Raw genomic sequence first — 43,590 nt, forward strand, 5'->3', positions numbered from 1 at the left:
CCGTTTCCTTTTCCTATACCCTCTACAACATTATTCTCATTATCCATAATAGATACTGTAGCCAAAGAAGATATTGAATTACCGTCATTAACTACAAAACCATTCAGTATATATGTAGGATTTTCAGAATCATTATTTCCTATAAGCAAAGCCTCTATATCAGAATCTGTAACTATTTTCTTTTTATCAGCCAAATTCTTGAATCTTATAAATGCATTTTCTAAATCCTTACCGTCAATATTATATCCTAAAGATTCAGCTCTGTCTTTAAAAGCATGTTTTCCTGAATGTTTTCCAAGAACCATTTTATTATGTGGTATTCCTATATCTTCAACATTCATAATCTCATAGGTGGAGCGTTCTTTCAATACACCATGCTGATGAATGCCAGCCTCATGAGCAAAAGCATTTGCCCCCACTATAGCTTTATTAGGAGCAACAGCCATACCTGAAATTGTTGATAATAATTTAGATATTTTATAAATTCTTTTTGTATTAATATCTGTATAAGCATTATAAAAATCTTTTCTGGTTTTAATACCCATTACAATTTCTTCCAAGCTGGCATTGCCTGCTCGTTCTCCTATACCGTTAATAGTGCATTCTACCTGAGAAGCACCCGATAAAACTGCAGATAAAGAATTAGCTGTACCAAGTCCCAAATCATCATGACAATGAACAGATATATCAACATTATCAATTCCTTTAACATTCTCTTTTAAATATTTAATTAAATCTGACATTTCCACAGGAGTAGTATATCCCACAGTATCTGGAATATTTATTGTAGTAGCACCGTTTTCTATAGCTGCAGAATATGCTTCGGCTAAAAATTCTCTGTCGCTTCTTGAAGCATCTTCAGCTGAAAACTCTATAAACTCAAATTTTGTTTTGGCATAAGAAACAGATTCTCTTATAGTTTCCAATACCTGCTCTCTGGTCATCTCCAATTTATGCTTTAAATGTATATCGCTTGTAGCTATAAATGTATGAAGCATAGGATGTTTGGCATATGCAAGCGCTTCATAAGCTCTGTCTATATCCTTTTTACTGCATCTTGCCAAACTTGCAAGCTTAGCATTCTCTACAACTCTGCTTACCTCTTTTATAGCATTAAAATCGTCATCAGAACATATTGCAAAACCTGCCTCTATAATATCAACGCCCAATTTATCCAATTCTGCGGCTATTTCTAATTTTTCATCTAAATTCATGGTACAGCCCGGAGCCTGTTCGCCGTCTCTTAAAGTAGTGTCAAAAATCTTAATCTTTCTCATTTTTAAAAACCTTATAATATATAAACATTATTTGATTAAAGATAATTCAGATTATAAAAATATATTTGAATAATTTATTTTTTAATCCAGCTCATCAATTTTCTTAATTCCCCGCCAACTTTCTCTAGTTTATGCTCTCTTTCTAATCTTTTAGTAGCATTAAATTTAGCTTTGCGTCCAGCGCCGAACTCCTGAATAAATTCGCTTGCAAAAGTTCCGTCCTGTATCTCTCTTAATACTCTTTTCATTTCTTTTCGGGTTTCTTCCGTTATTATTCTTCTTCCTGTTCTGTAATCGCCGTATTCTGCAGTATTTGAAATAGAATATCTCATCATAGCAAAACCGCCGGAATATATTAAATCAACAATAAGTTTCATTTCATGTATGCATTCAAAATAAGCCATTTCAGGTTCATATCCAGCCTCCACTAAAGTATCAAAGCCTGCTTTCATAAGTTCAGTAACACCGCCGCATAATACAGCCTGTTCACCGAATAAATCTGTTTCTGTTTCCTCTTTAAATGTAGTTTCCAATATGCCAGCACGTCCTGCCCCTATTCCAGAAGCATAAGCTAAAGCATAATCTTTTGCTCTTTTGCTGAAATCCTGATAAACAGCTATAAGACTAGGAACTCCCCTTCCTTCTAAATACTGACTTCTTACTGTATGTCCAGGTCCTTTCGGAGCAACCATAATAACATCTATATTTTTAGCAGGCATTATAAAGCTGAAATGAATATTAAATCCATGAGCAAACATTAATACATTGCCTTCTTTCATATAAGGAGCTACCTGAGAATTATATATATCGGCAGATGCCTCATCAGGTACAAGCATCATCACTATATCGGAAGCCTTAGCAGCCTCTTCAACTTCCATTACTTTAAAACCAGCTTCCTCAGCTTTTTTGCAGTTAGCGCTGTCTTTTCTAAGTCCAACTATAACATTCATACCGCTGTCTTTTAAATTCTGAGCATGAGCATGCCCCTGACTTCCGTATCCGATTACAGCTATAGTTTTATTATCCAGCAAGCCTAAATTACAATCAGCATCATAATATTTCTTTATCATTTTAATTTCTCCTTTTTTATTATATTAATTTATTTTTATATATTTATTAATATTCAAATTTATTTGTTATGTTCATATTCGGAGTATCATCTCCAAGCTGTATAGATGTTACCCCTGTTCTTGAAAGCTCCAAAATATTAAAATCTTTCAATGCATGCAGATAGCCGTCTATAACCGAAGAAGAAGCTGTAATTTCAACTGTCATACTTTTTTTTCCTATATCAAGTATAAGTCCGTTATGGGCATTTGTTATATTACATGCTTTTCGTTTATTGCCGTCATTAATTTCTATTTTTACCAATAATAAATCTCTTATTATGCTGTTTGAATGATCTATTAAATGCACAGAATGAACTTCTATAAGCTTAGATGTATGTTTTATAATTTGGCTTATATGAGAATCATCACCCTCTGTAACAATAGTCATTCTTGATATGCTTGGAACGCAGGTTACGGAACAAGTAATAGTTTCTATATTAAAACCTTTCTGACTGAATAATAATGTTATTCTGCTTAATACTCCTGAACTGTTATCTACAAATAAAACTAAAACCCTTCTTTGATTATTATACATTCTTTACTCCTAAAATAAACAGCTTAATAATTTCAATCTGCTATTATATCATCTATAGTTCCGCCTGAGGGTATCATGGGAAGAACTTTTAAATCTTTATCTATAACACATTCTATCCATACCGGACATTTGCATTTTAAAGCCTCATCAAAAGCATATTCAAAATCTTTTATAGTTTCGCAGTGAAATCCTTTAGCGTTGAAACCTTCGGCTGTTTTCACATAATCCATTTTTTTATTAATATCAGTGCTTGAATATCTTGCTCCATAAAATATAGTCTGCCATTGTCTTACCATACCTAATGTGCTGTTATTGAGTATTATAGTTATAATGGGCAGATTATACTCAACTGCGGTAGCAACTTCATTTAAATTCATATAGAAAGAACCGTCTCCCGTTATATGTATTACTCTTCTGTCAGGCTTAGCAATCTGAGCTCCTAAAGCGGCGCCGTATCCGTATCCCATAGTTCCTAATCCTCCGCTTGTTATAAAGCTTCTCGGTTTTGTATGCCTTATATACTGAACTGCCCACATTTGATGCTGCCCCACATCTGTAACATATATTGCATCATCTTTGGTTTTTTCTCCTATAATATCCATTACTTTACCAGGATATATCCCGTCTTTATTGGTATTTCTTTCAATATCATCTTTAATCTCTTTGGATTTTAAGTCTGATAAATAATCTATCCATTCATAATCTTTTGATCTTTTTACAAGTTTTTTAAATCTGTCCAATACATTATTCAAATCACCTATTATACTGTAATCTACATTAACATTCTTATTTATTTCGCTTCTGTCAATATCTATATGCACTTTCTTAGCGGCGCCTCCAAACTTACCAGTATTCAAAGCCACTCTGTCGCTAAATCTAGTGCCAATAGCCAATATTAAATCGGCTTCATTCATTACTTTATTTGCCGTGGCGGATCCATGCATTCCTAAAAGCCCTAAATTTAACTTTTCATTATATCCAAGCACCCCAGCTCCCATTAAAGTATGAACCGAAGGTATATTGGAATTAATCATAAACTCTCTTAATTTATCACTGGAATCTTTTGCACCACCTCCGAAATATATAATAGGACGTTTAGAATTATTTATTAAATATGCAACTTCTTCTATTATTTTCTCATCTTCTATGCTTATTTCTTCAGCTTTGGGAGTAAATTTATTTTTTGGAATAAATTCTGTTTCTTCAAAAGTTAAATTTTTCGGTATATCTATTAATACAGGTCCTTTTCTTCCTGAAGAGGCTATTATAAATGCCTTTCTTATAGTGTCTGCTAAATCATCAATATTTCTTACTACAAAATTATGTTTAGTTATAGGCATTGTTATGCCAAGAATAAAAACTTCCTGAAAAGAATCTTTACCTATTAAGGCTTCAGGCACATTTACAGTTATGGCGATTAAAGGAACACTATCCATATAGGCAGTTGCAAGAGGAGTTACCAAATTAGTAGCACCTGGTCCGCTTGTAGCTATAACTACTCCCGTTTTTCCGCTTGCTCTTGAATATCCGTCTGCGGCATGACAAGCCCCGACTTCATCTACAGGCATTATATGATCAATTTTATCTCTGTATTTATAGATAGCATCATATACATATAAAGCGGCTCCTCCTGGATAACCGAAAATTTTATCCGCTCCTTCTTCTATCAAAACTTCCATTACTATATCAGAACCGTTTAATTTCATTAAATAACTCCTTAATTTACTTTAAAACTTAAAAATTCTTTAATTAACATTTATATTCATAGAAATATAATTGAAAAAATTTCTTAATTTAGCAACTATACACTTTATTTAAGTTAAAATTTATTATAACAGAATAGTGAGAGAAATTGAAAGAAGAGTATTGAGAGAGAAAAGATTTTGTGAAAATTTATTTTTTTCAGAAAAATTATTATCAGAGTCTTGTTTTATATCATCAAAAACAAGAGGCATATTATTGTAAAATGCTCTATTCATTTTTATTCTCCTTTTATACTTGATACATATTATAATGTTTTTATAAATATTGCAATACTTAAAACAATTTTTTTATCAATTTTTCATAATAATAATAATTGACAATATAAATTATTTTAGTATACTATCACAATTATATATTTGCAGAGTTTATGAAAATATTAGAAAACAGATACAAGAAAAAAATATTAGAAATAAAAAATAATAATAAAAAAATAAAAGAAAAGCAATTTTATAAATTTATTAATTATATAATTTTTATTTTTTCATCGGCATATAAATTTTTTCCTGAAATTACTGCATTTTCTGTAATATTCATACTTATAATATATTTATCGGTTTCATTATACTCAAAAAAATATATATATTCATCATTGGAAGAAATACCATATAATAATGCTGCCTTAGTATTAGGCACAAGCAAATATCTTTATAATGGAAAGATAAATATGTATTTCAAATTCAGAATGGATGCAGCCTATCAATTATACAAAAGCGGAAAAGTAAAGTATATACTTGTAAGCGGAGATAACAGATCCAAATCATATAATGAACCTAAACAAATGCGTATTGATTTAATAAAATTGGGAGTTAATAAAAAACATATATTCTTAGATTTTGCGGGATTTAGAACAAGAGATTCTATTATAAGAGCAAATAAAGTTTTTGAACTCAATAATTTCACCATAGTATCTCAGCCTTTTCACAATGAAAGAGCGGTATTTATAGCAAGGCAGAAAAATATCAATGCAATAGCTTATAATGCAAAAAATGTAAGAAAGTTATACAGATTAAGACAATTCCCAAGAGAGTTAGGAGCTAGAATTTTAATGTTTGCAGATATACTTTTTAATCGTCCCCCTAAATTTTACGGAGATACTATAAAAATAGAGGAAATAAAAGATACAGCAAATAATAAAAGCAATAAAATATATAAAAAACAATAATCCGTTTTTAAGGAAACAATATGACATCACAATTATTAACAGAGCTACTGCAGTCTTTATCTTTATTATCGCTTCTTCTTTTAATAGGAGTATTATTAAGGGCAAAAGTAAAATTATTTCAGACTCTGTATTTACCAGCCTCCGTAATAGGAGGATTCATAGGTCTTTTAATATCTCCTGAAATACTTGGAAGATTTTCAAAAATTTCCATACCGATAGAATGGATAAAGACTTATTCATTATTGCCAGGAATACTGTCAATACCTATATTTGCAGCTATTCCATTGGGTATGTTTTTAACTGAATCAAAAAGCATAAAATCGCTTTATCCTGCAAAAGTTTTAATAGCTTTCGCAATATTCCAATGCGCAAGTATGTTTCAGTCTGCTGTAGGATATTCTGTTAATATAATATTCAGTAAAATAGATCCTCAGATAAATATGTATAGAACATTCGGATACGAGCTTTCCGCAGGTTTTGCAGGAGGTCATGGACTTGCGGCAGCAACTGGAAAACTCCTTGAAGGCTTTGGTATTGAAAAATGGGAAACTGCTCAGGGTGTTGCTTTAACTACAGCTACCATAGGATTAGTCGGAGGAATGCTGTTTGGAATAATATTTATAAATATTGCCGTTAGAAACAATAAAACTAATGTTATAAAAAAAATTGTTAATGAAAATGAAGAAAACTGCAATATACATAAAATAGATAATAATATGAAAGCAGGATATAATAAAGATATAAATAAACAGGCAAGCTTAGGAAGAGAAACTTTTTTAAGCAGCTCAATAGAAACTATCAGTTTTCATTTGGCAGTTATATTTACAGTATGCGGAGCAGCCTATATAGTTTTGAATTTCATAAAAAAATTAGGCATAGCAGGCTTAGATGTTCTTCCTGTATGGACTTATTCTATGATAATAATGTTTGCTTTAAATATTATAATAAAAAAATTAAAATTAGCATGGATGGTAGACGCTAAAATTAAATCAAAAATAATAGGGACCTTCAGCGATTTTGCAATAGTATCCGCTATAACAAGCCTCCCTATAAAGGCAATCATGCATTATATAGCTCCTATAATAGTTATGTGCATAGCAGGATTTACAGCTACATATTTAATAGTATTTATACTTCATAATATATTATTTAAAAACGATTATGCTTTTGAAAGAGCTGTAATTTCTTGGGGCACTTTAACAGGAGTATTAATAACAGGAATGACTCTTCTTAAAATATGCGATCCTGAATATAAAAGTCCCGCTTTAACCGAATTTTCTCTTGGATTTTCTTTAATGTCCGTTACAGGACTTTTAATAGTTCCTATATTAAATACTGTATTGGCAAAAGGATCTGCTTTAGATAATCTGATAACTGCATTGATAACATCAGCTGTTTATTTAGCCATAGCATTTACCGCCTATTTAATTCATAAAAAATCATAATACTATTTAGCTTTTAATTAAATTATAATAAGTTGCTATACTTCTTTTATATAAACTTTGTTCATAACAGAGTTTTCTACAGGATTATCATTATGATCTCTTTTTAATGATACTATCTTATCTGCAACATCCATACCATTTACAACCTCGCCCCATACTGTATATTCTCCGTCTAAATGAGGCGCATCGGCTACACAGATAAAAAACTGAGAACCTGCACTGTCGGGATGCTGACTTCTAGCCATAGAGCATATACCTCTTTTATGATGAACATCGCTAAACTCGGCAGGTATATTAAAATTAGGACCGCCTGTACCATGCAAATGCCTTTTAGTTGCATCCTTACTTATAGGGTCTCCTCCCTGTATCATAAACCTAGGTATTACTCTATGAAATCTTGTTCCGTCATAAAAGCCATCATTAGCTAATTTTTTAATAGCTTCAACATGTTTAGGCGCAATATCTTCATAAAATTCTATTTCTATAGTACCGTAATCTGTTTCAATAAATAAATGCTCTTTCATTTTTAAATTATCCTTAAAATTAATTATTAATTGATAGTTTTTATATAAACTCTATTCATTCTGGCAGGCTCTATAGGATTATCATTTGCATCTCTTTTCAAAGCCGCTATTTTATCGGCAGTATCCATACCGTTTACAACCTCGCCCCATACTGTATACTGCCTATCTAAAAAAGTGCTGTCCGCAACGCAGATAAAAAACTGAGAACCTGCGCTATTTATACTCTGACTTCTTGCCATAGAACATATTCCTCTTTTATGAGAAATATCATTAAACTCGGCAGGTATAATAAAACTAGGACCTCCAGTGCCATGCAAAGCTCTGTTAGGCTGCTTGCTTAAAGGATCTCCTCCCTGTATCATAAATCCTGGTATTACCCTATGAAAAAGAGTTCCATTATAAAAACCATCATTAGCCAGTTTTTTAATAGCTTCAACATGTTTAGGCGCTTTATCAGGAAAGAATGCAATCTCTATAATGCCGTAATTTGTTTCAATAAATAAATGTTCTTTTGAAGTTTTAGGTTTTTGCGCTATAAGTACTGTTGCAAATATTATAATTCCTATTAATGAAATAATAATAATTTTTAATTTTTTATCCAAAATATACACCTCTTTAAATTATAATATATTTAATAATTTTCGTAATTATTTTTTTTAAATTTATTGTAATAACATAATTTTAATGCTGACAATAAGAAATAAGCTCAGCGATTTGCAGAAACTTCATTAATATTTCCGTATGTCTGATTAGCGTCATAAGTTCCGCCTCTATTTTCGCCTTTAAGACTTGGAATAATTAATCTCTGACCTGCCCTTATTATATTAGGATCTTTTATAATATCCTTATTAGCTTCGTATATTCTTCTCCATAAATTACCGTTCCCATATATAAAATCATAAGAAGCTATACGCCACAATGAATCTGTATTAACAGTCCTTATCTGAACTATATAATATTGAGGAAATAATGATCCTTCATCATCATTATATTGCTTATCAGAATCAACTGCCGTATTATCAGATGTGTTTTCCATTGAATTAACTAAACTTATAACATTTTTAGAATGCATTAATGAAGCAGAATAATTATCTGTAATTAAAGCTTCGCCTGCTGATGATAAAGATTTGGAAGCTTCAGAATATAAATTAGGCTTGCTTTCATTATATCTCTCTTTTCCAGCTTTATCAAAATACTGCTGAGCTTTTGCATAAGCCAAAGGAGCCTCCAATCTGTCAAGCGCATTCATTGCATCTTTTGATTTATTCAGCGAATTAATATAATCTCCATTTAGAAGCAAATCTTTAGACTCATCTCTTAATGCCATAATCTCAATATCATTATCATCGCCGTTAGTCAATACAGATTCATCTATTAAATAACCTCTTCTAGGATCTATGGAAAGCACATTATAGCCTAATTCAGATTTTTCAGATGATTTATTATATTCAAGTACGGCATTAGTATAATCGGATACATCAAGCATATTATTTGCAGAATTAATATCCGTAACAGATAACTCATATAATGAAGCCGTTAATTTATTAGTATCTCCGCCAGCTCCTTTAAATAGAGCCAATTTTCTTTCTGCATCTCTCTGACTATTTAAAACATACTCATATATTCCGTATCTGAATATAATTTTATCGGAATACTCTTTGCTCTGTGCCGAATATTCTAAGCTTTGATTATAATCTCCCGCATCATGAGCTTCTATAGCCATTTCTCTATATCTCTGCGCTAATTTATAATCGTCGCTCTCCTTTATGCTGACAGGCAAATCGGAAGGAAGTTCTGGAGCTAAATTTAAAGTATTTGTTTCCTGAGCATATAATATATATGATAATGTCATAATAATAAATAAAAATAACCATTTTTTCATTTTATAAACTCCAAATTATAAATATTAAGTTATGGTAAAAATTGTTTATTTTATTAATTTACGGAAGAAGTTATTTCTAATTCTTCAACTTCTCTGATTTTTTCTTCCGCTTCTTTTATGCCTCTGGAGCTTTCATCATATCTTTTTTTAGTTGTAAAGTACGCTTTATGGTGGTATTTTCTGGCATTAAAAAAACAATTAACGGCTTCTTCATAATTATTAGTACTTAATGCAGATAATGCATTAATATAATTAAGCTCTGCAAACTCATAATTATCTTTATCTACTCTGTATGCTTTTATTTCTTTAGAGTATACTCTATCTAAAGATGTTTCTTCTTTCAATATCTGAGCATATTGAGGCAATCCGTCATTCAAAACATTCTGGTAACTATTCTGCGCAGCCGTAAGCAGATCTCTTACTTTTTTAGAATCTTTATTTTCATCTATAAGTATTAAGGCCTCACAATAATTTGCTTCGGCTATATCAAATTCTTCTTTTGAATAGTTCTGCAAATCATACTTAACAGCTTTTTCTCTTAAAACGGATGCATCTTTATATTCCTTTATAGGCATTGTTTCAGAACAAGATATTATAAAAATAAAAACAAATAATGATGTGAAAATATATTTTTTCAATTTCATAATCACTCCAGTTTTTTATAAAAACTATAGATATTCTTTTATATTATACTACTAACTGTAAAAGTCAATACTTGCTTAAAAATTATTATAAATAAAAAGCAAGATAATTTTATAAATAATTATCTTGCCTTTTACATACAAATATAAATTAATTATTAGTATTTACCGCAGGAATTTCGCCTTTATAGATGTAAATCAAATTTGTACCTGAATCCGTAGTTATAGTTAATACATCTCCGTTTAGAGAAATTGTATCAGCTCCATTTAATATTTGAAAATATTCATTTTCAGCATCCATATCTTCTTCAGGTCCTGCCATTTTAGTAGAACCTAACGCACTAAATATTATATTATTTCCGTCTAAAGCGAACTCAGTAAAATAAAGATTAACGGCAGACTTTCCGCCTATCATATTAGTTTCAGGAAAAGATATAGTAACTTCTTTGTCTTCATACATGTTTGTAAGCATAAATTCTTTACCCACTAAATCTTCAACAACTGTAATAACTGCGGCATCGCCTGTTTTGTCTGCCGATGTTTGTTCTCCCGATGAAGAATTTCCACATGATATCAAAAGTATTGTTCCTGCTGCAACAAGAACCAGCAATAATAATTTTTTCATTTTATTTTTCCTTAAATGTTAAATTTCTTAAAGAATTATATCATAATTGAAATATATCATCAATATTATTAAACGATAAATAATAAAAAATATTAATTTTTTATATTATTTTTTATTATTATATTCTTCTGTATATAAAAATTAAATTATTTACCGCCTGCATTTCTTAAAATTTTTACTATGCCATTATATCCTCTTTGAGATGCATAGTCTATAGCCGTTTTGCCATACTTATCTTTTAAATTAATATCTGCGCCTGCATTTACAAGCATAACGACTATTTCGCTATATCCTTTAGAGGAAGCTCTCATTAAAGCGGTTCTTTTATTATTATTAACATCATTTAAATTAACTTTTTTGCTTATTAATAATTTTACTACTTTTGGCAGTCTTTCCTCTGCAGCTTCTATTAATGGAGTTTCTCCACGCACGTCTCTTGTATTAAGATCTGCTCCCGAGTTTATAAGTTCTATTGCCCTTTCGGTATCTTTTCTCTCTAAAGCATCCATTAAAGGAGTTCTTTTCTCCTGAGTAAATAAACCAATCGTCATTATAAAAAATAAAGCCGTAATTTTTTTCATAAAACTTACCTCCTTAAAATCTCCTTAACTACTCTTTTATTAAATTAATAATACAATAATAAGTATAACATATCTAATAAATATTGTCAATTTTATGTAAATAAATTTCAATAGATTCTAAAATTTCCTATTTTTATGTAAACTAAATTTATATAACATTATAAATACTTAATACTAATTATAGCAAACAGTATGTATATAAATATTTTTTATTTGTAAAGCATTTATTTTTATATTTTTAAAATAAAAAATGTAATATACATCAAAGCAAAAAAACATTTATTGATTTATATACAACATAAAATAAACGCTTTATATAATTAAATAGCGGTTCTCATTTCTGAAAACCGCTATTTATTAAAATTAATTATTAATTACTGAGCATTATCAGCAGCCTGAATATTATTATCCTCTTCCTCTCCGTCTTTCGGAGGCTTAATTTCAGGAGGTATTCCAACAGGAACATCTGCAAAATCAAAATAATTTTCATAAGATATTTTTTGGAATCTGTTAGCTATAGGCTGCATTCTAAAATTATCCACATAGGAAGCAACAAAATTAACGCTTTTACCGCCATAAACAGCATAATATACGGCTAAAGAAGTATTGGCGGCTTTGTTGCCGTAATTTCCATATCTCATAGATGTAAAATCATCAAAAGTAGTATATCCGCTGTTATGAAAACCGCCGTATTTCATATGAAAACCGCCCAAAGTTCTATTGAATAAGCCTCTTGACATTACATATCCGGGGTGAGCATATTCATTTCCTTCATTTCTGTTTTTATATTGCTCTACTGTGTAGTCGCCTTCATAAACTGCACTTACTGCAAAGAGTTTATCTTCATGAAAGAAAAATTTATAAGCCCATTTAGTTTCTTTTCCAGCCAATGTAACATGATCATTAATGGTGTCGGATCTAACCGTCATACATTTAAATTCATTTGTAACAATGAAATTGAAATACAAAATATTTTCATCTCTTGTAAAAAGTTCATAAACATCATTAGTAGTAAATTTAACATTTATCCATTTCATAGTATGAGGATTATACCATATTAAATCTGGATCAGGATATTTACTAACATAAAATGTACCGCTTACAGGTTCAGCGGCAGCCGAAGAAAAATTGGAAGCCGTCAATATTTCATTAACTTCATCAGGAGTAATGCCGTAAGGGATCAAATCATTAAACATAAAAGGAATCGGTTCATAAGCATGCAATGATATTGATATAGCTACCAACAAAAACATAACTAGTAATTTTTTCATTTTGTTCTCCAAGATTTTTTATTATTGTCTATTATACTATATTGAATAATAAAATCAAATACATTATGTTTACTTATAATCTTTTTTTGTATTAATTTCAGTTAATTAATATTACAATTATTATATTATTTTTTATTGACTTTTTAATAAAAATCCTGTAATATTTACAAATATAAAAAATATATGCTTCGCTTCTTTAATTTTATAAAATAATTAAGAAGCTTTGTCCAAGGAGTTAACAAAATGCGAGAATATGAAATATTATTCATAACGGAGATTAACGATGCCGTTCATAAAAATGCTAAAGATCATGTAAAAACGATACTTCAAAACTACCATGCAGAAATATTTAATGAATCAGATTACGGAATTCACAATTTAAGCTACCCTATAAAAAAGGTTAATCAAGGAAAGTTTTATTATTATCATTTCAGATGCAGCGGAAATAATTTAACCAATATTGAAAAAGAACTTCGTTATGAACTCAGCATACTAAGATTTATAATAGTCCGTTTAGATGAAATTATTCAGAAAAATAAAAAAGAAGAAAATAAAGACAATAGTAATGAAGAAGTTTCTAAAGAAGCTTAATATAAAGGGCTTATAATTATGGCAACAGATTTTAATAGTGTAACTCTGATAGGAAGACTTACCGCAGATCCCGTTTCTAAATATTTACCGAGCGGAAGCGCAGTTGCGGAATTTTCTATAGCAAACAATTATTATGCAAGCAGTAAAAATACAACAGAAGTTAATTATTTTGATGTAGTAGCTTTTGGAAAAACGGCTGAAACCGTAAGCAAATTCCTTACTAAAGGAAAGCAAATTGCTGTAATGGGAACATTAAGGCAGGAAAGATGGCAGGATAAAGATACAAACGCTTCAAGATCTAAAGTTAGAATCATTATGCAGTCTATGCAGATGCTAGGAGCTTCTGGAAATAATGCTCAAAATAGTATGGATACTACTTATTCCCCTTCCGTATCAAATAACAATGCTGATTTCGGAGGTTTCGAAGAAGATGATGAAGTACCGTTTTAATGAATATTTAGTAATATAATTTTTTAGGAGATAAAAATGGATTTAGAAAATACAGAAAATATAAAAAATACAGGCAATGAAGAAGAAGCAAAATCTAAGACTGAAAGAAAAACTCATTTTAATAAGGACTCTAATGAAAAAGACGGAAGAAAAAAATTCTTCAAAAAAAAAGTATGCTACTTCTGTAAAAATAATATAGATGTATTAGATTATAAAGATATAAAGCTTCTGAAAAGATATGTTAAAGACAGCGGTAAAATAATACCTAAACGTTTAAATGGAACCTGCTCTAAACATCAAAGACTAGTAACTAGGGCTATTAAAAGAGCTAGAAATATAGCGCTTTTGCCTTATGAAACAAGATACTGATTTTTTTAATTTATTGAAAAATAAGCGGCTGTTATAATATTTATATCGGCTGCTTTTTATTTTAAAATTACTATATAAATAAACTTAAATTAATATAAAAAACGGGGCGCAAATAGTGAATATAAATCAGTTAAAATATATCATAATACTAATCGCATCATATACAATCGCATTGGGAAATAATTTAATTGATTTAAATACATTTAATGAATTAAATAAAAATACGAAAATTAATTTTATGCTTCAGACTAATGATAATAAATTAACTGTAAAAGCAAATATACCAGATAATTATTATGCATATCTTAAATCGGATACGGCAAATAAAATATTATTTTTTAACGGCAATAAAGAAATAAATACAATATACCCTAAAGGAGAAAAATATCATAATGACATTATAATAAAAGGAGAGACTGAGTTTATATTAAAAGATATTAATATAAATAATATAATCTTTATAAAGGCATCATATCAATTATGTTCTGCAGAGAATAATATATGTTTAGCTCCTCAAAGCGAAATACTTTACGGAGATAAAATCAATATTGATAATTCGGATAAAAAACCAGAAAATGCAATCTCTATAGCAAACTCAATAAAAGAAAGCAATAATATATTTATAACATTAATTCTGATATTCTTATCGGGAGCGGCTTCCGTACTTCTTCCATGTACTTATCCTTTGCTTTCCGTAACTGTATCTATTCTAGGAAGCAAGAATAATTTTTCAGATAATAAAAAATCAAGCGTCTCAGCTTCGTTTTTATTTGCTTTAGGAGTTATAACAACATATACGCTTTTAGGCTCCGTGGTTTCAGCAGCTGGATTTATTTTTAATAAGACAATTCTTTTCGGAAGCATAGGATATAATCCCATAATATTAACTATTTTAGTGCTGCTGTTTTTATACTTTACATTTTCAATGGCAGGTTTTTATGAAATTAAATCTCCTAGTTTTTTTAAATCTGCAAAAAATAATGCATACTCTAAAAAAAATCAATCAATATTGCATAAATACATAATGGGACTTCTTGCAGGATTAACAGCCACCCCATGCGCAGCTCCTATAATAGCCGTTATTTTAGAAATAGGATTTCTAAATCCTATGTTTGCATCTCTTTATATGGCAGTTTATGCTTTGGGATTTTCTTCAGTTTTATTTATACTTGGTACATTTGCTTCAATACTTACTAAAATGCCTAAAGCTGGAAGCTGGATGATTTATGTTAAATATATTTTTACTTTATTAATGATAATAATAAGTTTCTACTATGCCGATATACTTTTCAAAGTTTTAGGATTTAATAATATAAGTTATATACTTGCTTCTTTAATGATAACAGTATTTGCATTAATAGTTTACATAATAAAAAGAAAACATTATGCATTAAGCCTATTAGAAATAAAAATATTTACTTTCGTATTAATAATATCTCTATTATTTGGAAATATTTACGGATTTATAAAATCAAAAAATGAAAACTGCAATTTAATATCATATAGTAAAGCATTAACTCTTTCAAAACAAAACAATAAACCCATATTAATAGATTTCAAGGCCGTTTGGTGCGCTAACTGCTATGAACTTAAAGATAAAGTATTTGCCAATAAAGAACTTAAAAAGTTTATAGACGATAATTTTATTTTTACCGAAGCAGATGTTGATAAAGATAAAAATATTTCAGATGAATATAATATTAAATGGCTTCCTTGGATAATAGTAATTGACAGCAAGAAAAATATATTATATACCAAAAATTCATTTTCAAGTTTTGATAATGATACGGCTTTAACTATAAAAAAAGACTTGGAGGAAATAATTTTAATTAATAAAAACTAAATGCTTTTATATTTTTATATAAAAAATAATTATAAAATCAAAGCTTTAATATATAATAATTTATTAAAAAAATTAAATATCCTCTCCGTTTTCTATTTTTGCAATAAGCCCTACTCTTTTTGCATGTCTTCCGCCTTCATATTCAGCATCAAGCCATTCTTTAACTATCATCTTAGCCAAACCGACCCCGACAACTCTTGATCCGAATGCTATTATATTAGAATTATTATGCTGTTTAGAAAGCTTAGCGGAATAAGGCTCGCTGCATACAGCTGCTCTTATGCCTTTAACTTTATTTGCAGATAATGATATTCCTATTCCAGTACCGCATATCAAAACGCCGCCTTCATATCTTCCTGCTGCAACTTCATCTGCAACTTTTTTTCCGTATATAGGATAATCGGAACTTTCCGAAGTGTAAGCTCCAAAATCTTTTATTTCATGTCCCAATTCTTCTAAATATTTTATTATCTCTCTTTTTAACTCTAAAGCGCTGTGATCACACCCTACAGCTATTTTCATAAACCATTTTTCCTTTTAATAATTTGCTATATTATAATACATTTAAAAGTAAATACAACTTATTAATATATATTCCGCATATAAAAATAAATACAGTTTTTAATAATAAAAAAAGTTTTAATATTTCTGCAAATTAAAGTCTGCATAAATATATAAGCTATAAAACTTTTTATTTTTTAAATAGTAAAAAATAATTAAATTATTTATGATATAAATTAATCTATATATTCTTTAAATCTTTTATTATAATATCTATATTTGTAAGCTGCAAAGCAGAATAATTTTTTAATTTATTAGCTATATGCAAAAGCTTTTTTGTCTTTTCTATATGATCATAACTGAATAATACAGCTATAGGAATATTTAAAGATTTAGCTATTTTATTCAAATTTATAATAGATATGTTTCTCTTTCCAACCTCCACGCTTTGCAGATATTTATCTGATATTCCTGACATCTTTGCTATTTCAGATATTGTTTTCATTTGAGATTTTCTTATGGCTCTTATATTCTTTCCTACAAAAGATATAAACTTATCATCATCTATTGATATTTCTTTATTATTTTTATTATCTTCTTTATATTCTCTTATAATTTTATTATAAAAAGGCTTCTTCAAATTAGTAGTAAGCATACTCAATCCTCCTAATTATATCTATATTTATCAAACATACCATCTTCCTTAAAACTATAAAAAGAATTTCCAGCAATTATAATATGATCAAGCATTTTTACATCAACCATTATAAACGCTTTATATAAAACCTTTGTAATTTCAATATCCTCTTTAGAAGGCTTTGATATGCCTGAAGGATGATTATGAGCTATAATAACATAGCTGGATCCAAGAGATAAAGACTTCTCTACTAAATCTCTGGGATATATAGTGGCAGAATCTATTGTTCCCCTGAATATATGATTCATAGATATAAATCTTTTATTCATATCTAAGCAGATTATAGAAAAAGTTTCAAATTTAAGATTTCCTAATTTTATTATAAGATAATTAATTAAATCTTTTTTCTTAATATGCGGAGAATCATATTTCAAACTGCTTAATAAATAATACTCCAAAATTAGCGGAATGCTTTTTATTAAATTAATTTTTTTTGTATTAAGCCCTTTTATTTTTAAAAGCTCATTTTCCGAAGCATTAACTATATTATGCAGATTATAGAATTTATAATACAGCTTTTCCACTATAGTGCTTGCTTTCTCCGAAGATATTCCATTTGATATAATAGAAGCTAATATTTGTTTTTCCTTTATAATATCGGCATTACTATTATCATCATTAAAAAAATCATTATACATACGCATTTCCTCAATAATTATAGTATAGCTTTAGTTAAACAAATTATTTAAATAAAATAAGCCATTTATTAAAGAAAATAAACAGTATATAATTAACTTTTTATAATTTTTTACAAAAAACTATAAAATTAATATTCAAGATTATATATTAATTTTATCATACATTATGTATTAAATATATATATAAACTTTACTCAATTATTATGAATTATATCAAGAGTGTATAATGCAGAAAAAATCCCACATAATTTAAATATTCATCTTGAAAAATACTTTATATGCTTATATTTTAATACATGGGATTTAAAAGCTGATTTTTATTTTTTACTATTTTATAGGCAGATAAGGAGATCGTCCTGCAAAACCATAATCGGCAATTTTTCTAGTTAAATCGGAAGGATTACCGTCAAGTCTCGGCGCATATCTCTTATTATTGCCTATAGAATCCAAACACCATTTATATATTTCAATTTCTCCGTTAGGCTTTACTATTCCCACAGGATCATATTCATAAAAATAAGAAAGTCCGCTGACTGCAAACTTTATCTGGCTGTTTAAGTTTTCACTGCCTGCACTGGCTTCCCATCCTAATTCCACAGCGCCCCATTCTAAAGGTGCAGGTATTCCAAGTATTTTTTTCCATTTAGTAGGAACAGCAAATGCAAATACAAGCTTTGAATAACTGTCTATAGCTATCAGATAATTATCGGTATTAAGTCCAGCACTTCCTGTAAATCTATAAAACCAAAATCTCTTTAATCTATCGCTTTTATTATATGAACTTTCAGAACCGAAAGCAGGATTCATATTCTTATACATATAATATTTTACTTTACTTACATTAAATCCTGCAGCTTTTGTATTTGTACCGTTATAATAATATTCATTTCTGTATATGTCACCCGATTTCCAAGTATCATCTTTTATCAGCATATATTTAGGTCTGTTCTTCAAATCAAAAGAGGCTGCTATTACATACTCATTATCAAGATCAAGACTAAAACCTCTGTAATTAGGATCATTCCAATCGCCCGTTTTGAAAGGATCTTTCTTAGGATCTAAAATACCCTCTTCTCCGATATCAGGCTCTTCAGTTCCGTTTTCTTCTCTGTCGGTATTCATTTGCTGATAATAATATCTCGGATTTAAATAACTTCCGCAGGTATCAAACAATACTGACAGTATTATAATAAATAAAATATTTCTAATAAAAGGCATATTCTTAATATATAATTTCTGATTAAATTAAGCATACTAATAAAACAATGCCTATATCAAAAATATAAAAATTTTATGATATAATTAAATAAAAATATTATATATAAAAAATATACCGTTTGCAAAACTATATAATACCCGCAATTCTTCCTGCTATTTGATAAAAAATAAAACTAACTGCCCAAGCAACTACCAATGTATAAATCATTAAGAAAGGTATCCATTTCTTACCTATCTCAGAGCCTATAACACCTACAGCAGCAAAGCAAGGGAAGTATAACAGTACAAAGAGCAATAAAGTATATGCTACCACAGGATTAAATACAATGTCATTTTGTAATGATTCTGTAAGTACTGCTTCATCACCGTCTTCTATAGATTTTATTTGAGCTATTGTAGATACAAGCACCTCTTTTGCAGCTCCTCCAGCTACAAGTCCAATTCCTATTCGCCAATCAAATCCTAAAGGCTTTAATACAGGCTCTATAAATGTTCCTATTTTACCAGCATAGCTATGTTTTAAACCTTCAGAAGCCATTAATCTATCATACTCAGTATTTACTATTTCTTCATCATTGACATCTAAACCTTGAGAAACTGCCAATTCTTTAGCTTCCTGCATAAGTTTGATATTATCATCTTCAGCAGGTATATACTGAGGGAATGTCATTAATGCCCATATTATTACGGATGCGGCAAATACATAAGTACCTGCTTTCTTAATATACATAAATCCTCTGTCGAACATATGTCTTAATACGGTCTTAGCTCTGGGAATTCTATACGGGGGAAGCTCCATTACAAATGGAGTTTCTTCTCCTTTAAAAAATGCTCTCCTAAATATGAATGCCATTACAAATGCCATCAATACACCTATTATATATATACTAAACATAATTGAAGGAGCAATTTTTGGAGAAAAGAAAGCGCCTATAAGAAGAACATAAACTGGAAGTCTGGCTCCGCAGCTCATAAATGTAGTTATTAAAACCGTTACAATTCTGTCTTTTTTACTCCTAAGCGTGCGTGCTGACATTACGGCAGGAATGGTGCATCCGAAGCCTAGAAAAAGAGGTATAAATGACTGACCATGCAAACCTAATTTATGCATTATTTTATCCATTAAAAAAGCCGCTCTTGCCATATAGCCTGAATCTTCTAAAAATGAAATACCTGTAAATAGTATCAGCACAAGAGGAAGAAAGGAAAGTACAGAGCCTACGCCTCCTATAACACCGTCTACAATAACGGACTGCATCAAACTGCCGTCTGGAAGAAGCCTGCCTGCAAGGTTGGATAATCCTTCTATACCAATTTCAAACCATTTCTGAGGATATGCCCCAACTGTAAATGTTATTTTAAATATAAGCCATAATACAATCAAAAATATCGGAAGACCAAGCCATTTATTTAAAAATATTATATCGGCAGCCTCAGTAAAATTAAATGCCTGTATATTGTCTTTATGTACAGCTTCCTGCAAAGCTCCTCTTATATACGAATATCTTTTATCAGCCATTACAGAATCGGTTTTAGTATTCATAGAGGCTTCCAATTTAATTATTTCATTATTTAAAGCTTCTATTACCTCCCCGCCGTTATTACATTGTCTTCTTATGGAATGAATGGCTCTTTCATCTTTTTCTAAAGCCTTAATGGCAAGCCATCTTTTATGCAAACCGCTTATATCTCCCTGCATCTTATCTGTAATTACTTTTATGGATTCTTCTGCCTCTTCGCCGTATCTTATAGCAGAGTCTTTGACTAATTTGTTTCCAGATTTATAAAGCTCCTCTATTTTATCCAATATCATAATAACACTTTCATATTTATTTCCATGAACTTTTATAACAGGAAATTTAAATAATTCAGTTAGATTTTTCTCATCAATTTTTATTCCGTTTTTTTCTGCATACTCATACATATTAAGCACGCATATTATAGGTATGCCCAACTCTACAAGCTGAAAAGTAAGATAAAGATTCCTTTCCAAATTTGTAGCGTCTATAACATTTATAACAAAATCGGGCTTTTCATTAAGAAGAACATCGCATGCCACAACCTCATCTTGAGAATATGCACTTAAGCTGTACACCCCCGGTAAATCTATCAAATCATAAGTATAGCCGTTATATATGATATCAGCCTGTCTTTTTTCAACAGTTACTCCGGGATAATTTGCTACTTTATAATTAGCACCCGTTAAAGCATTAAATATAGTTGTTTTACCCGAATTAGGATTGCCTGCTATTGCTACTTTAAATTTTATATTATTAGAAGGAACTTTTATCTTTTTAGCTATACTATTTTTATCTTCCACAAATATATCTTCAGTATTTATTTCTTTATATTCAATAGTTTTTCTTTTTTTTATATCAATATTGAATCTATCAACTTCTATTCCGTCAGCTTCAGATTTTCTCAAAGAAATTTCATAATCCATTATATGTACTTGTATAGGATCTCCGAGAGGCGCTTTTCTCACAACCCAGCCCTTAGTTCCCGGAGTAAATCCCATTTCTATAATTCTCTGTCTTATTTCTCCGTCAGTTGACACCTTATCAACAATAAAACCTTCCTCAATATCCAATTCAGTTAATTTCATAAATCTCCCCTTAAAAATAAAAAATTAATATATATATAATAATGTTTGTATATTCTAACATTATGTTTGTATATTCTAACATTTTATATATTTTTGTCAATAGAAAACAATTAATTTTAATGCCCGCCTGCACAAAAATAGGATTATTTTTATATTTAAAAATATATACATTTTCTGCTTTATTATATTTACATTTTATGTTATTATTGAGTTTTATTATACAAAATTTTAATTATTTATTTAGGTTAATATCATAATACAATTTTCACTTTTAAGGAGATTTATATCTGATGGGAGCAATGGACTTAGTTTTTAAATTAATATTCGGCTCTAAAGAACAAAATGATGCTAAAATATTAAAGCCTATAGCTGAAAAAACATTAACATTTGAAGAAGAAATAAAAAAATTAAGTAATGAAGAACTTACAAATAAAACAAAAGAGTTCAGAGAAAAAGTGGAAAAATATATAGGATGCAAAACGGAAGAATTAGATTTAAGCAAAGAAGAAAATAAAAAAAAGCTTCAGGATATATTAGATAATATACTTCCTGAAGCATTCGCAGTTGTTCGGGAAGCAAGCATAAGAACTACAGGAATGAGGCATTTTGATGTTCAGATAATGGGAGGAGCTGTACTTCATCAGGGAAGAATTGCAGAAATGAAGACGGGAGAAGGAAAAACCCTTGTTGCCACGCTTGCAGTTTATCTGAACGCATTGACAGGTTTAGGAGTGCATGTTGTAACGGTTAATGATTATCTAGCCAAAAGAGACGCTGAATGGATGACGCCTATATACTCTATGCTTGGAATAAGCGTCGGAATACTTGATAATACAAAACCTCATTCGCCTGAAAGACGCGCCGTTTATAATCTTGATGTTGTTTACGGTACTAATAATGAATTCGGTTTCGACTACTTAAGAGATAATATGGTTGCAAGAAAAGAGGATAAAGTTCAAAGAAAATTCTATTATGCTATAGTAGATGAGGTTGACAGTATTTTTATAGATGAAGCCAGAACTCCGCTTATAATATCAGGGCCTGCAGAAAAAAATATAAAAATGTATTATGAAATAGACAGAATAATACCTATGCTTAAAGAGGCTGAAGTTGATGAGAGAATGCGGGAAGTTTCAGGAACGGGAGATTATGTTCTTGATGAAAAAGATAAAAATGTATATCTTACCGAAGAAGGAGTGCACAAAGTTGAAAAACTTCTTAATGTAGATAACCTATACGGAGCTCAAAGCAGCACTATAGTTCATCATGTCAATCAGGCATTAAAAGCGCATAAGGTATTTAAAAGAGATGTTGACTATATGGTTAAAGACGGCGAAGTATTAATTGTAGATGAGTTTACAGGAAGAGTTCTTGAAGGAAGAAGATACAGCGACGGACTTCATCAGGCAATAGAGGCTAAAGAAAAAGCCGCTATACAAAATGAATCCCAGACTTATGCCGCAATTACATTTCAAAACTATTTCAGAATGTATCCCAAACTTTCGGGTATGACAGGTACTGCAGAAACTGAAGCCGAAGAGTTTTATAAAATATATAAATTGGATGTGGCTGTTATACCTACAAACAGACCTATATCAAGACAGGATTTATCGGACAGAATATACAGAACAAAAAAAGCTAAATTTGAAGCTTTAGCAAAATATATAAAAGAACTTCAAGATGAGGGCAAACCCGTGCTTGTAGGTACGGTATCGGTAGAAATGAATGAAGAGCTTTCAAAAGTATTTAAAAGACATAAAATCAGTCATGAAGTATTAAATGCAAAAAACCATTCAAGAGAAGCTCAGATAATAGCGCAGGCAGGAGAACCGGGAGCGGTTACTCTTGCCACAAATATGGCGGGGCGGGGTACAGATATTGTACTTGGAGGAAATCCTGTTGCCAAAGGAGTTTCCGAAATAGATCAGATAATTGTACTTATGAAAGATAAATTATTTAAAGAGAGAGATCCTTATAAAAAAGAAGAATTGGCTGAAAAAGTAAAAGCTTTGGATCTTTATAAAGAAGCTTTTGTAAGAAATATTATTGCAGGAAAAACAGACGAGGCTAAAGAATTGGCTGAAAAAAATAATGCCTCTGAAATGATAGAAAAAACAGAAAAAATAATACAAATAAATGAGAGATCAAAAACAGATAAAGAAAAAGTGCTCGCAAGAGGAGGTCTTCATGTTATAGGAAGCGAGAGACATGAGGCAAGGCGCATCGATAATCAGCTTAGAGGAAGAAGCGGAAGACAGGGAGATCCGGGTTTAAGCGTATTTTTCTTATCGCTTGAAGATGACTTAATGCGTCTTTTCGGAGGAGAGAGAGTTTCAAAAATGATGCTTGCTATGGGAATGGGAGAAGAAGAAGAGCTTGGGCATAAATGGCTAAATAAATCTATAGAAAACGCTCAGAGAAAAGTTGAAGGCAGAAACTTTGATATAAGAAAACATTTGCTGGAATATGATGATGTTATGAATCAGCAGCGTATGGCAGTTTATGCAGAAAGAGATTATATACTTTATTCGGACAATATATCTTCAAGAGTTGAGGAAATAATAGGAGAAGTAACCGAAGAAGCAATTAAAAATATATCAGGAAATAAAAAACATATTGATGCTTTGGAAGCAGAAAAATGGCTTAATAGTTATTTAATAAGCATAGATGAAAGCGCCGTAAATAAAGCCTCTGAAGGCGGCTATGATAATGCCGTTAAAAACTTTACTGATATACTTACAGAAATATACAGAAAAAAAGCTTCAGAAATAGATGAAAAAATATTCAGAGAAGCGGAAAAAAATATATTCCTGTCAATAATAGATAACAGATGGAAAGATCATTTATTTGCTATGGATAGTTTAAGAGAAGGCATAGGCTTAAGAGGATATGCCGAAAAAAATCCGCTTACAGAATATAAACTTGAGGGATATAAAATGTTTGTAGCTACTATGGACGCTATACATAATGAACTTGTAAATCTTATAATGAGGGTTAGAATAATACCTAATTCTTATGATTCAATTAGAAGAGAAAGCGCATTTGACGGAGGAGTAGAAGAAAAAAGCAGCGCTAATGCTATGGAAGGCATAAATCATAATGACAGAATTAATCATGCTGATGTAAAAATGCCGAAGAAAATAGGAAGAAATGATCCTTGTCCCTGCGGAAGCGGAAAAAAATATAAGCATTGTCATGGTCTTGAAAATTATAATAAAAAATAAAAACATATAATTTTAAAATTTCTTGATTCTATTATAATATTAATGTTTTTTTAGATGAACATATTATTTTATTTTTGACATACTTTCTTTTATCATTATAAGAAATTGTAATAACATAATTATATTATTAATTATTTCTATAATCTGAATATTTTCATGACTTTAATTCTATAAAAAATATATTATATTCTGCTAATAATAATATTAATTAAAATCAATTATTATAAAAAAGGCATCAGACTTTTTTAAATCCGATGCCTTTTATTTTATAAGTATATAATTATGGTGCTGCTATTCTGCTTTTTCAAATTTTAATTTATAAGTTATTTCAAACTCTTCTCCGTTGGAAGTATCGTTTCCTTTTTTCCAATTATATTTTATTGTAATATCCTTTTCCTCTCCCTCTTTAAGAGTAAAATTATCATCATAAGTTATAGAGCATAAAGTATTTGAATTACTAATTATGCTTTCTCCTGAATCAGGTTTAAAACACTTTTCTGCATCATTATACTTTAATCTTAATTTAGGAGAATTTTTTTCAGCCATATTACCGCTTCCATTCTCTCCGAATTTAGCAGTATCTGCAAATAATGTTTCCCAGTTATATTTATCAACTCTTGATCCTAAATCTATATTCATCTCTTTTCCGACTGTTATTTCATATTCCTTGCTTGAAGAAAAATATGCAGTTTTTCCTATATATAATTCCAATACCTCACTCCAATATATCGCACCTGTTATAGATTCTGATCTAGGATCTTTATTTTCAATAATATCAAGATCTTCTATAAGAATAGAACTGTCATAAGCTGTTCCCGCTATACTATATGTAAATCCTGCATAATCTCCTGGTTTACCCGGAATGCCGAACACTTTTGTTCTGCTTCTTACGCTGATATTTTTCAATTCTTTAACTGTAATAGTAATCTTATATTTGTCATTATTGTGTTTAGATAAATACGGAGAACGCCCTTTGCCGTTTTCACTATGAGAAGCCATCTCTTCATAGCCATGCTGCTTAGGTTCATAGCCTGTAGGATCTTTTGGGAATTCGGATGTATAATCATCATATAAAACAACTTTACCAGATTTATCAACATAACCTATAGGGTCATACTCGTAAAAAGGAATTCTTTTTGCATAATATTCTATAGCTCTGAAGTCTTTAGGATAAACATTACCTAAAAGAGATCCTGTAGCTGTAATCTTACCATAAGCAAATACAAATTTAGAATAAGTATCCACAGCTATTAAATACTGCTTAAGTTCTATACTAGCCTTTCCGTCTATAGAATAAAATCGGAATCTGTCCATTCTCCCTTCTAAATAGCCGCTTTTAGCATAAAGCGGATTATCTCCGTTATATTTATATATTGTTAAAGGATTAATATTAATAGTGCCTAAAACAGGGGCATTATAAACTTTATTAAGTCCTGTTTCAGGGATATAATAATAAGCCTGTTTTCCTTTCCAATCTTTGCCTCCCGGAAACCATTTTTTGCTAAGCGTACTAAACATATATATAGGCAGATTTCCTTTGCCAGCATCAAAACTTGCCTCAAACATCCATTCACTGTCAAATTTGCTTCCGTCATAACCTCCGTAATTTATATTATTCCATTCTCCTACTTTAAAAGGGTCTGAAGCAGCGTCAACATATTCAGGCGGAGGCGGAGGAGCTTCCTCTTCTGCATATAATCCATTATTACTTTTTCCGTAGTAATATTTAGGATTAAAAAAATTGCCGCCGCATGAAAAAATAAAAAATGATGCTGAAGCTAAAAAAATTAAGATATTTATCTTTTTCATTATTGCTCTCCTTAATTTATTTAAATTTTAAACATTAAACCCTAATCCCAGAGTTAATCCGAAATCTAAAGAATTTATAAAATAAGATTTTAAAGGCGTTTCCATTGTAAAATCAGGCCTTACTTGACTCATAAGCTCAAATAAAGAATCAGGCATAGTTATATATTTAGGAGAATATACATTAAATCTGGCATAAGCTCCAAGTATAACTTCAAGTCTGTTATCAACAACAGGCTGATTATATTCCAGCATAAGCTTTACGCTGAACATTACAGGATTCATATTTTTTATCATAAAATCGGTTACAATTATCTCCCCTATTTCAGGCAGCTCCGGCAAACCCGCATCGTCATAAGCCAAATACTCAGGAGATAAATCCGCTATCATTCTGCCTCCTATATGAAGCCCTAAAGCTAATTTGCTGTTAAAAAAATAAGCTTTAGTACCTACTCCGAAACTTATTACAGGAGTATAGCTTACATTAATAAACATATTAACGGTATTTCCATCAAAGGTATTTCCTGCAACCTGTCCTGCAAATCCGCTTCCTACTCCTATAGATCCGAAAAAACTCATACCGCTGAATTTATCGCTGCTCATAGAATTAAACCATTTTTCAGAACCGAATAGGTAGCCAAGCTCGGCTTCGCCGTCCATAGTATATCCGACAGCCCCCTTCATATACGAGGCTCCCATCTTATCCAAATCCGCTTTGCTTATAGAAGGCATAGTTGCAGAGCCGTTAAAGTTTGCTTTTAATGCCCATATAAAGCCTTCATCAAAACCGTAAAGCGGTAAACAGAATATAAAGATTAAAATATTAATAAAAATCTTTTTCATAATAAAAATAATTTCCTCCGCCATAATAAAAACCGACATAATAATTAAAATGTTTATTATTAATAATACTATTATTTTTATTTAGTGTAAATACTGTTTTTATTGTATTATACAAAAAATTTACAATTGTCTATTTTTTTTTTTTTTTTTTTACTACATATAACACATATTTTTAGACATTTAATAATTTTTGTAGAGTTTCTTATAGACATTTTTCATATAATGTTTATTTTACTTCATCTAATACTATTTTTATATATCAGTTTTTAATAGTATCTCTGTAGCATTTTATTGTTTTATAAGGCGGCTTTAATTGAAAGTTTATTATATTGCTGTACCAGCTAAGATAATCAAACCTATTCACCTCAGACATAATTGAATGCTCCTCTTCGCTGTGAATGTCGTATTTAGGAAACATCATAGCCATAGTCTGAACAATATAATAAGAAAATATTTTCTTCAATGTTTCTTTATCTAAGCCTGAATTTAATAATTGATAAGTGCTTATTACCGCAATAGATCTGCATGGCTTTATGCTGCAGTTCTCTGAAACTATTCTGTCAATAAAGCCTCCGTCAGCTATTGATTTAGCGCTCATGCCTATATAATTTGAAGTAAGAGGCATATTAATTATAATAACAGAGGAATCTTTAAACTCATTTGCGGCTATTTTCCAATACAATGAAGTAAAAATAAATAATTTATCTCCAAGCATTAATCTGCTTCTTCCCTTTACAGGACTATTCCAAACATTAAGTACGCTTTGCCTGTATGACGGCGCTATATTTTCAGCCGCTAAGCTTAACGGTACTTCATATTCATATCCGAATAATTTTTTTATATTTATTCTGCTTTCATTAGAAAGAGAGTATAATATATATTTTTCTAAAACATCTAAATCCGTATTTTTTATATCTATAAAATATTGCTTAAATATATCCGAATTTTTAAGAATTATTTCTCTATTGTTATTATAAAATTTTTCATCTCTTATGCCGTTTTTTAAGTTATACCTTATCTTATAACCTAATATTTCATAAGTAATATTTGAAAGATCTTCATCAAAAATATCAAGAAAATCGCCTGCCTCAAAACCTATAATACCTTCGTCTTCAATATATGTTATATTAACATTATATATTTTAGACTTATTAAGAGGCTCTGTGCTTTTATGACATGATAATAAAATTAATAAAAATAACAAAAAAAACAGAATATTACTCAGATATTTCACCGCTTACACCCATAGCTTCTATTTTTTCTGTATCTATATAATACTTTATTTCCCTAGCCCTTACAGTACTGTCTTTCTTTTTCAAATAAGGACTTTCTCCCCAAAGTCTTAAATATTTCTGCTTATCAAAATAAGTAGCCCAAGCGCTTTTTGAGTTCATATCTCTGACCTCTACAAATACATTTCCGTTAGCCCTTAATTTTTCATCATCATTAAACATCTGCATAGTAACAGAAGTAATTTTCATGCTTCTGTCTTCAACATAAGCCTTAGGACTTCCGCTTACTGTAGCTACTTTGGTATCAGGGTCTAAATGAAGCAGATCTCCCTCTAATGACAAGCTTTCATCATAATCAATCATAGCAACATCATTATGAAATATAACATCTTTAAACTCTTCATCTTTTTTATATTCTATCCATTCGCCGAAAGCTATAATTCCTCTGTCAGGTATTCTTACGGAAGGATCTTCATACATATATACATGCTCATTATCTATTTCATACTCTATGCTGCCGCCTTTAAGTATCATATTTTCTTCATAAAAGTATGCCGTAACATTACCATATGCATATAAAATACGGGTATTATTATCTTTTCCTCCGTATTCATTTAAAAATAATCTGTCAGCCGTTACAATATTATAATTGCTTACATCACCGTTTTTTTTATTTGTCTCAGAGGAATTAATATAATTATTAGTCTGAAGTATATATATTTTTCCCCTTCCCATAACATTAGCGGTTTCTGTTTTAGCATTATACTCTAATATCTCGCCTTCAAGTCTGTCGGCTCCTTGATAGAGTCTCGGATTTCCTTTAAGAACTGCAATTTCGCTATCTATATTATAAATTAAATTATCGCAATATCCGTCTGTTTTTCTTTTACTCTCTGCATCAATATGGGTAAGATGAACATTGCTTATGGCTTTTGCAATAGGCGTATTAAAATCTCTCTCCATAAAAGAACTTCTTATGGTCATATTATTTTCAGAGGATCTAAGCATAGGTTTATTTTTTACATAAGCATATCTGCTTTTTCCGTTATAGCTCGCATATCCTCCCGTTATTTCCGATTTATTAGTCTTGCTTAATAGTCTTACGCCCCCGCTGAATGTAGCCAATTCCGTTTCCTGATAAAATGTCATAATATGGCTTGTAATAACGGCTGATGAATCTTCCATTTTAGAATTTCCAGTATACTGAAAAACTTTTGTTTTATTATTATATGTGAATTTATCGGCGCTTCTTCTTGATTGAGCTATTAAAGTTAATGTTATTATAAAAAATATCGGTATGATAAAAAGCTTATTTATCTTCGGCAACAGGCACTCCTATAGCATTACCCTCATCAACCTCATTATATATGGTAATATGCTCCAAACCGATATCTCCCTCCATACTGCTTCCCGTAAGCCAGCTTCCGTCTTCATGCTCAATTCTTATAGGAACGGGACTTCTAAACTGCTGTTTTTCATTATCCCATTGCAGATATTCCGTATAAAGAATGGTATTATTTGAAGATTTTGCAATCACATTTGTATATATCTGGGTATATAATGTTTCCTGATTTATAATTACAAACTCGCCCGATATGCTGGCGGCTATAGTTCTATTAGATTCATAAGTATAGCTTCTGCTGTCATATAATTCTATTATTTTTTTCTGATTATAAAATTTAGCATTTACGGCAAAAGAATCCAGCTGCTTAAAGTTTGTATCATAACTCTCTCTTCTGAAGCCGTAAAACTCCATATCAGGAGGAGGAACAAAATCTTTTTCCTGATTAAATTCTTTGCCTATATCCTTAAAATTTGTACATGAAGAAAATAATAAAAGCATTAATATATTAAAACCGTTTAATAACTTCACTGTAAATACCTTTCGACTTTAATATCATATCTACTGCAGCCCTAAATGCTCCATGACCGCCTTTTTTATTAATTATTATATCAGCAGTTTTTAAAGCCTCATAATGCGCATCTTTAGGGGCAAACGATATTCCCGCATACCTCATAACTTTTAAATCTATCAGATCATCGCCTATATATGCAATCTCTTCTTTATTTAAACCGTATTTTTCAATTAAAGTTAAAACAGAAGGCATCTTATTTTCTTTGCCTAATATTAAATCTTCAAAACCGTATTTTCTGAATTTGTCAAATCTGGCTTTAATAGAGCTGGAGCTGCTTCCTGAAATAACAGATATTTTTATTTCTGATTTTAACGCCATTATTATACCTGTACCGTCCTGAGTATGAAAGAATTTACTTTCAATGCCGTTATCATCAATTATAAGCCTTCCGTCCGTCATAACTCCGTCTATATCCGAAATTAAAAGCCTGATTTTTTTTAATTTATTTTTATTAAATATATATGATATATAATCTCTGATATTCATTTTTAAGAATCTTTAATTAAAATATTAGATAAATATTTTGGGGCTTACAGGACTCGAACCTGCCCACCCGGTTTAGGAAACCAGTGCTCTATCCTGATGAGCTAAAGCCCCTTAAAAAGGGAGCTGCTTTTAATTTAATAATCGGAGAGCGTGGGACTCGAACCCACATGGGTGTTAGCCCGGCGGTTTTCAAGACCGCTGCTCTACCAATTGAACGAGCTCTCCAAATAAATATGCATACTATTATAACATATATAAAATTTATTTCAAGTTTTTTTTATCTTTTATTAATTTTTTAGTTTAATCATTTTTAAAAAATGCTCTTCTGAAATAAAGCCCATGAGCAGGAGCCGTTACAAATGCGCTTGATCTATCTTCTCTTTTTAAAATATCTTCTATAAAATTAACAGGCATTCTTTTTTTCTGACCTTCAACCAAAGTCCCGACTATTATTCTAACCATATTATGCAAAAAAGCATTACCCCTAATAATAAAATATATAGTATCGCCCCTTCTTACTGCTTTAACTCTTTCCAAATATCTGAACTTTGTATCGTTTTCATCTTCTGAAGAACAAAATGATGTAAAATTATGCTCCCCTACTAAATATTTTGCATATTCATTAATAAGTTTTTCATCTATTATATTTTTTCTATAAAACCAAGCGTATCTGTTATAAAAAGGAAAAGATATATATCCGTTATGAACTATATATAAATACTCTCTGAATACTGCCGAAGCTCTGGCATTAAAATTATCTTCCATTTCTTCGGCTTTTATTATTCTTAAATCTCTGTCTAAGCAGGAGTTTAAAGCTGTATGAACTCTGTCAATAGGCACAATCATTTCAGGTATTCTGAAATTAGCAACCTGTCCTAATGCATGAACTCCTGCATCGGTTCTTCCGCATCCGTATATAGTTATTTTTTCTCCGTATATTTTCTGAACTGCTTTATATATTTCTCCCTGCACTGTTCTCAAATTGGGCTGTATCTGCCAGCCGTAAAAATCTGTACCGTCATACTGTATTGTTATTTTTATATTATTCATAATGCATAAAGCAAAAAAGCCCATATAATATCTTATACAGGCTTTATATAAACTGATTAAATAATTTTATAAATCCGAAGGTATTATTATGCCTAATTTATGCGCCGCATTAGTATTTACTTCCAGCACAGGATTTTGTATATATTCTATAGGCATAGACGCAGGTTCTGACTCGCCTTTAAGTATTTTTACAGCCTGATAAGCAGTTAATTTTCCAAGCTCATAATAATCTATGCCGTAAGTTGCAAGTCCTCCCGCATTAAGCATTCCAGCCTCTCCGCATATAACGGGTATTTTGGCAGGCTCGGTAATAGAAATTACATTAGCCATACCTGAAGAAACCATATTATCGGTAGGCACATATACTGCATCAACTTTTCCTACTAAGCTTTGAACTATCTGCTGTATATCGTTAGGATTGGTGATTGCGGCATCAATATATGATAAACCGATTTCATCTGCTTTTTCTTTTGCCATATCAACTTGGAATTTTGAGTTTTGTTCGCTTGAATTATATAAAAATGCTATTTTCTTAGCCGAAGGAACTAATTTTTTCAGCAAATCTATTTGTTCCTTTACAGGAGTTAAATCCGAAGTGCCCGTAACATTTCCTCCAGGAGCATTATTATCAGCAACCAATTTTGAATCGGCAGGATCAGTAACCGCTGTAACAAGTATGGGTATATCTTTAGTGATGTTTGCCGCTGCCTGCGCTGCAGGAGTTGCTATTGCAAGTATTAAATCTGCTCTGTCATTAACAAATTTCTGCGATATTGTAATGCAGTTTGCCTGTTCTCCCTGAGCATTCTGATAATCTATAATAATATTTTTTCCGTCTTCATAACCTGCTTCTTTTAATCCGTCTACAAAACCTTGATTAGCTTTATCCAAAGCATTATGCTCCACCAACTGAAGTATTCCTATTTTTAAAACTTTACCGTCTTCAGAAAATGTATTAACAGAATTATCCGAACAAGAAACAGCCGATATTACAGCTGATAATAACAATATAGACAATAACCTTTTCATTATGATGTCTCCTTAAATACATAATTACCGCTTATAGTATAATATAATATGCAGTTAATAAAGTCAAATATTTATAAATTAAAAAATAATAATTTATTTAAGTAAAGTCTTAAATAGCGGAATAGATATAATTCAAATATTGAAAATAATATATTTTATGGTATTATATTTCACTGTAATAATAAACTAAATACAGGACAATAAATTGATAAGACATTCCAGACCTACCATAAGAAAAAAGGATTTAGAATCTGCTTTAAGGGTTATGATAAGCGATAATCTTGCAACAGGAGATGTTATACATGAGTTTGAAAGAAATTTTGCAAACTATTTCGGAAAAGGATTTACAGCTATATTTGTTAATAGCGGAAGCGCCGCATTGGAATTGATATTGAGATATCTTAATATAGGAGAAGGCGATGAGGTTATAATGTCCTCTTTTCTTAATGCCTCGCCTCTTCAGACAGTTATAAATCTAAAAGCTTCTCCTGTACTTATAGATATAGACGAAGACAGCTTTCAAATATCTATGGATAATGTAATAGAATCTATTAATAAAAAAACAAAAGCAATTATAGTTTCGCATATGTTCGGAAACTGCACTTTGATAGATGAACTTGCCGATATTAAAATACCCGTTATAGAAGATGCATCTCATAGCTTGGGAGGAAGATACAGAGATAATTTGCTTGGAAGCTTCGGAGATTTTGCCTATTTCTCACTATCTGCAACAAGAATGATTACTTCAGGCGGTGCAGGCGGAATGATACTTACAAAAAAAAAGGGAATGGACGCCATAAGAGATATAATTCATTATGATAAAAAAGAAAGCTTTATAAAAAGATTTAATTACTGCGCAACAGATCTTCAGGCTTCTATAGGAATAGAAGAACTTAAGCATCTTGAAAGAATGGTTGAAGTGAGAGCCGATATTGCTTCTTTTTATGATAATGCTGTACTTGAAAGCAATTTAATGAAGCTATCCGTACATGACAGTGAAAAGCCTTCGTATTACAGATATGTATGTATGCTTAACGGAAATATGAATATTCATGATGCTGTAAAAATGTTTGAGCGTCATAATGTGGAAGCCGCAAGACCTGTATTCAAACCTCTGCATAGGTATCTTAATCTGCCTAATGAAAATTACCCTAATACTGAAAATGCATATTTAAAAAGCATATCACTGCCTATATACCCTACTTTGCAGAAAAACGAGGCAGAACTTATATGCAAATTAATAAAGCAGATAAGATAATAATCATATTTGAAACTATAAGTTTATAATAACAAATTTAAGGAAATAATAATTATGGAAATATTTGAATATGATTTTATGCGTAAAGCTTTTCTGGTAGGAATTATGCTTGCCGTAATCATACCCTGTATAGGCATTGTTGTGGTATTAAAAAGGCTTTCTATGATGGGGGACGCTCTATCGCATACTTCTCTTGCAGGAGTTACATTCGGTTTGGTTTTCAATATAAATCCTATAGCAGCTTCTATTATATTCTGCATATTATCCGCATTATCAATAGAGTTTATAAGAAAAAAAATTTCAAAATACAGCGAAATGTCAATATCTATTATAATGTCTGCCTCTGTATCAATTGCAGGGATACTTTCAGGATTTGTACAAAATAATTCTAACTTCAACAGCTTTTTATTCGGAAGCATTGTTGCTATAAGCGATTTTGAATTAAAGCTTATAATATTAATAAGTTCAATATCCATACTTATTTTTATTTTATTATACAAAGAAATTTTTTATATAGCATTCAATGAAAGGCTTGCAAAACTTTCAGGCGTGCCTGTAAGCAGAATAAATTTCATATTCACAATACTTACTGCTGTAACGGTATCAATATCTGCCAGAACTATAGGAGCTTTGATAGTATCCTCTATGATGGTAGTTCCAATTGCATGTTCTATGCAGATTGCAGACAGCTATAAAAAAACTATTATTTATGCCGTATTATTTAATTTATTTTTTACGGTATCTGGAATATTTATTTCTTACTATAAAGGATTAAAACCCGGAGCTGCGATAGTTTTAATCAGTATAATAAGCTTTATTATAATAATATTATTTAAATCTGCCTTATCATCAAAGCATAATAAAAACTTTTCATAAGTTCATAGTAAAAATAAGATATTACAATAATTGTTTATTAAGAACTAACATGAGCAAATATCATCTTTATGAGGATGCTTATGTTTATGAGAAAGCTCATCATTTATCTGATTTTTTTCAAGCTCAATTAAAGAACCCTCTTCAAAACAAAATATTCTATTAGATATATAAGATATTCTTTCAAAATCATGAGTTACCATTATTACAGTTATCTTTTTTTCATTATTCAAATCATACAGTATTTTATATATTAAATTTACAGTTTCGCTGTCAACTCCGTTAGCAGGTTCATCAAGAAGAAGAATATCAGGATTTGATATTAAAGTTCTTGCTAAAAATACTCTCTGAATTTGTCCTCCCGAAAGCTTTGATATCATTCTGTCTTTATACTTTTCCATTCCGAAAAGCCTTAACGAATTCATAACTTTAATACGGTGATTCTTATTAGGAAATCTGAATAAACCTATATCGTAAAAATTATTCGACATTACTATTTCATAAACTGTAGCAGGAAAGTTTAAAATTTTAGAATAGGCATTTTGTTCTAAATATCCTATCTTATTCCACTCTTTAAATTTATGTATATCCTCTTCATAAATATTTATAGAGCCTCTGTATCTGTTGATCTCTCCTAAAATGAGTTTTAATATAGTGCTTTTTCCTGCTCCGTTGGATCCTATTATAGAAACAAAATCACCTCTATTTATATCAAAGCTTATGCATTTAAGTATATCATCAGAGCCATATCCGAAATGCACATTTTTAAACTCTATAATTTTACTCATAATATATTAATTAAGTCCGTTAGTTAATGATATAATATTTTTTTCCATCACAGAAAAATAATCTTCTCCCGAATTAATATGCTCGGCACTTAAAGATTCTATAGGATTTAATGTTAATATTTTTACTCCCGTTTCTTTTGCAATAGAATCCGCCAGATTTGAACTTGAAAAATCTTCACAAAATACAGCTTTAACATTATTATTTTTTATAAAATCTATTATGCCTGACATAGTCTTAGGATCCGCCTCATCTCTTGCAATGGCGACCTGATTTAATGAATAAGCTCTGCAAAAATGTCCGAAAGCCGGGTGAGTTACAACCAAATTAGTATTTTTTATTTTTGAAAGAGAATCTTTAATACTATTATCCAATCTATCAAGCTTATCTGCATAAAAATTATAATTAGAATTATAATAATCTGCATTATCAGAATCTATTTCGGATAATGCATTTTTGATATTTTCCATCTGTTTTTTTGCTTTTAAAGGAGAAATCCAAAAATGAGGATCCAAACCTTCTATGCTCATGTTGGAAGAAGCTTCAATATATTTTAATTCTTTTACTGCATTTTTTACAGTATCAATATAATGCTCCATTCCCCCGCCGTTATAAATGAATAAATCTGCTTTTGTTAAATCAGCCATGTCTTTTGAAGTTATTTCAAAATCATGCGGTTCTGTTCCCGCAGATGTTATATTATAAGCATCTATTTTATCTGCACCTATTTTTTTTACAAAATCATATATAGGGTATATGCTCGCATAAACCTGAAGTTTGTCTGATGATGCCTCATTTTCTTTTAATAAATCGGAAGACTTTGAAAAGTTACCGCAGCTTATAAGCAAGAATAATATAAAAATAATTACTATATTTTTTTTTATCATAAATATTTTATTCCTCTTTGATATATACCGCTATATTATAATATGATAATTATCAAATTTCAATATGTTCTGCTGTACTAACATTATTTAAAAGCATGCAAAAAATATATTATTAAGTATAATAATTTTTTCCGACAATCTTAATAATATTATAGTTTAGATTAGGATAATTATGAAATACATTATATCGTTTTGTACAGTAATATTATTTATATATTCATGCACAACTTCAAAAGATACTCATATACATATAAATTATGAAAATGATAATAATATTTTCGGCAGGAAGTTCAAATTAATAAATATGTATGCCAATATGAATATAACTATACAATTTGAAGAAAATACAATTTTCGGGTCTTCAAATATAGGAAATTATACATCTTCTTATACTGCAGACGGCGATATATTTAATATTATTTCAATATCATCAAAAAGAAATTCATCTGCCTGCAGAGAAGAAAGCAATGCTGAAAACAATTATTTCAGCATGTTAAAAAATGCAACTTCTTATGAGATTAAGGGAAAATATTTGATAATATATACTCTGTTATCAAGCGAAAATTTAGTATTTGAAGAAATTTAGAAATGTATTTTTAGGATATTTTTAATGGCAAAAAATTTCAGTTTAATATTTTATTTTATTATCATATTATTTATAAGTTCATGCGCTTCATCAAAGCAGACAATAAATATATCTACAAGTACTTTAAATGGAAAAACTTTTCAGCTTACAAATATGTTTGAAGGAAGAGGCATTACGATATCTTTTTATAATGAAGAGTTTTACGGCTACAGCGGATTTAATACATATCTTGGAAAATACGAAATGAGGCGCGGAAATATGATAATATTTAAAGATATGGCAGTAACTAAAATGGGAGGAGCATCTGCCGCCGTTGAAGAAGAAAAACAATATATAGAACTTCTTAATAAAGCATCATCAATAGAACTTACAAGCGATACTCTTAAGATAATAACATTAGATGATGAAACACTTATATTCAAAAGAATTAAATAATAATGAATTATAAAAAAATTATTTATATAATACTCGGAATAGCTGTATTTACTGCCGTATGGAATTTTACAGCATTTAAAATTAACTCTGAAATAATATTTCCCAACATGCATAATATATTAAAAAAACTAATTGAAATAATAATAGAAAAATCTTTTTATAAAGACTTATTGTCAAGCATAATGCGTATATTAATAACATTTGCATTATCATTTTTATTGTCATTAATTTTAGGAATATTATCAGGAATATTTATGCCTGTAAGATATATGCTGATACCTATAATAAATTTCATAAAAACAATACCAGCTATACCGTTAATACTGGTTGCGGTAATATGGTTTGACAATAATACTGTACCTGTATTTGTTTCTATGCTTGTTATTTTTCCTATAATGTACGAATCTGTAACGGGCGCCATAATAAATACAGACTCTAAACTTATAGAGATGTCGGCATCATATAATGTGTCTTTAAAAACTCAGATATTAAATCTTTATATACCGTCAGTAAAACCTCATATATTAACTGCTATGTCTCAGTCTATGGGAATAACTTGGAAAAGCATATTGGCGGCTGAAATATTATCATTGCCCGCACTTGGAATAGGAAGCAGACTCTATGAATCTCATCTGTATTTAGACAGCGTAAGCTTATTTGCATATTGTTTAATTGCAATTATATTTAACGGTATATTTGAAATTATTATAAGGATTAAATCATGATAAATAAAGGCATAGTATTAAAATTAGAAAATATAAGCCTTTCTTATAATAATTTAACGGTATTTAAAAACTTTAATGCAGAATTTCATCTGAATAAAATTAATATAATATTAGGCTCATCTGGCTGCGGCAAAACATCTCTTTTAAATATAATATCATCAAAAATAAATAAAAATGATAAAGCTTTCGTATATCAGGAACCAAGACTTCTAAACTTTTTTAATTCATATAAAAATATAGAATATGTTTTAAAAAACAGAATAAAAGATAAAAATAAAAGAGATGAAAAAATAAAACTTTCATTAAAGATGACGGGGCTTATAAATAATATCTATTCAAAACCAAATGAATTAAGCGGCGGAATGAAGCAGAGATTATCAATAGCAAGAGCATTAGCCTGCGATTCAAGTTTTATACTTATGGACGAGCCGCTTCAGGGACAGGATATAAAAAGAAAAAAGGAATTGTTAGATATAATAAAAAATATTCAATTAAAAACAAATAAAACATTATTTTATGTAACTCATGATGTGTCGGAAGCCGTTATGCTTGGAGATTATATATATATACTGTCAAATAAAAATAATTATACAAGCATTATATTTAAAACATATATTGATAATAATGACTTAAATAAAAAAAATAATTTCATATCAGAGTTTACAGATATATTAATAAATAACTGATTATGATACCGATGTAGTTTTAAACAGATAAACAACATATAATATATAAATAATTAAAAATATACTTCCCTTTATCTTGCCCAAACTCTTTCCTTTAATTGTAAAAAGCAGTAATAATAATCCTGCAAATAACATAACAGAAAAATCTATTAAATAATTCTGAGTTTTATCTAAAATAATACCGCCGAATTTAAATGAGGCTATGGAAGATATGCCCAAAACTCCTCCCACATTAAATATATTGCTTCCCACTATATTGCCTATAGATATATCCGATTCTTTTTTTAAAGCGGCTATTAAGCTTGTAGCAAGCTCAGGTATGCTTGTTCCTACTGCAACAACTATAAAACCTATTACATGACTGCTTAAAAAATTACTGAATATTCCCGTAACACCTTTAATAAATATATCTGAGCCGAATGCTAGGGCAAGTACAGCAGCTGTTATTTTAAATATTGCCATTAAAACAGAATTATTTCTTCCAGATGATGAAACTTCTTTTTCAAATGCGGCTAATTCTTCTTTATCTTTTGATATTACACTGTACAAATAATAAACATATATGCATAATAAAATAAGAAGTATTATTCCCTCATATACGGATATTTTATCTCCGCTTAAAGTTTTTGCAGACATATTAAAAAGCATAATGCATAAAGCAATATACATTATAAACATAAAAATAATAGAAACATAATATGACTTTTTTCCCGCCTGCATATTTATAAATAAAGCTGAAACTCCGAGTACAAATACAACATTAAATATATTGCTTCCTATAACATTGCCTACTGCAATGGAGCTTTCCCCCCTCAAAGCACCAAATAAACTTACAAAAAGTTCAGGCATAGATGTACCCATAGCAACAACGGTAAGCCCTATAACTATAGGAGGTATTTTTAATTTATTTGCCGCCATGACGCTGCCATCAACAATATATGTTCCGCCTAAATATAATAAAAATATTCCAGCCGCTGTAAAAAACGCATTCAATAAAATATTTTCCATATATGCCGTTTCCTTTTTATTAAAATAATTTACTGCTCTTTGTTATATATGTCTGTGCTTTTTTCATAATTATTATTTAAGCTTTGAGAATCGGATCCGCTTATTTCTCCTATATTTTTTTTACTGAATATTGATATTATAAATACTATCAGGCATATAATTAATACAAAAAGAACTAAAGCCGCTGAAAGCCATAAAGGCGAAAGAACCCAAATCCAGCTCCAAGCAACAGCATTAAATAATTTTAATATTACAAATATAATTCCTAAAAATGCAAAAAATAACGAAGCTATATTTAATACTGAAAAATTATTATTTAATGATGCCTGTTTGGTATTATTATTAATGTCTTCGGATAAATTTGAAGCATCATCTGAATCTTTTTTATTTTTAAAAAACATAGAATTAAAAACAACTGAAAATATTATTAATATCACTTCCAATAATAATATGCTTAGAACCAAATACCAATTTAAATCAATCAAAACTTTTGATAATTTTAAAAGCGCTAAAATAATTATAAAGACAGGCAAAAGCCTTAAAGAAAAATTTAATAAATTTCTAATAAGATATAAAACAGCCATTGTAAAAACATTTTTTACTTTTCCCATAATATAAATTCCTATAAATACAATATATTTATAAATAATATATATTATTTTAATTAAATTTAAACAGCAATTCAGAGTATTTTTTTATAAAAATATTTTTTAATTTATAAAATTAAGCTACTCTGCTTTTACCTGTATAACTAATATTTTAAATGCTTCCGAAGCTTTTAAAGAATGCATGGCATTTGCAGGTATTAATATTGATTCTCCGAACATCAATTCAGATTTTTCTTCTTCAATTGTTATTTCAGCCTTACCTTCAAGCATAAAAACCAGAACATCGCCTGTACTTGAATGCGGAGGTATATTCATATTCTTATCTGCAGATATTATCTTTATTGCTAAGCTTTTTCTATCAACCAGAGATAATGCAGATATATCTTTAATAGGTATCAAATCTTTTAATGAAACTGCCTTTTTATAATCAATATTATTAATATATCTTTCCATTTTTTAAATTTCCTTTTTATTTTTTAATCTTTGCCGCCTCTATAAAACCTACAAATAAAGGATGCGGATTAGTAATTCTTGATTTTAATTCGGGGTGAAACTGAACTCCTATCATAAAAGGATGATCTTTTATCTCAACAATCTCGGCTAAATCAGCATTCTTTAATTTTCCCGTTACAATAAATCCCGATTTTTCCATTTCATTTATATATTCATTATTAAACTCATATCTATGTCTATGTCTTTCGCTGATTTCAGTTTTATTATATAATTTATGAGCTAAGCTTCCGCTTTTTATATCGCATTCAAATGCCCCCAATCTCATAGTTGCACCTTTAAGTATATTTTTTTTCTGCTCTTCCATAAGCGTAATTATAGGATTTTTAGCGTTTTCTTTTACCTCTATAGTATTTGCATCCTCCAATTTAAGAACATTTCTTGCAAACTCAACACTCATAAGCTGCATGCCTAAGCATATACCGAAATAAGGTATTTTATTTTCTCTTGCATATTTAATAGCATGTATCTTTCCTTCTATTCCCCTCTCTCCGAATCCTCCGGGTATTATAAGTCCATGAACATCTTTAAAATATTTTTCCGTGTTATCATTTTCCAAATCTTCGGCAGAAATCCATTCTATATCAACATTAATATCATTATATATGCCTGCATGATTTAATGCCTCAGTTAAAGATATATAAGCGTCTTTCATAGAAATATATTTTCCCGCAACGGCTATTTTTACTCTTTCATTTTTTATTGCTATATTCTTCTGTCTGCATATTAAATCAGTCCAATCAGACAAATCTATCTTTGCAGTCTGCAATTTAAAATGCCTGCATACCACATCGGAAAGCCCCTGAGATTCAAGCATTAAAGGTACAGCGTATATATTAGGTTCGTCAAAGTTTTCAAACACATTCTGCTTAGGAAGATTGCAGAATAAAGCTATTTTAGATTTATGAGATTCCTGCAGATGCTTATTAGTTCTGCATACTAAAATATCGGGTATAATACCGCTTTGCATAAGTTCTTTTACGCTATGCTGAGTCGGCTTAGTTTTTATCTCTTCGGAAGAACTTATAAAAGGAATAAGCGTAACATGTATATACAAAACATTATCCTGACCTAATTCCGTTTTAACCTGTCTTATAGCTTCAATATAAGGCAGAGACTCTATATCGCCTATGGTTCCGCCTATTTCAGTAATAACAATATCTGTTCTTTTTGTATCATTTTCTCTGTATATTCTGCTTTTTATTTCATTTGTAATATGAGGTATAACCTGAACCGTTTCTCCTAAATATTTGCCTTCCCTCTCCATATTTATAACATGCTGATATATTTTTCCAGTAGTAACATTGCTGAATTTATTTAAATTCTCATCTATAAATCTTTCATAATGCCCTATATCCAAATCGGTTTCCGCTCCGTCATCTGTAACGAACACTTCCCCATGCTGAAAAGGGCTCATAGTTCCGGGATCAACATTTATATAAGGATCAAATTTCTGTATAGTTACGCTTAATCCCCTAGCCTTTAAAAGTCTTCCCAATGAAGATGCTGTTATTCCTTTTCCTAATCCCGACACAACACCGCCCGTTACAAATATGTATTTAGTGTTCATATAATCCTCATTTAATTTTTATTTATTTATAATACAATATATTTTAACATTATCATAAATTATTATTAAATCAAGGGTTTAGGCTTGTGTTTTTTAATATTCGTTATTTAATATTGCTGCTATGCTTTATTATTGCTATGTGAGCTCCGCTTTTTTTATTTATTTTTCTATTTTTTATTATTCTATATTGCTGGGATTGTATTTTATTATTTGATTTATTTGTTCTTTTTTGTACGGGCAAAAAAGAACCAAAAAAGCCCGCTTCTTTTTTTATCAAAAAAAGAAGAAAAAAAACAATTACATTATTTAAAGATTATTTTTTATTGATGGTAAAGTTTTTATTG

General features: G+C 29.9%; 44 protein-coding genes and 2 tRNA genes (1 of these 46 running past the window's edge). 13 read left to right on the forward strand and 33 right to left on the reverse strand.

Annotated features, from left to right (window positions below; translation table 11 throughout):
- The 5 genes from QZ306_RS06050 to QZ306_RS06070 form a co-directional block, all read right to left on the reverse strand.
- Positions 1 to 1,277, reverse strand: partial view of a 2-isopropylmalate synthase gene (locus QZ306_RS06050; RefSeq protein ID WP_295162139.1) — the 5' portion only. Its footprint begins 220 nt before the window's first position; only the first 1,277 of its 1,497 coding nucleotides appear in the window; the start codon lies at positions 1,275 to 1,277; its stop codon lies beyond the left edge, outside the window.
- A gap of 74 nt (positions 1,278 to 1,351) precedes the next feature.
- The gene (ilvC, locus tag QZ306_RS06055) at positions 1,352 to 2,347 is read right to left on the reverse strand and encodes a ketol-acid reductoisomerase (RefSeq protein WP_295162141.1); all 996 of its coding nucleotides are present in this window, start codon (positions 2,345 to 2,347) and stop codon (positions 1,352 to 1,354) included.
- Positions 2,348 to 2,393: 46 nt separating this feature from the next.
- Positions 2,394 to 2,921: an acetolactate synthase small subunit gene (gene ilvN / locus QZ306_RS06060; RefSeq protein ID WP_295162143.1), complete on the reverse strand. Its 528-nt coding sequence runs from the start codon at positions 2,919 to 2,921 to the stop codon at positions 2,394 to 2,396.
- A gap of 32 nt (positions 2,922 to 2,953) precedes the next feature.
- The gene (ilvB, locus tag QZ306_RS06065) at positions 2,954 to 4,627 is read right to left on the reverse strand and encodes a biosynthetic-type acetolactate synthase large subunit (RefSeq protein ID WP_295162145.1); all 1,674 of its coding nucleotides are present in this window, start codon (positions 4,625 to 4,627) and stop codon (positions 2,954 to 2,956) included.
- A 123-nt stretch (positions 4,628 to 4,750) separates the two neighbouring features.
- Entirely contained in the window at positions 4,751 to 4,900 is a 150-nt protein-coding gene (locus QZ306_RS06070) for a hypothetical protein (protein WP_295162147.1), read from the reverse strand.
- A gap of 152 nt (positions 4,901 to 5,052) precedes the next feature.
- On the opposite strand from QZ306_RS06070, the gene QZ306_RS06075 reads away from it, so the two are divergent.
- Positions 5,053 to 5,847 carry an ElyC/SanA/YdcF family protein gene (locus QZ306_RS06075; protein WP_295162149.1) on the forward strand — a complete coding sequence of 265 codons (795 nt, stop codon included), beginning with the start codon at positions 5,053 to 5,055 and terminating at the stop codon, positions 5,845 to 5,847.
- Positions 5,848 to 5,867: 20 nt separating this feature from the next.
- Positions 5,868 to 7,292 carry a sodium/glutamate symporter gene (locus QZ306_RS06080; protein WP_295162151.1) on the forward strand — a complete coding sequence of 475 codons (1,425 nt, stop codon included), beginning with the start codon at positions 5,868 to 5,870 and terminating at the stop codon, positions 7,290 to 7,292.
- 35 nt (positions 7,293 to 7,327) lie between these two features.
- Here the strand turns inward: QZ306_RS06080 and QZ306_RS06085 are convergent, their stop codons facing one another.
- The 7 genes from QZ306_RS06085 to QZ306_RS06115 form a co-directional block, all read right to left on the reverse strand.
- On the reverse strand, positions 7,328 to 7,816 hold the full coding sequence (locus tag QZ306_RS06085; protein ID WP_295162153.1) for a peptidylprolyl isomerase: 489 nt from the start codon (positions 7,814 to 7,816) through the stop codon (positions 7,328 to 7,330).
- Between the two features lie 26 nt (positions 7,817 to 7,842).
- Positions 7,843 to 8,418 (reverse strand): peptidylprolyl isomerase, encoded by a 576-nt coding sequence (locus QZ306_RS06090; protein ID WP_295162155.1) that lies wholly within the window; start codon positions 8,416 to 8,418, stop codon positions 7,843 to 7,845.
- Positions 8,419 to 8,522: 104 nt separating this feature from the next.
- Entirely contained in the window at positions 8,523 to 9,698 is a 1,176-nt protein-coding gene (locus QZ306_RS06095; protein ID WP_295162156.1) for a LysM peptidoglycan-binding domain-containing protein, read from the reverse strand.
- A gap of 53 nt (positions 9,699 to 9,751) precedes the next feature.
- Positions 9,752 to 10,342: a hypothetical protein gene (locus QZ306_RS06100; RefSeq protein ID WP_295162158.1), complete on the reverse strand. Its 591-nt coding sequence runs from the start codon at positions 10,340 to 10,342 to the stop codon at positions 9,752 to 9,754.
- A 148-nt stretch (positions 10,343 to 10,490) separates the two neighbouring features.
- Positions 10,491 to 10,964 carry an META domain-containing protein gene (locus tag QZ306_RS06105; RefSeq protein WP_295162159.1) on the reverse strand — a complete coding sequence of 158 codons (474 nt, stop codon included), beginning with the start codon at positions 10,962 to 10,964 and terminating at the stop codon, positions 10,491 to 10,493.
- A gap of 146 nt (positions 10,965 to 11,110) precedes the next feature.
- Positions 11,111 to 11,545, reverse strand: coding sequence for an ankyrin repeat domain-containing protein (locus tag QZ306_RS06110; RefSeq protein WP_295162161.1), 435 nt, complete (start codon positions 11,543 to 11,545; stop codon positions 11,111 to 11,113).
- Between the two features lie 374 nt (positions 11,546 to 11,919).
- Positions 11,920 to 12,816: a hypothetical protein gene (locus QZ306_RS06115; RefSeq protein WP_295162163.1), complete on the reverse strand. Its 897-nt coding sequence runs from the start codon at positions 12,814 to 12,816 to the stop codon at positions 11,920 to 11,922.
- Between the two features lie 243 nt (positions 12,817 to 13,059).
- On the opposite strand from QZ306_RS06115, the gene rpsF reads away from it, so the two are divergent.
- The 4 genes from rpsF to QZ306_RS06135 all read left to right on the forward strand — a co-directional run bounded on the left by rpsF (position 13,060) and on the right by QZ306_RS06135 (position 16,069).
- On the forward strand, positions 13,060 to 13,407 hold the full coding sequence (gene rpsF, locus QZ306_RS06120; RefSeq protein ID WP_295162164.1) for a 30S ribosomal protein S6: 348 nt from the start codon (positions 13,060 to 13,062) through the stop codon (positions 13,405 to 13,407).
- 18 nt (positions 13,408 to 13,425) lie between these two features.
- Positions 13,426 to 13,857 (forward strand): single-stranded DNA-binding protein, encoded by a 432-nt coding sequence (gene ssb / locus QZ306_RS06125; protein ID WP_295162166.1) that lies wholly within the window; start codon positions 13,426 to 13,428, stop codon positions 13,855 to 13,857.
- Positions 13,858 to 13,893: 36 nt separating this feature from the next.
- Positions 13,894 to 14,226: a 30S ribosomal protein S18 gene (gene rpsR, locus QZ306_RS06130; protein WP_295162168.1), complete on the forward strand. Its 333-nt coding sequence runs from the start codon at positions 13,894 to 13,896 to the stop codon at positions 14,224 to 14,226.
- A 115-nt stretch (positions 14,227 to 14,341) separates the two neighbouring features.
- Positions 14,342 to 16,069 carry a cytochrome c biogenesis protein CcdA gene (locus QZ306_RS06135; protein WP_295162170.1) on the forward strand — a complete coding sequence of 576 codons (1,728 nt, stop codon included), beginning with the start codon at positions 14,342 to 14,344 and terminating at the stop codon, positions 16,067 to 16,069.
- A gap of 72 nt (positions 16,070 to 16,141) precedes the next feature.
- On the opposite strand, the gene rpiB is transcribed toward QZ306_RS06135, so the two are convergent.
- The 5 genes from rpiB to feoB all read right to left on the reverse strand — a co-directional run bounded on the left by rpiB (position 16,142) and on the right by feoB (position 21,728).
- On the reverse strand, positions 16,142 to 16,591 hold the full coding sequence (gene rpiB / locus QZ306_RS06140) for a ribose 5-phosphate isomerase B (protein ID WP_295162171.1): 450 nt from the start codon (positions 16,589 to 16,591) through the stop codon (positions 16,142 to 16,144).
- Positions 16,592 to 16,811: 220 nt separating this feature from the next.
- Positions 16,812 to 17,225, reverse strand: coding sequence for a helix-turn-helix transcriptional regulator (locus QZ306_RS06145; protein ID WP_295162173.1), 414 nt, complete (start codon positions 17,223 to 17,225; stop codon positions 16,812 to 16,814).
- A gap of 11 nt (positions 17,226 to 17,236) precedes the next feature.
- Positions 17,237 to 17,905: a JAB domain-containing protein gene (locus QZ306_RS06150; RefSeq protein ID WP_295162175.1), complete on the reverse strand. Its 669-nt coding sequence runs from the start codon at positions 17,903 to 17,905 to the stop codon at positions 17,237 to 17,239.
- Positions 17,906 to 18,232: 327 nt separating this feature from the next.
- Positions 18,233 to 19,123 carry a hypothetical protein gene (locus QZ306_RS06155; RefSeq protein ID WP_295162177.1) on the reverse strand — a complete coding sequence of 297 codons (891 nt, stop codon included), beginning with the start codon at positions 19,121 to 19,123 and terminating at the stop codon, positions 18,233 to 18,235.
- Positions 19,124 to 19,250: 127 nt separating this feature from the next.
- On the reverse strand, positions 19,251 to 21,728 hold the full coding sequence (feoB, locus tag QZ306_RS06160; protein WP_295162179.1) for a ferrous iron transport protein B: 2,478 nt from the start codon (positions 21,726 to 21,728) through the stop codon (positions 19,251 to 19,253).
- A gap of 290 nt (positions 21,729 to 22,018) precedes the next feature.
- On the opposite strand from feoB, the gene secA reads away from it, so the two are divergent.
- Positions 22,019 to 24,952: a preprotein translocase subunit SecA gene (gene secA / locus QZ306_RS06165; RefSeq protein WP_295162181.1), complete on the forward strand. Its 2,934-nt coding sequence runs from the start codon at positions 22,019 to 22,021 to the stop codon at positions 24,950 to 24,952.
- Positions 24,953 to 25,243: 291 nt separating this feature from the next.
- Here secA and QZ306_RS06170 read toward each other — a convergent pair whose 3' ends face one another.
- The 10 genes from QZ306_RS06170 to QZ306_RS06215 all read right to left on the reverse strand — a co-directional run bounded on the left by QZ306_RS06170 (position 25,244) and on the right by QZ306_RS06215 (position 33,314).
- Entirely contained in the window at positions 25,244 to 26,761 is a 1,518-nt protein-coding gene (locus QZ306_RS06170; protein ID WP_295162183.1) for a hypothetical protein, read from the reverse strand.
- 27 nt (positions 26,762 to 26,788) lie between these two features.
- Positions 26,789 to 27,601 (reverse strand): hypothetical protein, encoded by an 813-nt coding sequence (locus tag QZ306_RS06175; RefSeq protein WP_295162185.1) that lies wholly within the window; start codon positions 27,599 to 27,601, stop codon positions 26,789 to 26,791.
- A 259-nt stretch (positions 27,602 to 27,860) separates the two neighbouring features.
- Positions 27,861 to 28,835 (reverse strand): hypothetical protein, encoded by a 975-nt coding sequence (locus tag QZ306_RS06180; protein WP_295162187.1) that lies wholly within the window; start codon positions 28,833 to 28,835, stop codon positions 27,861 to 27,863.
- Positions 28,819 to 30,159 (reverse strand): LptA/OstA family protein, encoded by a 1,341-nt coding sequence (locus tag QZ306_RS06185; protein WP_295162189.1) that lies wholly within the window; start codon positions 30,157 to 30,159, stop codon positions 28,819 to 28,821. Before QZ306_RS06185 ends, QZ306_RS06180 begins: the two co-directional genes overlap by 17 nt.
- Positions 30,143 to 30,706, reverse strand: a complete 564-nt coding sequence (gene lptC, locus QZ306_RS06190; protein ID WP_295162190.1) for an LPS export ABC transporter periplasmic protein LptC — start codon at positions 30,704 to 30,706, stop codon at positions 30,143 to 30,145. Before lptC ends, QZ306_RS06185 begins: the two co-directional genes overlap by 17 nt.
- On the reverse strand, positions 30,684 to 31,235 hold the full coding sequence (locus QZ306_RS06195) for an HAD hydrolase family protein (RefSeq protein ID WP_295162192.1): 552 nt from the start codon (positions 31,233 to 31,235) through the stop codon (positions 30,684 to 30,686). The genes lptC and QZ306_RS06195 overlap by 23 nt, the downstream gene beginning before the upstream one ends.
- Before the next feature lie 38 nt (positions 31,236 to 31,273).
- Positions 31,274 to 31,346: transfer RNA gene (locus QZ306_RS06200), tRNA-Arg, on the reverse strand.
- Positions 31,347 to 31,377: 31 nt separating this feature from the next.
- Positions 31,378 to 31,460: transfer RNA gene (locus QZ306_RS06205), tRNA-Ser, on the reverse strand.
- Between the two features lie 75 nt (positions 31,461 to 31,535).
- Positions 31,536 to 32,285 carry a tRNA pseudouridine(38-40) synthase TruA gene (gene truA / locus QZ306_RS06210; protein ID WP_295162224.1) on the reverse strand — a complete coding sequence of 250 codons (750 nt, stop codon included), beginning with the start codon at positions 32,283 to 32,285 and terminating at the stop codon, positions 31,536 to 31,538.
- A gap of 66 nt (positions 32,286 to 32,351) precedes the next feature.
- Entirely contained in the window at positions 32,352 to 33,314 is a 963-nt protein-coding gene (locus tag QZ306_RS06215) for an ABC transporter substrate-binding protein (RefSeq protein WP_295162194.1), read from the reverse strand.
- A gap of 205 nt (positions 33,315 to 33,519) precedes the next feature.
- Here QZ306_RS06215 and QZ306_RS06220 point away from each other — a divergent pair, with 205 nt between their 5' ends.
- Complete coding sequence (locus QZ306_RS06220; RefSeq protein ID WP_295162196.1) at positions 33,520 to 34,572, forward strand: DegT/DnrJ/EryC1/StrS family aminotransferase; 1,053 nt, start codon at positions 33,520 to 33,522, stop codon at positions 34,570 to 34,572.
- Between the two features lie 54 nt (positions 34,573 to 34,626).
- A complete protein-coding gene (locus tag QZ306_RS06225) occupies positions 34,627 to 35,448 on the forward strand; it encodes a metal ABC transporter permease (RefSeq protein WP_295162198.1) in 822 nt (273 codons plus the stop codon).
- A gap of 44 nt (positions 35,449 to 35,492) precedes the next feature.
- Here QZ306_RS06225 and QZ306_RS06230 read toward each other — a convergent pair whose 3' ends face one another.
- The gene (locus tag QZ306_RS06230) at positions 35,493 to 36,233 is read right to left on the reverse strand and encodes a metal ABC transporter ATP-binding protein (RefSeq protein WP_295162199.1); all 741 of its coding nucleotides are present in this window, start codon (positions 36,231 to 36,233) and stop codon (positions 35,493 to 35,495) included.
- Between the two features lie 6 nt (positions 36,234 to 36,239).
- Entirely contained in the window at positions 36,240 to 37,115 is an 876-nt protein-coding gene (locus tag QZ306_RS06235) for a zinc ABC transporter substrate-binding protein (protein ID WP_363322648.1), read from the reverse strand.
- A 175-nt stretch (positions 37,116 to 37,290) separates the two neighbouring features.
- On the opposite strand from QZ306_RS06235, the gene QZ306_RS06240 reads away from it, so the two are divergent.
- From QZ306_RS06240 to QZ306_RS06255, 4 genes are read left to right on the forward strand one after another with little or no spacing between them, the layout of a single operon-like run.
- Complete coding sequence (locus QZ306_RS06240) at positions 37,291 to 37,704, forward strand: META domain-containing protein (protein WP_295162202.1); 414 nt, start codon at positions 37,291 to 37,293, stop codon at positions 37,702 to 37,704.
- 24 nt (positions 37,705 to 37,728) lie between these two features.
- Positions 37,729 to 38,139 carry an META domain-containing protein gene (locus QZ306_RS06245; protein WP_295162204.1) on the forward strand — a complete coding sequence of 137 codons (411 nt, stop codon included), beginning with the start codon at positions 37,729 to 37,731 and terminating at the stop codon, positions 38,137 to 38,139.
- Positions 38,140 to 38,141: 2 nt separating this feature from the next.
- On the forward strand, positions 38,142 to 38,864 hold the full coding sequence (locus QZ306_RS06250; RefSeq protein ID WP_295162206.1) for an ABC transporter permease: 723 nt from the start codon (positions 38,142 to 38,144) through the stop codon (positions 38,862 to 38,864).
- The gene (locus QZ306_RS06255) at positions 38,861 to 39,550 is read left to right on the forward strand and encodes an ATP-binding cassette domain-containing protein (RefSeq protein ID WP_295162207.1); all 690 of its coding nucleotides are present in this window, start codon (positions 38,861 to 38,863) and stop codon (positions 39,548 to 39,550) included. The genes QZ306_RS06250 and QZ306_RS06255 overlap by 4 nt, the downstream gene beginning before the upstream one ends.
- Here the strand turns inward: QZ306_RS06255 and QZ306_RS06260 are convergent, their stop codons facing one another.
- The 4 genes from QZ306_RS06260 to QZ306_RS06275 form a co-directional block, all read right to left on the reverse strand.
- On the reverse strand, positions 39,551 to 40,558 hold the full coding sequence (locus tag QZ306_RS06260; protein ID WP_295162209.1) for a calcium/sodium antiporter: 1,008 nt from the start codon (positions 40,556 to 40,558) through the stop codon (positions 39,551 to 39,553).
- A gap of 29 nt (positions 40,559 to 40,587) precedes the next feature.
- The gene (locus tag QZ306_RS06265) at positions 40,588 to 41,169 is read right to left on the reverse strand and encodes a hypothetical protein (protein ID WP_295162211.1); all 582 of its coding nucleotides are present in this window, start codon (positions 41,167 to 41,169) and stop codon (positions 40,588 to 40,590) included.
- A gap of 117 nt (positions 41,170 to 41,286) precedes the next feature.
- On the reverse strand, positions 41,287 to 41,619 hold the full coding sequence (locus tag QZ306_RS06270; protein ID WP_295162213.1) for a cupin domain-containing protein: 333 nt from the start codon (positions 41,617 to 41,619) through the stop codon (positions 41,287 to 41,289).
- Between the two features lie 16 nt (positions 41,620 to 41,635).
- Positions 41,636 to 43,246 carry a CTP synthase gene (locus QZ306_RS06275; protein ID WP_295162215.1) on the reverse strand — a complete coding sequence of 537 codons (1,611 nt, stop codon included), beginning with the start codon at positions 43,244 to 43,246 and terminating at the stop codon, positions 41,636 to 41,638.
- Between the last annotated feature and the right edge of the window lie 344 nt (positions 43,247 to 43,590).

The sequence above is a fragment of the uncultured Brachyspira sp. genome, assembly GCF_910588665.1.
In the GTDB taxonomy this organism is placed as follows: domain Bacteria; phylum Spirochaetota; class Brachyspiria; order Brachyspirales; family Brachyspiraceae; genus Brachyspira.

Bases quoted from the DNA above. Each gene is read 5' to 3' on its own strand.
- ilvC (WP_295162141.1), bottom strand. From the start codon at position 2,347: ATGATAAAGAAATATTATGATGCTGATTGTAATTTAGGCTTGCTGGAT.
- ilvN (WP_295162143.1), bottom strand. From the start codon at position 2,921: ATGTATAATAATCAAAGAAGGGTTTTAGTTTTATTTGTAGATAACAGT.
- ilvB (WP_295162145.1), bottom strand. From the start codon at position 4,627: ATGAAATTAAACGGTTCTGATATAGTAATGGAAGTTTTGATAGAAGAA.
- QZ306_RS06070 (WP_295162147.1), bottom strand. From the start codon at position 4,900: ATGAATAGAGCATTTTACAATAATATGCCTCTTGTTTTTGATGATATA.
- QZ306_RS06075 (WP_295162149.1), top strand. From the start codon at position 5,053: ATGAAAATATTAGAAAACAGATACAAGAAAAAAATATTAGAAATAAAA.
- QZ306_RS06080 (WP_295162151.1), top strand. From the start codon at position 5,868: ATGACATCACAATTATTAACAGAGCTACTGCAGTCTTTATCTTTATTA.
- QZ306_RS06085 (WP_295162153.1), bottom strand. From the start codon at position 7,816: ATGAAAGAGCATTTATTTATTGAAACAGATTACGGTACTATAGAAATA.
- QZ306_RS06095 (WP_295162156.1), bottom strand. From the start codon at position 9,698: ATGAAAAAATGGTTATTTTTATTTATTATTATGACATTATCATATATA.
- QZ306_RS06100 (WP_295162158.1), bottom strand. From the start codon at position 10,342: ATGAAATTGAAAAAATATATTTTCACATCATTATTTGTTTTTATTTTT.
- QZ306_RS06105 (WP_295162159.1), bottom strand. From the start codon at position 10,964: ATGAAAAAATTATTATTGCTGGTTCTTGTTGCAGCAGGAACAATACTT.
- QZ306_RS06110 (WP_295162161.1), bottom strand. From the start codon at position 11,545: ATGAAAAAAATTACGGCTTTATTTTTTATAATGACGATTGGTTTATTT.
- QZ306_RS06115 (WP_295162163.1), bottom strand. From the start codon at position 12,816: ATGAAAAAATTACTAGTTATGTTTTTGTTGGTAGCTATATCAATATCA.
- rpsF (WP_295162164.1), top strand. From the start codon at position 13,060: ATGCGAGAATATGAAATATTATTCATAACGGAGATTAACGATGCCGTT.
- ssb (WP_295162166.1), top strand. From the start codon at position 13,426: ATGGCAACAGATTTTAATAGTGTAACTCTGATAGGAAGACTTACCGCA.
- rpsR (WP_295162168.1), top strand. From the start codon at position 13,894: ATGGATTTAGAAAATACAGAAAATATAAAAAATACAGGCAATGAAGAA.
- rpiB (WP_295162171.1), bottom strand. From the start codon at position 16,591: ATGAAAATAGCTGTAGGGTGTGATCACAGCGCTTTAGAGTTAAAAAGA.
- QZ306_RS06145 (WP_295162173.1), bottom strand. From the start codon at position 17,225: ATGCTTACTACTAATTTGAAGAAGCCTTTTTATAATAAAATTATAAGA.
- QZ306_RS06150 (WP_295162175.1), bottom strand. From the start codon at position 17,905: ATGTATAATGATTTTTTTAATGATGATAATAGTAATGCCGATATTATA.
- QZ306_RS06155 (WP_295162177.1), bottom strand. From the start codon at position 19,123: ATGCCTTTTATTAGAAATATTTTATTTATTATAATACTGTCAGTATTG.
- feoB (WP_295162179.1), bottom strand. From the start codon at position 21,728: ATGAAATTAACTGAATTGGATATTGAGGAAGGTTTTATTGTTGATAAG.
- secA (WP_295162181.1), top strand. From the start codon at position 22,019: ATGGGAGCAATGGACTTAGTTTTTAAATTAATATTCGGCTCTAAAGAA.
- QZ306_RS06170 (WP_295162183.1), bottom strand. From the start codon at position 26,761: ATGAAAAAGATAAATATCTTAATTTTTTTAGCTTCAGCATCATTTTTT.
- QZ306_RS06175 (WP_295162185.1), bottom strand. From the start codon at position 27,601: ATGAAAAAGATTTTTATTAATATTTTAATCTTTATATTCTGTTTACCG.
- QZ306_RS06195 (WP_295162192.1), bottom strand. From the start codon at position 31,235: ATGAATATCAGAGATTATATATCATATATATTTAATAAAAATAAATTA.
- truA (WP_295162224.1), bottom strand. From the start codon at position 32,285: ATGAATAATATAAAAATAACAATACAGTATGACGGTACAGATTTTTAC.
- QZ306_RS06215 (WP_295162194.1), bottom strand. From the start codon at position 33,314: ATGAAAAGGTTATTGTCTATATTGTTATTATCAGCTGTAATATCGGCT.
- QZ306_RS06225 (WP_295162198.1), top strand. From the start codon at position 34,627: ATGGAAATATTTGAATATGATTTTATGCGTAAAGCTTTTCTGGTAGGA.
- QZ306_RS06230 (WP_295162199.1), bottom strand. From the start codon at position 36,233: ATGAGTAAAATTATAGAGTTTAAAAATGTGCATTTCGGATATGGCTCT.
- QZ306_RS06240 (WP_295162202.1), top strand. From the start codon at position 37,291: ATGAAATACATTATATCGTTTTGTACAGTAATATTATTTATATATTCA.
- QZ306_RS06245 (WP_295162204.1), top strand. From the start codon at position 37,729: ATGGCAAAAAATTTCAGTTTAATATTTTATTTTATTATCATATTATTT.
- QZ306_RS06250 (WP_295162206.1), top strand. From the start codon at position 38,142: ATGAATTATAAAAAAATTATTTATATAATACTCGGAATAGCTGTATTT.
- QZ306_RS06255 (WP_295162207.1), top strand. From the start codon at position 38,861: ATGATAAATAAAGGCATAGTATTAAAATTAGAAAATATAAGCCTTTCT.
- QZ306_RS06260 (WP_295162209.1), bottom strand. From the start codon at position 40,558: ATGGAAAATATTTTATTGAATGCGTTTTTTACAGCGGCTGGAATATTT.
- QZ306_RS06265 (WP_295162211.1), bottom strand. From the start codon at position 41,169: ATGGGAAAAGTAAAAAATGTTTTTACAATGGCTGTTTTATATCTTATT.
- QZ306_RS06270 (WP_295162213.1), bottom strand. From the start codon at position 41,619: ATGGAAAGATATATTAATAATATTGATTATAAAAAGGCAGTTTCATTA.
- QZ306_RS06275 (WP_295162215.1), bottom strand. From the start codon at position 43,246: ATGAACACTAAATACATATTTGTAACGGGCGGTGTTGTGTCGGGATTA.